Origin of the sequence: Aeromonas rivuli, from assembly GCF_020149575.1 — a bacterium.
Lineage (GTDB): Bacteria > Pseudomonadota > Gammaproteobacteria > Enterobacterales > Aeromonadaceae > Aeromonas > Aeromonas rivuli.
In genome coordinates, this window is record NZ_CP079742.1 from 3,677,501 (window position 1) to 3,733,453 (window position 55,953).

The following is a 55,953-nucleotide window of genomic DNA, read 5'->3' on the forward strand; positions in this document are numbered from 1 at the left end:
TTTCATCAGGCAGGCCGAAGTGAAAGCTCACCACAGGCGGGGCAAATTCGGCCAGGATCTCGGCTTGAGCCACGCCGAAGGGGGAGCGGCTAGCACTCCGGGTCACCACATCCGCTGCCAAGCCCAGCTCCTGATAGTAGGGCGCCAGCGCCTGACGCCAACGCGCTTGCTGCTGGGCATTGACTGGCAACGGCTGATGACAGAAGAAGTTGACGTTATAAGGAGAGGTCGTAGCGGCACGGATCCTGGTCAGCTCATCACGCAGCCCGGTTTCATCCAGCATGGCGGCGGGCAATGAACCCAAGCCGCCCGCCTTGATGACGGCAATGGCCAAGGCGCTGCCTTGCACCCCGGCCATGGGAGCCTGGATAAGCGGAACGCGGATACCCAGCAGTTCAGTCAGCATCATGATCTCGCCTCAATCCCTTTCATGACTCCGGATGCCATCACGACGGTGCCTCTGCTCATGTCCGATGAGCCTCCCGAATGCCAACCTCCTGCCTGGCCAACGCGATGGCACCTTCTATTGCTCCTCTGGCCTGAGGGCTGTTTTGCCAGCAGCTGGATCCCAGCATGCTGGCCACCAACTGGACTATCTCCTGACTGCTGGCCTGGGCCAGTTGCTCAAAGGAACTGAAGCCCAGTTGTTCCAGGCGCGACACCACTGTCGGCCCCACCCCCTTGATGGCAAGCAGTAACGCTCTGTCTCTGGTATCAAATCCCATGCTGACTCTCCTCTCTCTTCTCTTTATACAGGGCGCCTGATCGGGCCAGGCCGCCACAGGCTCCCCACCGCTGGTTCGCTCACTGATCCGGCGGGACTAGCGGACATTGCGCAGCAGAAAATCTGGCTGGGCACAGGAGCGGCGTTCTCGCCTCACCATCTCATCCGGGCAGGTCATGGACTCGGTACCCGCCTTGTTGACGCAGATATAGATCTCCCGCAGGAAGCGGCCACCATCGGCGCAGGCAAGGGTGATGGTATCCGGGGCCAGCCACTCATTGCCACTGGCCAAGTCCGCCTTGAGCTCGAAGTTGCTCTTGCGCAGCGGCTGCGCTGGGGATTGGTAATCGGCGGGGATCTGCACCTTGTTGCGCAGATCCTCGGCTAGCTGGTGAAATGCCGGCTGACTCAGCCCGGAGCAGGTGCCGTGCTTTTGCCACTCATGGCGATAGAGGAAACGGCTGGGGTAGAGGCCGGGGAAGTCGCGCTCCACATCCCCTGCGAGGCTTTCAGTGCTGCAATCGGAGGGATAGCCCTTCAGATACTGCGGCCAGAGTCCGTGCAGCACGAAGCCAAGTTTGCGGCTGCACTGCTCCCGATCCGAGGGCTTGGCGGCGCAGTGCTCCGGTGACCAGGAGAGGGTCAGGGCATAGTAGTCAAAATCACCGCTGCGGCCCTTGGCCTGCACGGTGGCGGGCAAGGCGAGCAAGGTGATGAGGGCGAGCAGGCCCACTGTTCTTGTCATGGCATCTTCCTTATCGCCTCAACACTAGCCGTCACTGTCCGGCCATGGCGATGAGGCGGACTGGGCATGGATAGCGCGATAATCCCACAAACCGCCCAGATTGACAGCCATTTGAAGCCGCTTGTCCCGACAGGGTCAGACCAGTAAGGGGTTCCGCACCCGCGGCCGCGGGGGTAAGCTCGGGGACATGTGCGCGCCGTGCTGGCGCCGCGCCCCTCAATTTCCCATAGCCAAAACAGGATACGACATGATCCGCAAAAATCCCTCCGGCCACCTGCCGGTCATCGACGAATCGGCCTATATCGACAAAACCGCCATCATTTGCGGCAAGGTGATCATCAAGGAGAATGTCTTCGTCGGGCCCTACGCGGTGATCCGCGCCGACGAGGTTGATGAACACGGCGAGATGGAGCCCATCGTCATTGGCGCCAACTCCAATATTCAGGATGGGGTGGTGATCCACTCCAAGTCCGGCGCCGCCGTCACCATCGGCGAGTTCAGCTCCATCGCCCACAGATCCATCGTCCATGGCCCCTGCGTGGTGGGCAACAAGGTGTTCATCGGTTTCAATACGGTGCTCTTTAACTGCCACATCGGCGAGGGCTGTGTGGTGCGCCACAACTCGGTGGTCGATGGTTGCGATCTGCCCCCCGGCTTCTATGTCCCCTCCACCACCCGCATCAACCAGCAGAGCGATCTGGCCGAGATCCCGCGCGTCACCGTGGACGCCACCGAATTCTCCGAAGACGTGGCCCACACCAATATCGATCTGGTCAAAGGTTACAAGGCGCTCTCCAACGAATTCTGACGCCGCCCCCTTCATGACAAAAGCCGCCCGAGTGAAGTGAACCCCGAAAGTTGGACACCCAACGAGTAGGGGTTCTTCGTTTCTATGGCAAAGCAAAAATACTCGACCGACTTCAAGCGTCAGGTCGTTCTTCACTATCTCAACGGTCATGACGGTGCCAAAAAGACGGCCGCCCTGTTTGGTGTCGATCATGGCGCCGTTCGCCGCTGGACTGAGCACTGGAAAGTCAGTGGTGAAGATGGCTTGACCATCACGACCAAAGCTTATTCTGCTGAGTTCAAAGAGGAGGTACTGCACTGGATGCAGGAAAATAATGCATCTTCTCGCAAGGCGGCCGCAGCATTCAAGATCGCCGCGGCCTGCACCGTCAGTCGGTGGGCGCGGCTTTATCGTGAAGGCGGTATCATGGCCCTTAGTGACAAACGCACAGAGCGCATCATGGCTTCAGGAAAAAAACCACCGAACAAACCGCTCACCGCCCCCTATCCCACTTTCCACAGTGCCCAGGAAGAGCTCGAATACCTGCGGGCGGAGAACGCCTATCTAAAAAAGCTGCATGCCTTGGCTCGGGAAAAGCAGCAGAGAAAGCAAAAATAGTTTCCGAGCTAAGGCAGGACCATCAGCTGGCAACGCTGCTGCATATCGCTTGGTTGCCACGCAGCACCTTCTACTGGCAGGTGAAGTCAGGTACCAGCGCAGGGACCTATGAGCATGAAGCGCAACGGATCAAGGCGCTGTTTCATCACCACAAGGGGCGTTATGGTTATCGGCGGATCACCCTGGCGCTGCGCAACGAAGGGTGCCTAATTAACCACAAGACAGTGCGAAAACTCATGCGAGAACAGGACCTTGCCTCTAACCTGCGCCGCAAGAAATATCGGTCGTACAAGGGGACATACGGCCATATCGCCCCGAACCTCTTGCAGCGTGATTTTCACGCCGATGCCCCGAACCAAAAATGGGTCACCGATGTGACGGAGTTCAATCTCAAAGGGCAGAAGTTGTACTTGTCGCCGGTGCTGGACCTCTATAACAGCGAGATCATCGCCTGGCAGATGGCAACGCACCAGGGGATGCGGTTGGTGGACAAGATGCTGGATGACGCCTTGGCGACATTAGGGCCCACAGACGCGCCGGTGCTGCACTCGGATCAAGGCTGGCAATATCAGATGGCCAGCTATCAGACGCGATTATCGTCAAGGGACGTGAAGCAAAGCATGTCACGCAAAGGGAACTGCCTGGACAATGCGGTGGTAGAGAACTTCTTTGGACTGCTGAAAAGCGAATGCTGGTTCAACGAAGAGTACGAAGATACAGAGCAGTTGAAACGTGTGGTGGATGAATACATCCACTACTACAACCATGAGCGGATCAAAGTGAAACTAAACGGCCTGAGCCCGGTACAGTACCGAACTCAGGCCATGTTATCCGCCAACTAACGTGTCCAATAAATGGGGTTCACTTCACGAGGGCGGCTTTCTCATTTCTGACGATGTCTCTGCTTATATAAGCATGCCGACTCAGGCCCCTATGATGCCACCGTCGTCGCGGGTGATGCGCAGCACGGCGGAGCGGGGAATGCTGGTGCCGCCGTCCGGGAAGTGGGAAGGTGCCAGCTCTTCACCCGGATGCTGCACCCCGACAAACAGGGTGCGCCAGTCCGGGCTGAAGGTAAGACCGGTTATCTCGCAGGCGATGGGGCCGGTCAGGAAACGGCGTACCTCACCGCTCGCCGGATCCGCGCACAACATCTGGTTGTTGCCCATGCCCGCGAACTTCTGCTCGTTGGAGTAGTCGCCATCGGTCTGGATCCAGAGCCGTCCCGCCTCATCAAAACCGATCCCGTCCGGGCTGTTGAACATGTTGTCTGGATTGATATTGGCGCTGCCCGCCATCAGTCCCTCTTTGTTTACCTGGGGGTTGCCCGCCAGCAGGAAGAGATCCCACTCGAAGTGCTCGCTACTGTGATCGCCACCGGCCGGACGCCAGCGAATGATCTGACCATAGGGGTTCTCGGCACGGGGGTTGGCACCATCCAGCGGCTGATTATCCTTGAGGCCCCTGTTCTTGTTATTGGTCAGGGTGCAATAGGCCTCGGCACGATGGGGATGCACCGCCACCCACTCGGGTCTGTCCATGGTAGTGGCACCGAGCCGGGTCGCCGCCTCCCGGGCGAAGATGAGCACCTCCCCCTGATCGGCGAAGCCGTTCTCCTTGGTCAAACCATGCAGACCGTGCACCAGGGGCAGCCACTGACCCGTGCCCTTGAGCTCCCCTTCCTTGGCATCGAAGCGCGCCACATAGAGGGTGCCTTCGTCGAGCAAGTCCCTGTTCGCCGCATCATTGCCCGGCGCCACCTTGTTCTTGGAGATGAAACGATAGATGTGCTCGCCCCGCTCGTCATCGCCCAGATAGACCACGGCGCGGCCATCCTGGTTGATGGTGAAGGCGGCATTTTCATGCTTGAAGCGGCCCAGGGCCGTGCGCTTCTTCGGGGTCGAGGCGGGATCCTTGGGGTCTATCTCCACCACCCAGCCAAAGCGGTTCGGCTCCTGGGGATGTTTGGCGAGATCGAAGCGCTCGTCAAACCTGTGCCAGCCAAAGCCCGCATCCTCGGCGGCCAGGCCGTAGCGGGTGGCCCGTTTGTCCAGATCTGGCTTGCCCTCACTGCCGAAGTAGCCGTTGAAGTTCTCCTCGCAGGTGAGGTAGGTGCCCCAGGGAGTCTGGCCGTTTGAGCAGTTGTTGAAGGTGCCGAGGGCGGTGCGCCCTTCGGGATCGGCCTGAGTCTTGAGCAGGGCGTGGCCCGCTGCCGGGCCGCTCAAGGTCATGGGGGTAGTGGCGGTGATACGACGATTGAGCGCGCCCTTGGGATTGACTTGCCACTTGCCGTCGGTCTGAACCAACTCAACCAGGGAGACGCCATGGGCCGCCTGGGCCTTGGCCACACCGGCAGCACTGAGCTGCTTGCCGCCATCCCTGAACAGGTATTCGTAGTTGGTGTATTCGTTGTTGACCACCAGCAGGGCGCGATCCCGGCCAAGCAGGAAGAAACTCATGCCGTCATTGTTATCGCCAAACTGACGGGCCTGGGCCTTGGCATCATTGTCCTGGCTAAAGGCGGGTGCATCGGCGAACAGCGCATCTCCCCAGGCGATCAGCACCTCGGCCTTGTAGCCGGGCGGCACCACCACGGTATCTGCCACCGAGGCGGGCACGGCCTGGAAGCCGAGCAAGGGTTGGGTCGCGGCCGCCACGGCGCGGGCAACGGGACTGGCGGCAAAGAAAGCCACCATGCTGGCGGCGCCAACGCCCTTGATAAAGCCTCTGCGGCTCAGCCCCGCCTCGATCAATCGACTGAATTCGGGCTCTTGTTCACGGGGGTGGTTGGCGCTATCAATCTCGTCAAAACGGCTCATCTGCACTTTCCTTGTTATCTGCTCTTACGTCATTGTCCACTCACTGCGTCTGGCCAAAGGATGGCGACGTTTTATTAAACAATGATGACAAAGAGCGCCAATCTTGTCCGGCCAGCGCCCCCCCCTAGGCAGCCTTCACAACTTGTGCCTCAATAGGGGTGGATTGATAAGCCCCACCATCAGGGAGAGTGCAACATGGATGAGTCACAGAAAGAGCAGGCTGGCGCAGGGGAAGGAGATCTCTGCCTGCTGACCATAGGCGAACATGAGAGCTGGCTGGTGCAGGGACGGCAGGAACCCCTGCGCCTTGCCATGGGATATCGAGCCCTGGTGCCCGGCCAGACCCTGGGCCAGTTTCACCGCGAGCCGCCCAGCCCCCTCGAACTGGAGCAGGCCATCGCCTGGGTGGAGGATATCGTCATGCCGCTGGCCACCGACCTGGCCCCCTGCTCGGCCTTGCGGCTCACTCCAAGCCTCCTCACCCCACTTTTTGGCCCCGTCACGCTGCCCCTGGCCCGCATCGAGCAGAGTTTTGCTCAGCTCGCCGCCATGGCAGAGAGGGATCCCCTGGCAGCCAGAGACTTGCCTGCCGGAAGGGAGTTTGCCGCCACCTTGCTTATCTTGCGCGAATTCATGCACCACCTCGGCTTTATCGAGGTGAGCCTGCTCGCGGCTCAGCCGTGATGACAGGCCCTGTTTCACCTGCAGCGACCATGACAATCCAGGGCTGCGAACGGGAGCAGCCCGCCCCCTCGCTATCAGGGAGAAGCACGGAGCGATCAACCGGGCATCCCTTCAACCGCCTTCTGCCAGGGGCCCCGCTTCTGCTACCATCCCGGCCACGATCACTGTTCCCGTCACGGCCCTGGCCGCGATAACCCCACACTGGTGCCCTATGTCCATTGCCTCCTTTGCCGAACTGGCCCTCTCCCCCCGCCTGCAGCAGACCTTGCGCGAGCTCGGTTATGTCTCGCCGACCCCCATTCAGGCCAGCGCCATTCCCGTGATTCTGGCGGGGCGAGATCTGATGGCGGGGGCCCAGACCGGCACCGGCAAGACCGCCGCCTTCGTGCTGCCGCTGCTGGAGCAGCTGATGCAGCTGATGCAGCAGCCGCAAGCTGGCTCCTCCCGTCCCATCCGCGCCCTGGTACTGGTGCCGACCCGCGAGCTGGCGGTGCAGGTCTTTGAGAGCGTGGCGCGCTACGGGCAGGGCACTAGCCTCACCAGCGCCCTGGTCTATGGCGGGGTGAGCATCGCCGCCCAGGTGGAGGCGCTTAAAGCCGGGGTGGATATCTTGATCGCCACCCCGGGCCGCTTGCTCGACCATCTGCGCCAGGGGGCCCTGAGCCTTGGGAGCCTCCGCCATCTGGTGTTCGACGAGGCGGACAGGATGCTCGACATGGGCTTTATGGACGAGATCACCGCCCTGCTCAGACAGATACCGGCGGATCGCCAGACCCTGCTCTTTTCGGCCACCTGCGACGACAACCTGTTTGCCTTGAGCCGCGTGCTCTTGCGCGACCCCGAGCTTATCGAAGTGGCACCGCGCAACACCACGGCGGCCGAGGTGGAGCAGCGGGTCTATGCGGTGGATGGGGAGCGCAAGCTGGCGCTGGTGGAGCACCTGATCAAGGTGAAGGGCTGGGCCCCTGTGCTCATCTTCAGCCGCACCCGTCAGGGGGCCGACAAGCTGGCCCAGCAGCTCGGCAAGGCGAGCATCAATGCGCTCGCCTTCCACGGGGATCTGTCGCAGAGCGCGCGGGAGAAGGTGTTGCTGGAGTTTCGCGCGGGCACCTTGCAGGCTCTGGTCGCCACCGACGTGGCGGCCCGCGGGCTGGACATCAGCGATCTCAACTATGTGATCAACCTGGAGTTTCCCCATCAGCCTGAGGACTACGTGCACCGCATAGGGCGCACCGGCCGCGCGGGCAACAAGGGGCTCGCCATCACCTTGTTCAGCCCGGAGGATGCGCCCCTGCTGGAGAAGGTGGAAGCCGTGCTCGACACCCGCTTGCCCCAGCAGTGGTTCCCGGGGTTTGAGCCCGATCTGACCCGCTTCGACCCCGAGCCGCGCCGCAGCGGCAAGGGCGCCCAGAAGCAGAAGGCCAGAAAGCAGGCTCTCGCGGGTGGCAAGGGTAAACGTTAAGCCCCCTTAACCAGACGCTATGCGCCTTGGAGAGATATGACACCCCTACATGAAATGGCACTGATCCATTGCGAACAAGGCTCGCCCTATTTGGCGCGGCTGGAGCAGCTGTTCCAGTCGGCGTGGCCAGACTTTTGGTTTCGCGATACTTACACCCAAAATGCGTGCTTGCCGCCTGTGCTGATTGCCGTCATGAATGGGGTGGTGATAGGAGGGTTGGCTTACTCTCGCTTCAAGGAGCCTCATCGCAGCGGTGAAGTCATCTGGATCAATGCCGTGTTTGTCAGTGCAGAATACCGGGGTAAAGGCCTTGCCAGCCGACTCATCAATGCCGGTGTGTCACAGGCATTGGCATCGTCACAAGAGTATCTCTATGCCTATACGAATGTCCCGGCACTGTATCAATCCTTGGGGTGGTCTGAAGTCGATATTGAATGTGAGCCAGATCACAAGGTCATGGGCATTTCACTCAAGCCCCGGCTACCCGAATAAAAAGCGTCGAGGAAAACAGCCAGGATCCGCTAGGGAACAGGTGCAACTCCCTGTGTTTATCTGCCCCAAAACGGCGGCGCAATCTTGGGTGAGCTGCACTTCCCCCGCCCGCACGCTACCGCCCCAGAAGCTAGCCACCAGTATCAAGGCCCCGGCCAGCCCGTATTTGATCCACGATTTCATCGTCTTGCTCCCCTCTCTTTGGCCCCTTGCCACCCCAGTGGCAAGCAGCCCTTTAATCAGTGGGCAGAAGATAGGGGGGATTTGTGAGGGGAAAATGAGGTTGTGTGAAGTCTGGGTGAAGATGGTGAAAATAGGCTCTTCTCTCCATGTTTGTATGAAGAGCAATCTGCAGGCATCTCTCTCCGTATCTTTATTCGGACTGAAAAAGTGGAAATCAATATCCCTATAAAAGCCTCTTATCGGAACAAAACACCACCCCACCCTCTCTAAATAATACAAGATCACACAAAATCATAACAACGTAGCACTTTCATTTTTTTAAAAAAAACACAAAATAAAAAAATTGACCCAAACGAGTCACCACAATACTGTTGTGAATACTAACTCACATCCCTAACTGTATTTTTACAACTAGTTATCAATGCCCATTTATCAAAGGTGGTTTATGTCTTTTTTAACACCCGCAGAAAATTTACCACTTCTTAGATTTAATGAACTAGTAATCAGAGCCGCTACGTTAAATGATATGAACAGTATCTATACAATGGGTTATGATGCTTGGGGAGATGGATTAGAACTCAACAAGTATTTGTTTTCCTGTAATAGTTCTGAAAAATATAAAAAAGGAACCTGGTATATTCTTGAAGAACGCAATTGTATTTTAAGTTCTATTATATGTTATTCACTACCTTCCATTTCTGACATTTCAACCATAGGTATAGGGTCTCTATCTACAGTTTCTGATAAAAGGCGAAATGGCTTTGCCAGAATATTATTAGACGCAGTAAAAAAAGAGTATTGCAACCAATTTAAAACAAGAGCGTTTATTCTTTATTCCGATATTAACCCTGACTACTACAAGATATCAGGATTCGAACCTTTACCAGATTTTCTTCAAAAGAAAAAAGATACTACATGTATGGTTAATTGTAATGACATCGACATGGAAACAATAATTAAAAACTTTATAAAAAACGCTCCATTATATTTCTAGCCCCCACTGTTTTGTAGAGTTGTACCATAACTAACATGTACAGATCTAGTTATCACCTGACACCGGCCTCAAACCGGTGTCTTGTTTACGCTACGTTATCGCGTACTTCCTTCGGTATCAATTTCAGTCCCTTCTTGAACATGCTGTAGGGCGTCTGCCCTTCCATCATTCGGCCCTGATGAGGCCGCTTGGTGTTGTACTGCTCCAGATAGCTATCCAGGTCTGTCTGCATCTGCCCCACCGACTCATACCAGGTCGTCCTCCCCTTGATACGGAAGTGTTCATCCAACAGTGTCCGGTGCAGCCGCTCGATAAAGCCGTTGCTCTGCGGCCTGCGTACTTTGGTGGTCCGGTGTTCAATCCCCTCCAGTTGCAGAAACAGCTCGTAGGGATGATAGTCAGGGCGCCCGCAGAACTCGCGCCCGTTGTCCGACAGGATGGTATAGACCCGTGCCTCATGGGCTTCGAAGAACGGCAGTACCGTTTCATTGAGCACATGAACCGAGGTCACCGGCAGCTTGCTGGTGTAGAGCCGTCCCCAGGCGTGGCGGCTGTAGCAGTCCAGCACGGTTTGCAGATACACCTTGCCAACCCCCTTGAGTGCCCCCACGAAGAAGGTGTCGACCGCCACCAGTTCTCCGGTGTAGTGGACCTCTATCTGGCGTTCTCGGAACTCGGGGCTGAAGCGCTCGAGCAGGCGAATTTGCTCGTCATTGAGCTCAATCGTCTGTTCCCGATGGGTTTTCTCGAGACGCAACAAACGGTCGTGTTTGGAGAGCAAATCGTGACGCTGCCATACGCCACGCACGCCGCCCGCACTGACATTGATGCCTTGCAGGGCGAGCTCCTGCGCGACCCGAAGCGGGCCGTAAGTAGGGTTCGTTAGCGAGTAGTCGAGGATGGCTTGTTCAATCTCGGGAGCGACCCGGTTGGGATGAACCCCTTTGCAGCCGGGTAACTTATCGAGCAACCCCTCGGCGCCATAGGTCTGGTAATTACGACGGATCTCGTAGAACTGCTGGCGGCTGTAGCCGATGAGCTTGCAGGCTGTGCTGACGTTATTGAGCTCTTTGGCGAGCTCTAGCAGGCTGAGTTTACGGCGTGCTACTTTCTCGTTGGTGGTCATACGGTGACTCCAGATAACACGGTAGGGGTACCGTTTTGTTATCCGGTTTGAAGCCGTATGACCACTCCCTTTTGTGGGCAACTGTCAGGTGAATACCATCTCCATACATGTAATCAAATCAACGGCGGTGTGCGCGGCGGCACCCTGCGCTTGCTGCCGGTGGACTCGAAGGCCGAGGCAACCCGCAGCAGGTTATTGTCGTCATAGGCGCGACCGGCGAAGGTCAGCCCCACCGGCATGCCGATATCGGCCATCACCCCCATGGGGACGGTGACGGTCGGCACGCCGAGGTGGCGAATGGCGAGATTGCCGTTGGCGACCCAAATGCCGTTGCTCCAGGCGATGTCGGCGGAGGCCGGATTCACGTCAGCATCAGCCGGGGCGACGTCGGCGACGGTGGGGAACAGCACGGCGTCGAGCTTTAGCCCATCCATCCAGTCCTCCAGATCCAGCTTGCGGGTCTGCTCCAGGCCGCGCAGGCCGTCCGGCACCGAGGCTATCTCGTCGAAGCGCTTGAGGCCGCGCTTGGCCATCTTGACGTATTCGTCCATACCGGCTGCGAGGTCCCCTTCGCGGTTCGGCAGGGTGCCCGGATCGTGGGGGAAGATCTTGGGCCCGTCGACATCCTCAAGCTTGTTCAACTTGGGATCGCCGTTGGCGCGCAGGAAGTCGTCGAAGGCCCAGCCGGAGAGCTCCCACAGCTCGTCGTTGAGGAACTCAGGGCTAACGATGCCGCGGTTGAACACGGTCGGCGCACCGGGTCTGTCCCCTTCGCAGTTGGAGACCAGGGGGAAATCCACCTCAATCACCTCGGCGCCAGCGGCTTCCAGCGCCTGACGGGCTTGCTCCCAGAGCGCGATCACAGACTCGCGGGTGTGGATGCGCTGACCGGTCGGGCCGCCGATGCCGGGATTCTCGCTGGTGCCGGCCAGTTCATCCTTGTTGATAAACATGCGCGGTACGCCGAGGCGCTTGCCCTTGAGGGCATCGCTCTTGGCGGCGAGCTCGAGGTAGGAGGCCGGGCGCACCTCGGAGGCCTTGGGAAGCTTGATCCAGGGCTGCAGGCGCCACAGATCGCCGCGGGGGTCCGCATCGTCGGCGACCACCACATCCAGCACTTCCAACAGATCGGCCATGGTGCGGGCATAGGGCACCACCACGTCCATGGTCGGGGTCAGCGGCCAGTTGCCGCGCACCGAGATGACGCCACGGGACGGGGTGTAGGCGCACAGGCCGTTGTTGGAGGCCGGGCCACGGCCGCTCGACCAGGTCTCTTCCGCCAGACCAAAAGCGGAGAAGCTGGCGGCGGTGGCGGTGCCGGCGCCATTGGAGGAGCCGGAGGCAAAGGGCGCGGTCAGGTAGTCAGCGTTATAGGGGCTCTCGGCGCGGCCATAGACGCCGCGCTGCATGCCGCCATTGGCCATGGGCGGCATGTTGGTCTTGCCCAGGCAGATGGCACCGGCGGCGCGCAGGCGCTCAACGGTAAAGGCATCGCGCTGGGCCACCAGCTCCTTGAAGGCCGGGCTGCCGGAGGCGGCGGTCAGCCCCTTGACCAGATAGCTGTCCTTGGCGGTGTAGGGGATGCCATCGAGCGGCCCCAGGGTCTCGCCACGGGCACGGCGCGCATCGGAAGCTTCTGCTTCTTTCAGCGCATCGGGGTTGTGCACCACGACGGCATTGAGGCGGGTTTGTGTCTCGGGGCCGTTGTAGGCGGCAATGCGGGCCAGATAGGCCTCGACCAGCTCGACCGCAGTGGTGCGGCCCGACTCGAGCGCGGCACGCAGCTCGGCAATGGAAACCTCGGTGACATCTACCATTTTGGGGATCATTTTGATCTCCTGTAAAAGGGTGACTGTTTGTCATGATGATCGCCGCATCGGCGCCTGCGACCATCACATTATCAAGAGATAAAACTCCACTGCGTGGGGTTTTGAATACCAACTGGAACCGGTTTACGACCCGTCGCGAGAGGCGGTCAGCTCAGTGAAGAGCAGCGCAGGAACCGGAGCGTATAAACATACGTGAGCCCTCGGTTTCACATAAGCGAGCTGCACATAAGCCTCTAATAACTGCCTCGCAGCAGGATCGTCACCCGGTTCTTACTTGCCGGAGGGGATCTGCTGGGTGATGCAGTGAATATTGCCACCCCCCAGCAGTATCTCCCGGGCCGGTACACCGACCACTTTATGCTCGGGGAAGATCTCTTCCAGAATCTGCTGGGCTTCGCCATCGGTGGCGGCATCCAGCAGCGGGTAGACGATGCTGCCGTTGGTGATGAGGAAGTTCACATAGGAGCCGGCCAGACGACCTTCGGCCTCGCGCGGCACACCGCTGCCGCTCTCGACACCGGCGGACTCCTCTTCGGTGCAGTAGAGCGGGCCCGGCTGGGGCAGCTTCCACACTTTCAGCTTGCGACCCTTGGCATCCACCGCCGCTTCCAGCACCTTGAGGGCGGCCAGGGAGCGCTCGTATTGCGGATCTGTCTCGTCGTCGGTCCAGTGCAGGGCAACTTCACCCGGGCGCACGAAGCAGCAGATGTTGTCGATGTGGCCGTCGGTCTCGTCCAGGTAGACGCCTTCGTCCAGCCAGATAAAGCTCTTCACCCCCAGATAGTCGCGAAGCAACGCTTCGATCTGATCCTTGCTCAGGTGCGGGTTGCGGTTCTCGTTGAGCAGGCACTCGGCCGTGGTCATGCAGGTGCCTTCGCCGTCCACGTGGATGGAGCCCCCTTCCAGAATGAGCGGCGCGTCGTAGCGGCTCATGCCGTGCTCGGCCAGCATCTTGGCTGCCACTTCCTCATCCTGGTTCCAGGGGGCGTAGAGGCCGCCCTTGAGGCCGCCCCAGGCGTTGAAGCCCCAATCCACCCCACGGCACTCGCCTGCGCGGTTGGTGACTATGGTCGGGCCGCTGTCGCGGGCCCAGCAGTCATCGCTGTTCATCTCCACCAGGGTGACGTGGGCGGGCATGAGACCACGGGCCTGCTCCATGAACTGGGCGGGGACCCCCATAAAGACCGGGGTGGCCTGACCTATGGCATCCGCCACCTTGACGAAGGTGGCCTGCGCGAAGCGACCGGCCTCCCGCCAGTTGTCCGGGCGGAACGGCCAGATCATCCAGACGGCCTGCTGGTGCGCCCACTCGGCGGGCATGGTGAAGCCGTCGGCGGCCGGAATGGAGTTGATGGTCTTGATGCTCATCGCAAGGCTCCTTGCATGGATTGAGGCCCCCACCTTGACCTGGGAACCCTGGAAAAATAAGAGTGGGTCGCAGTGTAAGAAGTTGCGTGCCCATCCATCAAATGAATAGGATGGATTGTCCCATAAACAGCGCGAATAATCCCCCCATGAAACTGCACCAGCTCGACCTCAATCTGCTGCTCGCCCTTGACGCCCTGATGACGCAAGGGAGCGTGACCCGCGCCGCCGAGTCGCTCTTTATCAGCCAGCCCGCCATGAGCCACGCCCTCAATCGCCTGCGGGCCTTCTTTGACGATCCGCTGCTGGTGCGCACGCCCCAGGGGATGCTGCCAACGCCCCGGGCCCAGCGGTTGCATCTGGGGGTGCAGCAGGTGCTGCGGCTGCTGGAGCAGCAGCTCTGGGAAGAGGAGCTGTTCGAGCCGCGCCAGTCGAAGCGCCGCTTCGTGCTCTGCACCACGGATTACGTGGAGTGCGTGCTGATCCCGCCCCTCATCCAGCGCCTCAAAAAGCTCGCGCCCGGGGTCACCATAGAGATCCGCATACTGCGCGACACCCTGCCGGAGGCGGAGCTGGCGAGCGGCGAGATCGATCTGGTGCTGGGGTTTGACGAGTACATGCAGGTGCCGGGCTATCTGGGCAAGGAGACCTGGCTCACCGAGCCCCTGGCCGGGCTGGTGCGCGCCACCCTGGAGCTGGAGGAGGAGCGCATCACCCTCGCGCAGCTGATTGATATGCCCCACGTGTTCCACTCGCCGCTCGGCACCTCGGAGGCGAGCCTCGACCGCTATTTGCAGAGCCTGGGCCATAGCCGCACCATCTCGGTCAACAGCCAGAGCTATATGTCCGCCGCCGCCATCGTGAGCCAGAGCGATCACCTCTTGGTGCTGCCGAGCATGGTGGCCGAGCTGCTCGCCAACCACTGGCCGCTGAAAAGCCTGCCCCTGCCGGCGGACGTGCCGGATTACCACCTCAACTGCGTCTGGCACCCGGTGCATGCGCAACAACCGGCCGTGATCTGGTTGAAGGCGTTGATGAAGGAGCTGGTGAGCCCTCAATAAAAGGGGCATACAAACTGCGTCTGGCACACTCAGTCACCATGCCCAGCAGCCCGCCCTGATATGGCTGAAGGACCTGATGAAGGAGTTGGTGAGCCCTGACTACCCCCCTCATCCCCAGCCCTTCTCCCGCGAGGGGAGAAGGGAGCGGATACCTGGTCTGTGGAAAAATCTTGGCAACCAACAGGTGGACTCCTTTGCTAGCCTCGTCTCGACCAGCTCCTCGATCAATTCCCTCTCCCTCCGGGAGAGGGCTAGGGTGAGGGCCGCTATGCCCGGCGAGTGAACGGACTGGCGGATGGCTATACCTATTAGGTTCAAACAGCACCGTAGGTATGTGATGAAAACCCACCTCTTTGCCAAGCGGCTGAGAGCCGAGGCGACCCTGGCAGAACAGAAGCTCTGGTTCCAGCTGCGCAATCGCCGGTTTGAGGGGCTCAAGTTCCGCCGCCAGTTCCCTGTCGGGCCCTACATAGTGGACTTCATCTGCCTGGAACAGCGGCTGGTGATCGAGGTCGATGGCTCGCAGCATAATCAGCCGAAGGGTCAACAACAGGATGAGGCCAGAACGGCCTATCTCAATGGCGAAGGGCTTCGGGTGATCAGGGTGTGGAATAACGAGGTCCTGGGGCGGATGGATGGGGTGCTGGCGTTTATCAGATTGTCATTGCAGTGACTAGATTCCCCCCCTCATCCCCAGCCCTTCTCCCGAGGGGGGAGAAGGGCTGGGGATGAGGGGGTCATTCTCAGAAACAACAGTGGCTCCCGCGGGAGCCACTGTTGTTTCCCTCTCCCTTGTCAGGTGCGCAGGGAGGCCATGATCTGGCTGACCACATCGCCGAGCAGCTCGGGCTCGGGACGACACTGGCCGACGGTGACCAGACCCTGGATGCTGACCAGCAGGAAAGCAGTCAGGGTGGGGGTAGCGACCTCAGCGCCAAGCTGCCCCTTCCCTCTGGCTTGTTCGAGCACGACCGCCAAGTCCTCCTCCAACTCGCCATAGTTCGCCTTGAGGCGCAGACGCAGCTCCTCATCCTGTTCGGCAAGCTCCACCAGGGTGCGGGTGATCAGGCAGCAACCATCCAGAGTATCGCTCACCACCTGCCGCAGAAAACCCTCGATGGCCGCCAGTGGCTCGCCCTGTGCAAACCGGGCTCGACGACAGGCCCGCTTGCTCTCGATGTAGTGATCCACCGCCGCCAGCAACAGGCCGCGCTTGTTGCCAAAGGCCGCGTAGAGACTGCCAGGGTGCAGACCGGTCGCCGCCACCAGATCCTGCATGGTGGTCTTGGCATACCCCTTGGATCGAAATGCTTCCATGGCATTTTGCAAGACGGTTTCGCGGTTGAACTCGGCGCTGCGCATCGGGGATCCTGTGGCTAGGGGTTGATATGGCGGCAAGTCTACCCCAGGGGCAGGGTCGGGCCAACTTATCTTGAATGCACATTCAAAAAAGAGTTGCACACAAAGCAAAAAACATCTTGAATGCACGTTCAAGAATCATCTTCCCCAGGACACATCGCCATGGATACTCTGTTTCAGCCTTATCGCCTCAATGCCAGCCTGACCCTGGCCAACCGTTTCATGATGGCGCCGCTGACCCGCTGCATGGCTGGTCCCGGCCTGGTGCCGACCGAACAGATGGCTGCCTATTATGGCCGCCGCGCCGACATCGGCCTCATCATCTCCGAAGCAACCATCATTCGCCCGGACGGTCAGGGCTATCCGGACACCCCCGGCCTCTATAGCGCCGAGCAGATCGCAGGCTGGAAGAAGGTGACCAGCGCCGTGCATGCCAAGGGCGGCAAGATCTTCGCCCAACTGTGGCACGTGGGCCGGGTCTCCCACTCCTTCTTCCACGGCCAGCAGCCGGTTGCCCCGTCCGCCATCGGTCTGGAAGGCACCCTGCCGCGCATGCGCGAACTGAGCTATCCGGTGCCGCGCGCCCTGACCGTGGATGAGATTGTCGAGCTGACCGAGCAGTACGCCCAGGCCGCTGCCAACGCCATGGCAGCCGGTTTCGACGGGGTCGAGATCCACGGCGCCAACGGCTACCTCATCGATCAGTTCCTGCACCATGCCAGCAACCTGCGCGATGACCAATATGGTCAGACCCCGGAGAATATGAGCCGCTTCGCCCTGGAGGTCGTGGATGCAGTCAATGCCCGCATCGGCGGCGATCGGGTTGGCCTGCGCCTCTCCCCCGGTGCCTATGCCCACATGGAGGGCGATGCCCGGGATCGCGCCGTCTTCGATTACCTGCTCGGCGAGCTGAACCAGCGCACCCTGGCCTATCTGCATCTGGGCATCTTCGATGACAGCCTCACCTTCGATTACCTGGGTGGCCGCGCCTCCGATTACCTGCGCGAGCAGTACGATGGCCATCTGGTCGGGGTCGGCAACTACAGTGCCCAGACCGCAGCCGAGGCCATCAAGGCTGACCGCTTCGATCTTATCGCCATCGGTCGTCCGCTCATCGCCAACCCGGACTATCTGGCGCGGGTGAAAAAATCCGAGCCCCTGGTGCCCTACTCCGACACCATGCTGGCCGAGTTGGTCTAAACCCCGACATGAAGCCTGGACAGAGCCCTGTTCAGGCCATGGCGTCCTCTCACTATTTTTTGACCAAGGATGGGATCCGCGCCCCGGCGCGGGTTTCCAATGTTTGGGCCCTCTCAGGGCCCTTTTTTTTTGCCCGCCTTTCCGCCTCTGCTGGCGGCTCAGCCGAGCGCCCCAACAAAAAGGTTGTTGATAACAACCTGATGGTTATATTGGTTGTCATCTACAACCAAAAGGACAGACAGAGATGGATCCCCGCCCCCTGCGCGCCCTGTCGCGCGATCTGGTTCGTGAACTCGGCATGCTCTCCCAACAGTGCGGCTCCCTGGCCCTCAGCCCCCTCGAAGCCCATCTGCTGATCGAGCTGGAGAGCGGCCCCGCCACCAATCAGCAACTGGCCGATCGGCTGCGCATCGACAAGTCCAACGCCAGTCGCCCCCTGGCCCGGCTCGCCGAGCGCGACCTGATCGCGTGGCAGGCCCACCCCTCGGACGGGCGCAGCAAGCAGGCGAGCCTCACCGCCCATGGTGCAGCTCAACTGCACGATCTGCACCGACAGATGGACGAGGCCATGAGCGATACCCTGGCTCAGCTCGCCCCCGAGGAGAGCGAGCGGCTCTGGGAGGGGTTGCGGCTCTATCGCAGCGCCCTGTCCCGTGCCCGTCGCCAGCAGGGTTATCGCATTCGCTCCATCGCTCCAAAAGACAACGCCGTCATCGCCGCCGTGGTGCGCCGCGTCTCTGCCGAATATGGCCTCACCGCCGACAAGGGTTACGGCGTGGCCGATCCCGTACTGGACGAGCTGTTCGAAACCTACCACGGGGCCACGAGTCACTACTGGGTCATTGAAGGGCCGGACGGCACCATTCTTGGCGGCGGTGGCATAGCGCCGCTAGCGGGAGAGGAGGGGGTGTGCGAGTTGCAGAAGATGTACTTCCTGCCCGACTTGCGCGGGCTGGGATTGGGGCGACGACTGGTGTTGCAGGCGTTGGGAGAAGCCAGGCAACTCGGCTACCAGCACTGCTATCTGGAGACCACGGCCAGCCTGCGCGAGGCGACCGCACTCTATGAATCCCTCGGTTTCGAGCACTTGCCTGGGCCGCTCGGCAGCACAGGTCACGACGCCTGCGAGATCTGCATGGTGAAATCCCTTGGCTAGACCAGCAGGCCAGTGCGGCCACAGATTGCACTAGACAAGCAATCACCCTGGCGTCCCGAGGGACGCCAGGGTGACGGGTCTCTCTTAGCTCTCTTTGATGGCCGCCTGGTCAGCGTCCCGAGTGACCGGGGCCAGGGGGCGTTTGGCCCAGAACCCGGCCAGCAGGGAGCCGGACAGGTTATGCCAGACCGAGAACAGGGTGCCCGCCACGGCGGACGCCGGGGTGAAGAACTTCATCGCCAGCGCGGTGGCCAGTCCGGAGTTTTGCAGGCCCACCTCGAAGGCGACGGTGCGGCAGATCCGCTCATCGAAACCGAGCCATCGGCTCACCCAATAACCCGCGGTGATGCCGATGCCGTTATGCAGGATCACCGCCAACGCCACTATGGGGCCTATGGTGGCGAACTGGCCGGCATTGAGGGCGACCACTATGGCGATGATCAGTACGATGGCCGCCATGGAGATGAGGGGCAGCACGGGTTCAAGCTTTTCGGTCAGCGCCTGCAGCCAGCTATTGAGCACGACCCCGATGACGACCGGCACCAGCACTATCTTGACCAGGCTCAGCAGCATATCCAGCACGGGGACATCGACGCTCTTTCCCGCCAGCAACTGTACCAGCAGCGGGGTGATGATGACCCCCAGCAAGGTGGAGAGCGCCGTCATGGTGATGGAGAGCGCCACGTCCCCCTTGGCGAGATAGCACATCACATTGGATGAGGTGCCGCCTGCGACACTGCCCACCAGCACCATGCCCACGGTCAGTTCGGCATCGAAACCGAGCAAGAGGCTGATCAACAGCGCCGCCAGCGGCATGACGCTGAACTGCAACACCAGTCCCAGCCCGATGGCTCTCTTGTTGTTCACCACATCGATAAAATTCTTGGGGCTGAGGGTCAGCCCCATGGCCAGCATGATGATGGTGAGCAACGGCACTATCTGCGTCTTAAGGTCAACGAACAGCGCTGGCTGCCAATAAGCCAGCAGGGAAAACAGCAAGGCCCAGAGTGGGAACAGGTTGGTAATGCGTCCAAGCATGACGATCTCCTTATGGTGATTCGAACGCGGGCAAAAAAAGAGGGCCCGCGAGGGCCTTCTCTTATATCAGCTTTACCCGCAGGAGACCCGCTCGCCGTGCCATCACAGACGCATCAGGACGGGAAATAAAACCAGGCGGTCTTGATGAGGCCAGCTTCTACCTCGAACACGGCCAGGCTCTCAAGCGGCTCGGGGGAGAGGCCATGGATCCTTTCATGATCAAACACCTTGTTGCCCATCACCGTCCTCGACAGCAGCTCGGCCCGCAGGGCCGGATTGTTGAAGCGATGCTCGGCATAGAAAGCCCCCAGCGCCCCCTTGCCGACGGTGGAGGGAGCCTCTGTCGGCATCCGGTACCCCTTGAACTCCTCGGCAAAGCAGGCGAGAAAGGCGGTGAGATCCCGAGCATTGTAGGCTTGAAATTGTGCCTCTACGGGCAGTTCGGCGCACATCTGTCACTCCCTGATGATGGAACAACGTCCTTTATAGGGCGCTTTGCTCCCCCTGTCGATAGCCATGCCCGGGCACCATTCCCTGCCCCCCATCACCCTGCTGCACAGACAAAAAAAGACCCCGCCAGTGGGCGGGGTCTCTCTTATCAGCAACCCAGGGTTGCGCGGGATCAGTGCTCGCGGGTCTGGCGGAACAAGACGTCGGGGTGACGCTCCTGAGACAGACGCAGGTTGACCATGGTCGGTGCGATATAGGTGAGGTTGTCACCGCCATCCAGGGCCAGGTTGACCTCGTTCTTGCGCTTGAAGTCTTCGAACTTCTTGACGTCAGTGCCTTCCACCCAGCGAGCGGTGGCGACGTTGACCGCCTCGTACAGGGCCTCGACGTTGTACTCGCTCTTCAGACGCGAGACCACCACGTCAAACTGCAGCACACCGACCGCACCGACGATGAGGTCGTTGCTGATCAGCGGACGGAACACCTGCACCGCGCCCTCTTCGGAGAGCTGTACCAGCCCCTTGAGCAGCTGTTTCTGCTTGAGGGGGTCGCGCAGGCGAATGCGGCGGAACAGCTCGGGGGCGAAGTTCGGGATGCCGGTGAACTTCAGCATCTCGCCCTGGGTGAAGGTGTCGCCGATCTGGATGGTGCCGTGGTTGTGCAGCCCGATGATGTCACCGGCGCAGGCTTCGATGGCCTGCTCGCGGTCACCGGCCATGAAGGTGACGGCGTCGGAGATGTTCACATCCTTGCCCAGGCGCACATGGCGCATCTTCATGCCCTTGCTGTAAGTCCCTGACACTATGCGCATGAAGGCGATGCGGTCGCGGTGCTTGGGATCCATGTTCGCCTGGATTTTGAACACGAAACCGGAGAACTTCTCCTCGGTCGCCAGCACTTCACGCTCTTCGGTCTTGCGCGGCATGGGGGACGGCGCCCAGTCGGTCAGGCCGTCCAGCATGTGGTCAACGCCGAAGTTACCCAGCGCAGTACCGAAGAAGACCGGGGTCATCTCGCCGGCGATGAAGGCGTCGTGATCGAACTCCGGAGAGGCGCCTTGCACCAGCTCCAGTTCACCGCGCAGCTGGGCAGCCAGATCTTCACCTATGGCGGCGTCCAGTTCCGGGTTGTTCAGACCCTTGACCACCCGCTTCTCCTGGATGGTGTGACCCTGACCTGTCTGGTACAGATAGGTCTCATCCTTGTAGAGGTGATAGACCCCTTTGAAGGATTTACCGCAGCTGATGGGCCAGGTGATGGGGGCGCACATGATGTTGAGCTCGCGCTCCACCTCGTCCATGACCTCCATGGGGTCGCGCACTTCGCGGTCCATCTTGTTCATGAAGGTGAGGATGGGGGTATCGCGCAGCCGGGTGACTTCCATCAACTTGCGGGTGCGGTCTTCGACGCCCTTGGCGGCATCGATCACCATCAGGCAGCAATCCACGGCGGTAAGGGTACGGTAGGTATCTTCGGAGAAGTCCTCGTGACCCGGGGTATCGAGCAGGTTGACCAGGCAATCGCGGTAGGGGAACTGCATCACCGAGGTGGTGATGGAGATGCCACGCTGCTTCTCCATCTCCATCCAGTCGGATTTGGCATGCTGGCCCGAGCCACGGCCCTTGACGGTACCGGCGCGCTGAATGGCCTGTCCGAACAACAGGACTTTCTCGGTGATGGTGGTTTTACCCGCATCCGGGTGCGAGATGATCGCAAAAGTGCGTCTCTTGGAGACTTCACTCAGAAATTCAGCTGACATAGTTCGACGTTCTTCTATTGAGCGGCGGCCTCAAGCCACCGTGGGAAATAAGAGATTGCGACGCGCGCAACGCGAGCCAACCCGAGCAGGGCGGGTCTGATGAAAAGCGAAAGGCGTTGCGTTACATGGGTGCGAGTGTCCGGCGTCTTAGCAAAATTGCGCCACATTATACCCGCGCGAGTGAAAAATACCCAGCCCGGCATGCGCCGGATCTGCCTGCGGAGTCCATGGCGGTCAGTCGGCGCGGCACACTCGATTGCGACCGCCCTGCTTGGCGCTGTACATGGCCTCGTCGGCGCGATGGATCAGCTCGCTGAGGCTCTCTCCCTCGCGCAGCTGGGCGCAACCGATACTGACCCGGACCGGGTACTCGGCGGGCAATTCGGCTACCTGGAGTGCCGCCACCTGCTGGCGCACGCGCTCCGCCACCTCGACGGCCTCGGCCAGCAGGGTGTCGGGCAGCAACACCAGAAACTCCTCGCCACCGTTGCGCCCCACTCTGTCCAGACTGCGCAGCGCCTCAGAGATGCAGTTCGCCACCGCGACCAGTACCCGATCCCCCGCCTGATGACCCCAACCATCGTTGATCTGCTTGAAGTGATCGATGTCGATAAGCAGCAGGGAGAAGGGTTGATCCAGGCTCTTCGCCTGCTGCAGCATGGTCTGCGCCTTGGCCTGGATCTGACGTCTATTGTGGATGCCGGTCAGCTCATCCGTCATGGCGAGCCTGCGCATCTTGCGACTGCGCCCGAGTTGATAGAGCACCATGGATCCGAGCAGCAGCAGCGCCAGCACTGTCACCAGCGTCTGCCAGTAGCGCCGCTCCTGGACCTGATCCAGCAGCTGAGCCTGCAACGCCTGGTGAGTCTTGAGGTTCTCGTTCTCCACCTCCTTGCGCGCCAGGTCGAACTCGAAGCGCATCTGGATAGAGCGCTGGGCGCCGAGATCCCGCTCCAGCGCCTCCCTGATCGCCACGTAGCGTTTGAGGGACGCCAGGGCGGCGGCGGCCTCCCCCTGTTTTTCCAGGATCCGTGCCTGCACCCGGTAGATAGTGCCGAGGAAGCGCTTGTTATGCTCCTGAATGAAGATGGGTTCGGCCACCGCCAGGAAGTAGAGCGCCCGGTTTAGCCGGCCGTGGGCCTCCTCGGCCAGCCCCATGACCAGCCGCCACTGACCCAGGGTGGCAGCGTCCGTCTCCTGCTTGCGATTGAGCAAGGTCTCGGCCTGCTGCAAGTGGACCAGCGCCTCATTCACTCGCCCCAGTTTGAGCTGGCTGTGGGCAACCTCGGTCAACGCCCAGGCCTCGTCCATGCTCCACCCCTTGCCCTTGAAGTAGCTGGCCGCCCCCGTAAACAGCGCCAGCGCCTCGGCGTGGCGCCCCGTGTCCGAGTAAAGAATGCCGAGTTGAGCCCGAATATCATTCAGGTTCTCCTCATCGCCCTGCTGCAGATAGGCATTCTCCAGCTCCTTGAAGTATTCGAGGGCCCGATCAAACACCTCCATGCGGCGATAGGTATTGGCTATCTCCCCCAGCTGGTGCAAACGCCAGGCCTCGAGCCCGAGTCGCTCATAGAGGTCGTGGGCGACAAGCTGATCCTTGAGACCGGCGGCCAGCTGCCCTTGATAGGCCTGCATGTTGCCGCGATAGCTCAGGGCGTCCGCCATCAGCCGCTGGGCCCCCGCCGCCTCCGCCAATTTGAATGCGGCATCATAGTCGCGACGGGCATTGGTCATCTCGCCCAGCAACTGGTTATGCCAGCCCCGGCAGTTGAGCAGGGCTATCTCGGCCAGCTTATCCTGCCGTGCCCGCGCCTGTTGCAACTGCTGGCTGGCAAAGGTGATGGCGGCGCTGTAGTCGCTGGTATTCTCGGCAGGCTGGGCCCAGCACTGCAGGCTCACCAGGCGGCCATAGAGGGGGTGGGTCGCATCGATCTGCCCTGACAGCCCCTGCACCCTGGCCTGAAAATCCCTGTGGGGCTGGAAGCCATTCTCCAGCTGAGTCAGCTCGCTAAGCAGGGATCCGCCCTTAGGGAGCCCATGCTCGGTATCATGAGGAATTGCCCAGACGGGCCCCATCAGCAGGGTCAGGTAGAGCAACCAGGGGGAGATATGATGTACGCCGATCACGGGCCTCCAGCGGCATTTATTTGATAAATCGAATAATTGGCCTTTCTATCATATCCTGCAACCGGTGGACTTATGGTGAAATAATCATCCATTCCCTCTATAGTCAGCGCTCTAACCGGGGCCAAGAGACGCCGTATCATCCTGAGCCCTCCCCCACGGCCTGTGCCATATGCCAGGGCATCCAGAGACAAATGGTCCCAACGTGACAGGAAAGGTCCCCCAGGATTACGAGGCGCTGCTTGTCGCCTACCGGAAACTGCAACAGGAAAACGAGCGGCTCAAGCGCATCGCCGATGACGCACGGGAGAAGCTGGACGCCGCCATGGATGGTACCGGTCTGTGCATCTGGCAAAACCATATTCCCACCGGCAAGCTCGTCATCTTCAATCGTCGCTGGGGCGCCATGCTCGGCTATCAGCCCAAGGAGATGGAGGCTCACTTCGACGTCTGGCGTGCGCACCTGCATCCGGAAGACAGGGAGCGGGTGCTGCAAGCCTTCTTCGATCACCTCAATGGCAAGACCCCTTTCTATCAGGCACTGCACCGCATGCTGGCCAAGGATGGCAAGGTGACCTGGGTGCTGGACAGGGGCCGGGTCGTGGAGCGGGATCAGGCAGGCAATCCCCTGCGGGTCATGGGTTCCCACATGGATGTCACCCACGAGAAGGAGTACGAGCAGCAGCTCGCCCTGCTCGCCCACAGGGATCCCCTCACTCACCTGCTCAACCGCGCCGCCTTGCAGCGCCAGTTTCCCGGTTCCCATCAGACCCTCTGTTTCATCGATCTGGATGACTTCAAGCAGGTTAACGACAGCCTGGGCCACAGGGCCGGTGACGAGTTGCTGGTCGAGCTGGCCCGCCGGCTCAGGAGCATCTGTCCCGAGGAGGCCATCCTCGGCCGTCTCGGGGGGGACGAGTTCATACTGCTGCTCTCCTGGTCAAGCCTGGATGCCCGCACCTTGCAGCTTGCCCAGGCTTGCCAGCAGGCCATCTCGGCCCCCGTCCCCCTCGCCAACGGCGAAGCCAGCATAGGGTTGAGCATGGGGATAGCCCAGATCCGGCCTCAGGATGACTTCAGCACGGCCCTGGCGCGGGCGGACAAGGCCATGTATCAGGTCAAGCATGGGGGAAAACGCGGCTTCCATATCGCCCATCCCAGCGGCCAGCCCCTGCTCGATCAGGAACAGGTCAACGAGCGGGCCCTCAGATAGGCAGCGGCCCCATCACCTCAGATAGCCGCCTTTGATCGCTCCCTCAGATAGGCAGCGGCCCCATCACCTTGACCGCACGAATGGCGAAGTGGCTATTGATGTCATTGACCATCGCCAGAGATTGCAGGCGCCGCACCCACTGCTCGTAAGCGGGCAAGTCGGGCACCACCACTTCCAGCAGATAGTCATAAGTCCCCGAGACGGTATGGCAGCTGATGAGCTCCCCCATGGCGGACACCGCCTGCTCGAACGCCTCCACCAGCGCCTCCTTGTGCTGGCTGAGCCGCACATTGACGAAGACGGTGATCCCCAGCCCCAGTTTCTCCCGCGCCAGTATGGCGCGATAGCCCTGGATATGGCCCTCGCCCTCCAGCCGCTTGAGGCGCCGGGCACAGGGTGACGCGGACAAGCCCACCTGTTGAGCCAGTTCCACCGTGCTGAGTCGGCCATCCTGTTGCAGCAGCCGCAGCAGTTGTAAATCTATCCTGTCGAGCATTTGGGTGTTTTCCATCAAAAGTCCCTTTCAAATCACCTGAAGCCACCAATATACCCCCGAAATCACCAAGAGTTTGCCCTGAAACACCCCTCGACTTGGCGGGATAATCGAGGCTCACCCCTGAAGCCTGACCATGCAAGGAGCGCCTGTGTCTCACCTTCCCCATTCCCGCCTCGGTGGCTGGGCCGCAGCCCTGGCGACAGTGCTGCTCTGGTCCGGCTTTTTTCTCTCCCTCAAGGCAGGAGCCCAGGCCAGTCTGCCTCTGCTCGGCCTTGCGCTGCTCCGTTACGGGATCCCCGCTCTGCTGCTGGCCCCCCGTTACTGGCAGGCCAGAGTCAGGTTCAAGGCCGTGCCTGCCCGCTGGCGGCTCGCCATCATGGTCGGTGCCGGGCTCCCCTTCTTCTGGCTGGGGGCCAGCGGCATGCAGCTTGCCCCCGTCAATCAGGGCAGCGCCCTCATCCCGGGTCTGGTACCACTCTGGGTCGCACTGCTGTTGTGGGGACTGGGGGAGCGCTGCGGCCCGGGGCGTCGGCTCGGACTGAGCCTGATCGCCTCGGCGCTGCTGGTGATGATACTGACCGGCGCCCCCGGGATCTGGCTCGGTCAGCTCCATTTCATCGGTGCCGCCCTGCTCTGGGCTCTGTTTACCCTGGGTGTGAAGCGCAGCGGGCTGGGCCCATTGGATGCGGCCGCCCTGGTCGCCGTGCCCTCAACCCTGGTATTGCTGCCCATGGTGATCTGGCTGGGCTGGCCAGCGGGTGGCACAGTGCAGATCTGGATATGGCAGGGGGTGATACAGGGAGCGGGGGCGGGTCTGGGGGCGGCGCTCTGCTACGGCCACGCCATCCGGGTCTTGGGGGCCGAGATCACCTCGGCGGTCGGCTCCCTCACCCCGCTGGTGGCGAGCGCCCTGGCCTGCCTGCTGCTTGGCGAGGTGTTGACCCTGCCCCATTGGCTGACCCTGGCCTTGCTGGCGATTGGTGTCATGCTGGCCAGCCGGGTGGCCAGCCCTTCAGCTCTGCTGCCAGCGGCGCAGCAAGCGACCACGCAAGCCACAGTCCAGTAGCCAGCTGTTGTCGAACACCCGCAGCAGCGCGGGTTTGGCATGGCGAGACATGGCCACTGCGTGAAAGCGCGTCTGCTGGCGGCGCCGCTCGTTCATCTGATCCAGCAGGCTGTGGGGCAGGCTCTGGGCGATGAAGTCGGAGATGACCAAGACATCCGCCTTGGCAAAGGCGGGCTCCTTGAGCTGCTCCAGCGCCTGGGCGAGACAGGGCACCAGATCGGTACCCCCATGGAAGCTCATGGAGAGGAAGCGCTCCGCCTGATCCAGGCCGGTGTCGGCGCGGATCTCCAGGGTAGCCACCTCGGTGGAGAACAGCATCAGGAAGCAGCCACGCTGCTCATCCATCGCCACCTTGAGCAGGGCGAGGAAGAGCGCCTTGGCACACTCCTCCGGGTAACCGCCCATGGAGCCCGAGGTGTCGATGCAGACGATGAAGGGGCCGCGAGACTGGGGATCCGCCCCCCCCGCCTGGGGTGTGCGCAGCAGCAGGCGCTGGCGTGGCAAGGTGCCACGGCACTGGTAGCTGAGCAGGCGCCGCTCGAGATAACGGCGATAGAACTCCAGCTCCAGCTCGGGCAAGCCAAGCATCACCGCCTCGCTGGGCAGCATCCGCATCAGATCGTTGCCCGGGTGTATGCCCACCAGATCATCCGGCACATCATCGCTCACCGCCTCCGCCAGCTCCTGTATCGGGACAGGGGGCAGGGGGCGCTCGTGGGAGTGGCGATCCTGCTCGCTGCGCCCGAGCAAGTCTGCGATCTCCCGCAACAGGGGTTCACGCTCGAGCATGCGCGCGTACTGCTTGATGAGTTCCAGGCTGCGCTTGTGCCAATGACCCTGGGCGAGATCCCAGAGGCCCCCCGCCGAGATCTGGTGTGGATCCAGGGCGTCGGCCAGGGTGCGGTTTGCCAGCAGCTGATCCTCTATCTCCTGGCGCAGCTTGTCTCGCTCCGCCTCGGCTATCTGGTGCTGCAGCTGCAACAAGGCGCCGACCAGGCTGCTGCGCCACTTCTCGACAAACAACTTTTGCAGCCCTTCACTGGGGTGCTCGCTGAGCTGGCGCACCAGGCTGCGCGCCTCACCGGCGAAGGGGCTGCTCGGCGCCAGCAGATCGAGCAGGGCCGGTAGCTGACCCACCAGCTCGGAGAGGGGCAATCCCTTGTGGCGTTGATAGAGTTGATACTCCTGCTCCAGCACCACAGGCACAGGTTTGTGTTTGATCTCCTCGTTCAGCCGCTCGCTCCAGCTCATGATGCGCCGCTTGAGCCGCTTGCCCTGGCTGCCTGGCGCGCGCCGGATAAATTCGGAGATCTTGGGTGAGGCGGCCAGCAGCAGCGCCATCTCCCCGGCTATCTCCCCCTCCTCCATCAGCAGGGCCAGGTCCATCATGCCGATCTCGATCATGATGACCTCAGGATGCGGCGAGCAAGGCCCATGGCACTGGACAGGATCCTCTCAGACGACGGATCGGTGACGACAAGGTGCGCGGCAACCACGGCTCAGTGCCTCTCGCCAAACAGGGCGAGGCGTTCGCGCCAGCTGCGGGCATCCCCCTGCAACTGGCCCAGATCCCGGGCCAGCACGAAGAAGCTCTCTTCCACCTTCTGCAACCACTCCTGACCGAGGAAGAGGTGGCTCTGCTGGCGCTCATACAGGCTGCGTTGCCGACGCAGATCCTGGCTGAGGGTCTCGAGTTGACTCAACAACTCTGTCAGCGTCTGCTGCCAGGGTTCGAGTACCACGGCAGGCAGGGGCTGCTGTCCCACCAGTACCAGCGGCACGCTCTGGCGCTGCACATCCAGCACCCCCAGGCGCAGTTGATCATCGAGCACCAGCTCGTAGTGCCCCTCGGCCGGGCTGCCCAGGTGCCAGCCCACCAGCTTCTCGCCGGTGGGGTGCCAATGCGCCAATCTGTGGCGATCGAATGCCAGGGTCTCGGTGAGTCGGGTCGGATCTTCCGCGCCGAGGGCTGCGGGGTAGAGCAGATGCAAATGTACCTGCTTGCCGAAGGCGTGAGCCCCGGTCAGCGGCAGCGCAATGCCACGGGCGCGGCGTCCGAACCACTGTTGGCGCTGCCTGGCCTTGTGCGCCAGACGCTGGGCCATCTCCCCTTGCAGCAGGCGGAAGCGCTCCTTGAGGTCGAGCAGCTGACGGGTCAGGGCGAGCTGGCGGTAGCAGTGCAGCCGGGCAAACTCCCCCAGCATCTCCTGCAGCGCCTCGCGGGAGGCCTCGTCATGCCAGAGGCAATCCTTGAACAACAGCAGATCCAGCGGCGCCACCTCTTCACGGCCATTGAAGAAGGCGCTGGCCTTGATGAGCCGCACCGCCTTCTTCCAGCGCCGATCCGACACATAACAGCTGTGGGCCAGCTGGCTGTCGAGCTGCTGGCGCAGCTGATAAATCAGCTCGAAGCAGCCATCGGGCAGCCGCACCTCGTCTATCTGGCCCTGCCAGGCCAGGTACTCATCGCTGCGGATCTGCACCGAGGCGGGCAAGTTCTGATGAGACTGCCCCTCGCTGGCCAGCATGGCCTGGAAGTTGCCCTTCTCCTGCACCCTGTCCAGCCAGATCCGCACCAGCATGCGATCATAGAGCGCCTCCAGGCCGCTGTCCGGCGCGGGCAATTCGTTGGAGGCGGTGACCAGCAGCCGCATGGGAATGGGATGCTGACTGTCGCCGTTGCGAAACTGCCGCTCGTTGATGGCGGTGAGCAGGGTATTGAGGATGGCCGGGCCCGCCTTCCAGATCTCGTCGAGAAACACCACCTCGGCCTCGGGCAGATAGCCTGCGGTGAGGCGCAGGTACTTGCCCTCATCCTTCAGCGCCTGAATGGAGAGGGGACCGAACACCTCTTCCGGGGTGCTGAAGCGGGTCATCAGGTATTCGAAGTGACGCGCCTCATGAAAGGCGAGCTTGAGACGCCGCGCAATCAGACTCTTGGCAATACCGGGGGGCCCGAGCAAGAAGACACTCTCCCCTGACAGGGCGGCTAGCAGCCCCAGACGCAAGGCATCCTGGCGTTCGTACAATCCCTCCCCCAGGGCAGCCAGCAGCCGTGGCAAGCGCTCAGTGATGGCGTTAGCAGAGTGACTCTTCTGGGACAACAGCGACATAGGCAAATTCCGGCTCGAGATAGGGATGGAGATTCAGGTCGGCGGCGTCGGTTCATGGGAAGAGGCGCCGGGTTTCGGGCTGCATAACGGCAAAGGGTGCAGCAAACGCCGTTCGAGTGTACCCTTCCTTGAGTTTTTTTTGCCAATCCAGAGTCAATCAGATGCTAGATCCCTTACGCCAGGGCCTGCTTAGCCGCATGGGCATACCCCAGTGGCAAGTGCGCCGCCCGGCCCTGCTGGGCGCTGAGCCTGCGCCCACAGAGGACACCACCGACGCGGCCGCCCCCTCACCGCCGGGCCAACTGGTGGTCGAACCGCTGATCAACCTGCCAAGCCCCCATGCCAAGCCCCCCTTGCCGGCGGGCCGACTCTGGATAGTGGCAGACAGCCTGCCTGCCCCCACCCTGCTGGCGGATGTCTGCCTGCTGCTGGGATTCGGGACTCAGGAAGTGAGCCTGGTGCCGAGTCTGGATCCTGGCATGGCAACGCCCCTGCTCTGGCTCGAAGCGGCGGATCCCGCCTGGCCCCAGGCACTTGTCTGCCCGCTGCAACCCAGTGCGGCCCAGAAACGGGCACTCTGGCAACAGCTTCGCCAGCGCCTGAGCTGAGTCATTGCCACCCTAGCCTTGCCACCTTTTCATGGCCCAGATTGCCGCCCCCCCGTTTCGGAGTCCAGATGTCCCAAGCCCAGCCCGCATTTCGCCCCCTGCTGGAGAGCGATTTTTCCCTCATCTACCCCATAGAGCAGGCCGCACACCAGGAGCCCTGGAGCCAGGCCAATCTGCTCTCCTGCTTCGGGCCCCGCTACCTCAACGGTTTGCTGCTGGTGGAGGGACGTCCCGCCGGTTTCTACATCTCGGATCTGGTGGCCGGAGACAGCTCGCTGATGAACATCTGCGTCCATCCTGACTTTCAGGGCAAGGGATTGGGGCGGGCACTGCTGAGGGAATATCTGGCCAGCAGCAAGGCGAAAAAAGCCGAGGCCTGGTTCCTCGAAGTGCGGGCTGGCAACAAGGGCGCCATCGCCCTCTACGAGAGTGAAGGCTTCGCCGAGTATTGCCGCCGCGCCGATTACTATGGCACAGGCCCGGATCGGGAAGATGCCGTGCTGATGTCGCGGCTGTTCGACTTCGGCTGACCCCTCAGCCGGGCCTGCCCCTGATCTGGCGCGAACCCCGCTCTGCTGCCACTCAGGGTGCCAGTGACACGAAGGCGGGATCGTCCAGTGCCAGGGTGGTGCGTAACACCGCATCGAAGCCCGCGACCGACAGCGGCATGAAGAAACCGCGCCGATAGGTCACTCCCGGCATCCAGATCTGCTCGATATCCACCACTATCTGTATCGGTTTGAGCGGGCCACCGCCCTGTTGCAGATAGATGCCAGGGGGCGTATTCACCTTGGGGAAGCGACGCAGTACCCGCTCACTGCCATCCCCCGCACTCGGGTTGAGGCGCACCTTGACCAGCCCGGCCAGGGTGGATGTCAGCGCCGGATCCTGCCACAGCGCCTTGTCGAGCAATTTGCAGCGCCGACACTTGTCTGACTCGATCACATAGAGCACCGCCATGCCGGATTCCCGGGCGAGCTGCCCGGCCCGTGCCGCCCCCTGTTCGCCCTTGAGCCAAGGGTTGCCACGAGCCAGCGCCTGTTGATTCCATGCATACCAACCCACGCCCCCGGCCACCAACAGCAAGGCCAACAGAAGTCCTAACCATTTCCCCAGATTTTTCATTGATCTAGCCTCCGACGACCGCCTCTCCCAGTTATCGCCGATTTTGATTAATTTCGCAGCAAAATCCGCTCTCCCTGATCAGGAACAAAACAGCGCACACTTGTAAGCCGTAATCTTAGAGTTTACACTCCAGCCCGATTTTCACGCCCCTGCCGGGCGTCTCTCTGTCATTGAGGATCTACGGATGTCACAGCTTCATTTGGTTCATCTGCTTCGCGAACGCATCGCCCGTCTGGGTAATAAAGCCGCCCTGCGGGTGCAACAGGATGGCCAATGGCGTGCCATCGGCTGGCGCACCCTGGGACAGGCCATGGACTATTGCGCCCAGGCGCTGATCCGGGCCGGTCATCAGGAGTGTGACATGGTCGGCCTCTATGCCCGCAACATGCCGGAGTGGACCCAGGCCGACCTCGGCATCCTGGCCGCTCGCGGGGTCAGCGTGCCCATCTACCCCACCAGCACCCAGGATCAGCTGCGCTACATAGTGCGCGATGCAGGCATCCAGCTGCTGTTCGTAGGGGAGCAACCACAGTTCGATCAGGCGCTCCACTTGCTGAAGGCTGGCGAGATCCGCCAGATTGTGGCCCTCGATGGCAGTGTCGATCTGCGCGGCTGCGAGCAGGCCAGCCACTTCCAGACCTTCCTCTCCTCCGGTAACCATCAGCCCAGCGAACAGACGCTGCGCGCACGCGAACAGCACTACCGGATGGATGATCTGCTGACCCTCATCTATACCTCGGGCACCACGGGCGAGCCCAAGGGGGTCATGCTCGATTTCGCCAACATCGCCGCCTGCTTCGAGATGCATGACAGCCGCCTGGATCTGAACGAGCAGGATGTGTCCCTGTGCATGTTGCCCCTGAGCCACGTGTTCGAGCGCGCCTGGAGCTACTACGTGCTCTATTGCGGCGCCGAGAACGTCTATATCCGCGATCCCCAGAAGGTGATGGAGGTGATTGGCGAAGTGAAGCCGACCGTGATGTGCGCCGTGCCGCGCCTCTACGAGAAGGCCTACGCCATGATCCAGGCCAAGGTCGCCCAGGCCCCGGCCTTGCGCCGCGCCCTGTTTGGCTGGGCCACCGGGGTCGGCAAGCAGATGGTCGCCACCCGCCAGGCGGGCAAGTCCGCCTCCCCCCTGCTCTACCTGCAGTTGGCCCTGGCCGAGCGGCTGGTGTTTCGCAAGCTGCGGGCCCGCTTCGGTGGCCGCACCCGCTTCCTGCCGGTGGCGGGCGCCCGCCTCGCCGACGATGTGAATCTCTTCTTCCAGGCCATGGGGCTCAACCTCAAGTACGGTTACGGCATGACCGAGACCACGGCCACCGTCTGCTGCTACGAGGACAGCCAGTTCAAGCTGGGCTCTATCGGTACCGTCATGGACGGCATCGAGGTCAAACTCGGCGAGAACAACGAGCTGCTGGTGCGCTCCCCCACGGTGATGCGCGGTTACTACAACAAGCCGGAGGCCACCGCCGAAGTGATGACCGAGGATGGCTTCCTGCGCACCGGCGATGCGGGCGAGCTGGATGGCGAGGGCAACATCTACTTCACCGAGCGCCTCAAGGAGCTGATGAAGACCTCCAACGGCAAGTACGTGGCGCCGCAGCTGGTGGAGGGCACCCTCGGCAAGGATCGTTTCATCGAGCAGATCGCCATCGTCGCCGACGCCCGCCACTTCGTGTCGGCGCTGATCGTGCCCTGCTTCGAGTCTCTGGAGGAGTACGCCCGCTCCATCAACCTGCAATATCAGTGCAAGACCGAGCTGCTGCGCCACTCCCGGGTGGTGGAGTTCTTCGAGGCGCGCATTCAGGGTCTGCAACAGGAGCTGGCCAAGTTCGAGCAGGTGAAGAAGTTCACCCTGCTGCCGAGCGCCTTCTCCATGGAGCTCGGGGAGATCACCCCCACCATGAAGCTGCGCCGCAAGATCATCGAGGCCAAGTACCAGAGCGAGATCGAGGCCATGTACAGCCACCTCTGATCTCACTGCCAATCCCCCGATATCGCCGCAGGATCACCAGGTCCTGCGGCGTTTTTCATATTGAAAGCAGTGTTTTCGTCCCGTCATTCAGCTGATGTCAGCAACAGAGTCGCACCATGGCTTCATAGCAGATGAGCCCCTCTTGCCATCCCGTCAAGTCAGGCTCGCACCACTCCCAGAGCGACTCTCTTATGAAGCTGACTTCACTCGAATTCGATGGCCAAACCCATCACTACCTGCTGTTTCATGATCAACTGCAACTGCCCCGCTGGTCCCTGGACAAGACCCAGGATACCGCCCACTTCGAACAGATCGGCAGCAGTCTGTTTCGCCGCCACGACGCCAGTCACTCCCTGTGCAAGCTGGTTGCCGACAAGCATCCACGCTGGTCGCTGGCCTGGTTGTGCCGCGATCAACTCGGCAAGCGGCTGATCGGTCACATCGACGCCCTGCGTGAATGGCGCAGTAACCGGATACTGCGCCAGGTCGGTCTCAATGTGGTGCCTTGCCAGGCAGCCGGGATCGCCATCAACCCCCTCAATCCCCTCGCCTCTTTCCTGGCGGTGCAGTACCTGCAAGATGCCGTTTCGGGGGAGGATTACTTTCTCGGCGCCGACGAGGCACAGCGCCTCGCCCTGCTACGCCGACTCGCCAGGGAGATTGCCACCCTGGCCAGCCACGGTTACTGCCACCGGGATCTCCATTTTGGCAATCTGATGATTGATCCCATGGGGGAGATCATCTGGATTGATACTCATGTACGTCGCCTGCCCTCTGGCGCCAAGGCTCGTCAGCAGATCCTGGCGGCCACCCTCAAACCCGGCAAACTGCATGGGGAAGGCTATCGCGACTATCTGCTGCAACAGATTAAGCAGTGTCCCCCTCAAGTGCCTGTGCGCCACTGACGCCCGCTCATGACCTCCGCCCCATGAAAAAGCCGCTCCGAGTGAAGTGAACCCCGAAAGTTGGACACCCAACGAGTAGGGGTTCTTCGTTTCTATGGCAAAGCAAAAATACTCGACCGACTTCAAGCGTCAGGTCGTTCTTCACTATCTCAACGGTCATGACGGTGCCAAAAAGACGGCCGCCCTGTTTGGTGTCGATCATGGCGCCGTTCGCCGCTGGACTGAGCACTGGAAAGTCAGTGGTGAAGATGGCTTGACCATCACGACCAAAGCTTATTCTGCTGAGTTCAAAGAGGAGGTACTGCACTGGATGCAGGAAAATAATGCATCTTCTCGCAAGGCGGCCGCAGCATTCAAGATCGCCGCGGCCTGCACCGTCAGTCGGTGGGCGCGGCTTTATCGTGAAGGCGGTATCATGGCCCTTAGTGACAAACGCACAGAGCGCATCATGGCTTCAGGAAAAAAACCACCGAACAAACCGCTCACCGCCCCCTATCCCACTTTCCACAGTGCCCAGGAAGAGCTCGAATACCTGCGGGCGGAGAACGCCTATCTAAAAAAGCTGCATGCCTTGGCTCGGGAAAAGCAGCAGAGAAAGCAAAAATAGTTTCCGAGCTAAGGCAGGACCATCAGCTGGCAACGCTGCTGCATATCGCTTGGTTGCCACGCAGCACCTTCTACTGGCAGGTGAAGTCAGGTACCAGCGCAGGGACCTATGAGCATGAAGCGCAACGGATCAAGGCGCTGTTTCATCACCACAAGGGGCGTTATGGTTATCGGCGGATCACCCTGGCGCTGCGCAACGAAGGGTGCCTAATTAACCACAAGACAGTGCGAAAACTCATGCGAGAACAGGACCTTGCCTCTAACCTGCGCCGCAAGAAATATCGGTCGTACAAGGGGACATACGGCCATATCGCCCCGAACCTCTTGCAGCGTGATTTTCACGCCGATGCCCCGAACCAAAAATGGGTCACCGATGTGACGGAGTTCAATCTCAAAGGGCAGAAGTTGTACTTGTCGCCGGTGCTGGACCTCTATAACAGCGAGATCATCGCCTGGCAGATGGCAACGCACCAGGGGATGCGGTTGGTGGACAAGATGCTGGATGACGCCTTGGCGACATTAGGGCCCACAGACGCGCCGGTGCTGCACTCGGATCAAGGCTGGCAATATCAGATGGCCAGCTATCAGACGCGATTATCGTCAAGGGACGTGAAGCAAAGCATGTCACGCAAAGGGAACTGCCTGGACAATGCGGTGGTAGAGAACTTCTTTGGACTGCTGAAAAGCGAATGCTGGTTCAACGAAGAGTACGAAGATACAGAGCAGTTGAAACGTGTGGTGGATGAATACATCCACTACTACAACCATGAGCGGATCAAAGTGAAACTAAACGGCCTGAGCCCGGTACAGTACCGAACTCAGGCCATGTTATCCGCCAACTAACGTGTCCAATAAATGGGGTTCACTTCACGAGGGAGCGGCTTTTTGTATCAGGAGACGATCAGGCGGGCACTGTGCGGCCGAAGTAGTCGGTCAGGAAGTCGTCGAAACTCAGGCTGTCGCCCCGCTCCCGTTCCCGCTGTTTGAGCAGGGACTCCCGCGCCTCACCGGCAAAGTAAGCCTCATCCCAGTACTGCAGTTCACCGGCCAGCAACTGTTCGCGATACTGACTGGCCAAGGCGTCGCCGAAGCAGCCGTTATCCAGGTCGCTCTCCTTGAGCAGCTTGAGCAGGCGGGCCGAGTAGGTGAGTTCGGGGTTGTTGAGCTTGGCTCTGTGCGTCGCCACCGTCTCACGATAGCGATTACGGCCACAGCAACGGTCCAGCAAGGCCGCAACCTCGTCCAGCTCGTCAAACAGGCTGAGTCCGTACTCCTTGAGGCCGAGGGCTGTGCCCTGCTCATCTTCGAGCTGCAGGCCGGGGCGACGCCCCTCCAGCACGACCTTGTTCATGTTGCGACGATTGCGGGCGATCTCCTCTTCCGACAGCTGGGCAGAGGGACGCAGCAGGCACCACACCAGGAAGACGTCGAAGAAACGTACCTGCTCCACGTCGATACCGAGCGGCGTGAAGGGGTTCACGTCCACGGTGCGCAATTCTATGTATTCGATACCACGCTGCTCCAGCGCATCCGACGGCTTCTCGCCGCTGCGGGGGGTACGCTTGGGGCGGATAGGCGCATACAACTCGTTTTCGAGCTGCAAGACATTGTCATTGAGCTGGCGATACTCGCCGTTCACCTTGACCCCTATCTTGGCAAACTCGGGGTCATGGGTACTGATGGCCCGGCGCAGGGAGGCCACATAGGCAGGCAAGTTGTCGTGGCTGATATTGAGCATGCTCTGGGAGCTGCTGGTATAGCCGAGATCGGAGAGGCGCAGGGAGGTGGCATAGGGCAGATAGAGAGTCCCCTTGCCAATCTTCTCGAACGGCAGGGTGCTGGTCCGCCCCTTGAGGAAGGATTGGCAGATGGCAGGGGAAGCGCCAAACAGGTAAGGCACCAGCCAGCCGAAGCGGTAGACGTTGCGAATAAGCCCCATGTACTTCTCGGAGATGAAGCGCTGGCTGCAACAGGGCTCCCCCGCCAGATCCTGCCATTCACACCAGAAGCTGTCCGGCATGGAGAAGTTGAAGTGGATGCCGGCGATCACCTGCATCAGGCTGCCATAGCGATTCTTGAGGCCCTGGCGATAGAGGGTCTTCATCCGGCCTATGTTGGAGCTGCCGTACTGGGCAAGCCGTATGCTCTCCTCGTCACCGACGAAGCAGGGCATGGAGAGCGGCCAGAGGCGCTCTTCGCCGATGTGCTGGCTGACATGGTGATGAATGTCGCCCAGCTGCTCCATCAGGCTCTCGATAGAGTCGGTGGCCGGGGTAATGAACTCCAGCAAGCTCTCGGAGTAGTCGGTGGTGATGTTGGCATGGGTCAGGGCCGAGCCCAGACTGTGGGGGTGATCCCCCTGGGCCAGGCCACCCTCGGGGGTGATGCGCAGGGTCTCGCGCTCCAGGCCACGCCGGATCCCTTTGAGGGCAGACAGACGTTCCGGGGTTCCCAACGCCGCCAGTAACTCGCGCAGTGACAAGCTAGATGTGGTCATATTCAAGACTCATTGTTGGCCGCCCCAGTCGGGGCGGCACTCAGGCATGCCGCACGCTTCTCTAGGGAAGTTGCAGCGGATAGATAGGAAGATGAAGCTGGCTTAAGGGTTTTTCAAGCTTTTGCTTGTCTCCCACCACCACTATTACCATCTGCTTGGGATCGAGCCAGTGGGCCGCGCTCTGCTTTAGAGTCTCTTGTGAAACCGTTTTAATCAGTTGGCTCTGGGCCTGAACGAAATCCGGTTTCAGGTCATACATGATCATCTGCAGCAGGAAGCCCGCCTTCTGGCTCAGGGTCTCATAAGAGAGCGCATCCTGCTGGGAGACGGCACTGCGCATGTAGGCCAGCTCCACCGGGGTGGGGCCGCTCCCCTGATACCCTTCCAGCTCCTTGAGGAACTGGCGAATGGCATCCACGGTTGCATCCGCCCGCACATTGGCACCGGTGGCGAAGACACCGACATCACGATTGGCGGAGAAACCCGAGCTGGCGCCATAGGTGTAGCCCTTGTCTTCCCGCAGATTGAGGTTGATCCGGCTGTTGAAATTGCCCCCCAGGTTGAAGTTCATCAGACCGGCGGTGAAGTAATCCCCCGTGGTATCAAACGCCATGGCGCGGCGACCGATGCGGATCACCGACTGGGGCGCCCCCGGCTTGTCCACCAGATAGATGCCCGGCTTGGCTTGCGCCACCTTGGGTTTGAGGTCGCCAAGGGTAGGGGCCGTGCCTTGCCATTCGGTCAGGAAGCCGAGCTGATCCTCCACCTGCTGCTGGGTGACGTCACCCACCACCACCACCTTGGCATGGCTCGAGTCGTAGTAGTGCTGATAGAAGCGCTTCACATCGCTCAGGGTCAGCTTGGCGACATCCGCGGGCAGACCCTCCGCCGGTTCCCCCAGACGGCTGCCCTTGCCATAGATCAGCTCGCGAAACGCCTGACCCGCCAGCCACTCAGGCTGCTGCTCGCTCTGCTTCATGCCTTGCAGCAACTGCGCCTTGGTGCGCTCAAAGTCTGCCTCACGCAGGCCGGGGCGCAGCCACAGCTCCTTCACCAGTGCCAAGGTCTGGGGCAGCTTGTCGGTCAGGCTGCTGATGGTGATCAGGTTGTTGTACTGGGCGCTGGAAAACTCGATGCTGGCCCCCAGCTTTTGCAACTCGTCGCTGAGCGCTGCCTCGGAGAGGCGTACCGACCCCTGCTCCATCATGGCCGCGGTCAGATTGGCCAGTCCCAGCTCCCCCTTGCTCTCGGCACTGATGCCACCGGGCAGGGCAATCATGATGGAGACGGCCGGGATCTCGTCACTCTGGCTGCCGATGATCTCGATGCCCTTGTCGAGCTTGCCATGCCAGATGGCCGGCACCTTGGCACTGACCGCATCGCTCACCCTGGGCTGCACACCGCGATCGAAACTGTCGGTCACCGGGCGCAGCGGCAGGGCCGCTTCATGTTTGTTGTAATCGGGTAGCTCACGCTTGGCCGGGGTGAAGTTGGGGGGAGCCACCTGCCACTGGCTCTTGCCTTTGGGCACCACACTCATCACCACCGCAGGCTTGCCCGCTATGAACTTGTCATAGGCCGCCTTGACCTGCTGCGGGGTCACCTTGCCAATGGCATCCAGGCTCTTGAACACGTAGTTGGGATCACCGGCCAGCACCTGGCCCATGGCCAATTGGCTGACCTTGCCCTCGACGCTATCGAGTCCCCAGATGGTGGAGGCGCGATACTTGCTGATGGCTTTCTCCAGATCCTCCGGCTTGAGGCCACGCTGGGCGAAGTCGCCGATCGCCTTGTCCACCTCAGCCTTGAGGCTCTTGAGGCTGCCATCCACCGCCGGGTTCGGATAGGCGTAGACGGTCAGGGTACAGGCCAGCTCCTCGCAATAGTGAGTGGCCCCCACTTCCAGCGCCTTGCCGGTCTTGACCAGGGATTGATAGAGCATGGAGCTGGCCGAACCGCCCAGCACATCGGCGAACATGTCCAGCGCAGGCTCCTGGGGATCCCCCAGGGCGACGGTCGGATAGCTGATGTAGAGCAGCGGCAGGTGCACCTTGTCTTCCAGGGTGATGTAGCGGGTCTCGGGCAGACTCACCGGCTCGGGGGTCGGCTCGGCAACCTCGGGCCCTCGGGGAATGGTGCCGAAGTACTGCTCAATCCAGGCCAGGGCCTGCTTGCTGTCAAAATCCCCCCCCAGAGTCAGGGTCGCATTGTTGGGGCCATACCAGCGCAGGAAGAACTGCTTGAGGTCATCCACCCCGACCCGGTCCAGATCCTCCACATAGCCGATCGGCTGCCAGGAGTAGGGGTGAGTGCGCGGGTAGAGCGCCTCGCCCATCCGCTCGCTCACCAGGCCATAGGGCTGGTTATCGACCCGCTGACCGCGCTCGTTCTTGACGGTGGCGCGCTGGATCTCGAACTTCTTCTGGCTGACCGCATCGAGCAGGAAGCCCATGCGATCCGCCTCCAGCCAGAGCACTTTCTCCAGCTGATTGGCTGGCACCGTCTCGTAGTAGTTGGTTCTGTCCTTGTTGGTGGTGCCATTCATGTCACCACCGGCCTCGTTGATGATGCGCATGTGCTCCTGATCCCCCACATGCTTGGAGCCCTGGAACATCATGTGCTCGAAGAAGTGGGCGAAGCCGGACTTGCCGACCGTTTCGCGCGATGAGCCGACGTGATAGGTCACATCCAGGTGCACCAGGGGATCCGATCTGTCCGGCGCCAGGATCACGGTCAGGCCATTGTCCAGCTTGTACATCTGGTAGGGAATGGCGAGCTGGCCCGCCGTCTTGGTCTGCTGGGATACCAGGGTTGGCGCGGCCAGAAGTGGCAGGCTGAACCCGAGCAATATGCCGAGTGGGATGAGTTTGTTCACTGTTACCTCGTAGATGAAAGGCACCGGCTAGAAGAATTGAATCGCCAGCAACAGGACCAGGCCATAACGGATTAACTTACCGAGACCGATGAGAATAAGCGAGCGCCAGAATGAGAGGCGCAGCCAGCCGGCCAACAGGCAGAGCCCGTCGCCGAGAATGGGCGTCCAGGCGAGCAGCAGACACCAATGACCATGTTGTTTGAGCCATCCAAGCGCCTTTTGTTCCCCACGCCCCTGAAAATCTTCGGGTTTTTTCTTGAAGGTCGCCAGCCAGCCGAGCCACCAGCTGGTCATGGATCCCAAGGTATTGCCGAGGGTGGCCCAGAGCAGCAGGCTGGCCGGGCTCCACTCCCCCCGGCTCGCCATGGCCCCCAGCAGCAGCTCGGAGCCACCGGGCAAGAGCGTCGCCGAGCCAAAGGCGCTCAGAAACAGCCAGCCGAGGCTCATCTCCATGAGAAGAGTGCCGCCCGACCCGCAAGCCGAGCCTGATGCGCTCGGTCAGCCTGCGGCCTGTGGTTAGTCATCCACGCTCGCCGCGGGCATGCGCAGCAGCAGTTTGCCACGAGTGTGACCCGCTTCGATGGCGGTGTGGGCCAGGGCCCCGTCGGCCAGCTCGAACTCGCGATTGATGCAGATCTGCGCCTCATCGATGCGCAGCAGGGTCAGCATCTGGGCCAGCTGCTTGGGGTTGGGCTGCACCAGCATGCCGCGCACCTCGATGCCGCGCTCGCTGCCCGCCAGCTTGATCGCCTCCGCCGTGATGGTCGGCACTGTGATCAGGCGGCCGCCGCTGGCCACGCAAGCCAGCGCCGCCTTGCCACTCTCGCCACCGACCAAGTCAAGGACCAGCTCAACCTGACCGACCTGAGCAGCCCAATCGGCATCGTGGTAATCGACCAGCCGCTCGGCGCCTATGCCGTGCAGGAAACCATGGTTATCCGGGCTGGCCAGCGCGGTCACCTTGGCGCCATAGGCCCTGGCCCACTGCACCGCCAGGTGGCCGACACCGCCCGCCCCGGCCAGGATCAGTACCCGCTGCCCCTGTTTGAGCTCACCATGGTCGAACAGGCCCTGCCAGGCGGTCAAGCCTGCCAGGGGCAGGGCCGCGCCCTGTTTGAGGCTCACCTCTTCCAGCGGCACCAGCAACTCGGCCGGGGTCAGGGCAGACTCGGCGTAGGCGCCGCCCTGCAGCGGGAAGCCGATCATGCCACACACCTTGTCGCCCACCTTGAGGGTCTCTACCCCTGGGCCAAGGGCTTCCACCACACCGGCCATGTCATAGCCTGGTGTCCAGGGCAGCTTGTCCTTGTTTTCGGCGGCAGCCCACCCTAGACCGGCGCGGGTCTTGGCGTCGATGGGGTTGACCCCGGCGTAACAGATGCGCACCCGCACCTCACCCTCGGCGGGCATGCCATCCAGAGAGGGGTTTAGTCTGAGTACCGAGGGGGGGCCGAATGCGGTAATCTGTAGTTGCGTCATTGCAGATTCCATCCTTATGGTTGACGGTGAGGCGACAGGATAACAGTGAGGACACCATGGCTCGAATGTTTCTTATCCCACTGCTGCTGGCCCTGGCCTGGTGGCTGTTTCTGCTCTACTTTCGCATCCCCATCAAGCGAGGCGCCAAGGGCTTTTACTGGATCATCGGGCTGGGTGGCGCCCTTGCCGCCTTCCTCAGCCTGATGATGATACTCACCCACTAGAAAACCCCATGCTAACCGGGCTTAGCCCCCTCCCGCCGGCGCCTCGATGTCAGCTGGCACTGCCATTGACGCTGCTAACTTGCCCATCCAAGAGGCCCTGGGCGAGCCTCTCTGTCAGGGCCCAGTCTGGTATTGACCCGGTTCGGATTGCCCGGTCTCTTGCAGGGCATAGTGACGGTTGCTGCCCTGGGTCAGCACCCCCTCGCGCATCAACTGCACGAAGATCTTGTCCACCTCTTCAAGGGGCAAGGAGAGCGCCTGAGCGACCGCCCGTTTACCACATTTGAGTCGCCCGCTTTGCAGACCCTGGCGTACCGCATCCAGCGGCGTGAGCTGAGGGGCTGGCTCAGATTGCCCCTCATCATGGTCATGCTGATCCATGCGCCCCCTCTCCCCTGAGACCCGGGAGACGACACGCCCACTGCTGCGCTGAGCCTGCCAGTGGCGGCGAAAACGGGTCTCATCACCAATCAGGGAGACGAAAAAGGCCCCGAACACATCGAGCAGCACAGAGAGGAAACAGACCAGCAAGAATTGCACCTGGCCTATGCTCACCCCCATCCCCTCCGCCAGACTGCTCATCAGCCCCAGCATCGAAGATTGTTCATTGAGCGGCTTGGCATCACGCTCAAGGCGCAGTTCATCCTGCTTCAATCTGAGTTGGGTATTGGCCTGCTGCAAGCCACTCACGCCACTGGAGATGCGGGCCATTTCGATGTACTTGCGCGCCGCCTCCTCATTGAGGCGGATCTGGCGCTCTATGCTGTCGATCTGCTCATCAAAGCGCGCGACCTCCCGCTCATGTTTGGCCTGAATGCCGAGCACGGTGTTGGTGGCGCTGTTGATGCCACCTATGCTGCCGCCGATGGAGATGGCAGCCAGCACGGCGTAGAACAGCAGTGACCAGAAGGCACCACCCAGCTCCCGCCGCGCCCGGCGCTCGCCATATTCGTACCAGATGTAGAATTTGCCGAGCTCAAAAATGATGGCAAGGCCGCCAAACAACCACTTCATCAAGGGGTTGTCGTCGATGGAGAGAAACAGCAACAAAGAGAAAACGATGGAGGCCAAGATGGCCAGCCCGGTAAAACCATAGACGGTGGTGAGTGCGAACCAGCCTTTGGGGTAACGTAACTGGGATGAGGGAGACGCGGTGGGCAAGGAGATGGCTGTCTGCATGATGCTGCGCTGGCGGTTGGAATATCAGACCGACGATTATAGAGTCGCTCCGCCAAGATTGAAGGCTATCACACTGAAATGGCAAGATATTACCAACGTTCGGACAGGGGATGACCAGTTCGGTCAGATTTTAGACCTGCATCCACTTCCCCCAGGCTTAGGCTGGGATCCAGCTAGCTGACACTATACTGGCACCAGTCATCACCGCATCGAGGATCTATCATGCGACATAGCGCACTGCTGCTCACCCTGCTTGCCCTGAGCGCCGCCGCCCAGGCCGCACCACCCAGTAATAAAGATGGTGGCGTCGGCCTGTCAGGTGGCGCAATCAATGTCGATTTTGACACCAAGGAGTACGACTGGTGGCAGCACAACTGTCTGGATATCCGCATAGGGGACAGTCGCCTAAAGACTGACTGCGGCAACATGGATGGCAAATACCGCGATCACTACAATCGCAGCGTCCACGGTGACAACAACCCGGGCCAGGGTCACAACAAATCCAAGGGTAATAATGGCAAGGGTAAGCACAATTAAGCCCCCTCATTGCCCTGTTACCAGTAGTTTTCCGAGCTGATCTGACCCGGAGTACGGCGCAGATTTTTGGTCAGGCCCTGCTCAATCAGGGAGAGCTGGGTCCCCTTGACCATCTCGGGATTGCCGCAGATCAGTACCTGGCTCTGCTCGGGGCTAAAGCCCAGCCCCACTCGCTCTTGCAGGGCGCCGCTGTCGATGGCCGCTGGAATGCGACCCGCCATGGCATCCGGCCAGGGCTCACGACTGACGAAGGGCACATAGTGAAGCCGCGAGCCGAGCTGACTCTTCAGCGCGGCGATCAACGGCTGATAGCTGAGCTCTTCCCCCTTTCTTACCCCGTGCACCAGGATCAGATTCTCGAAGCGCAGCTCGGCCTCCCCCGCAGTCAAAAGCGAAAGGAAGGGACCGATGGCGGTGCCGGTGGAGAGCAGCCAGAGATCCCGTCCCGCCGGGATCTCATCCAGGGTGAGAAAACCGGTCGCCTGGGATTGCACCAGCAGTGGATCCCCCACGGCCAGGGCGCTCAGCGCGGGGGTCAGCTCGCCACCCGGGATCTCGACCAGATAGAACTCGTGGTAGGGGGACGATGGCGGGTTAACGAAGGAGTAGGCGCGCTGAATGCGGCGCTCGCCCTGCTCGAGGGCCAGCTTGGTGAATTGCCCCGCTTGATAGGGGAGCAGCGGCGCTTCCACCCTCAGGGAAAACAGGGTATCCGTCCACTGGATACGCTCGATGACACGCCCTTCTACCCAAGCCGCCATGGAAACCTCTCTCGTTGCAACAGTCCCTTACTCTAACTCGGTGCCCCAAAATAAAAAACCCGCGCCGAGGCGCGGGTTTTCTTCTGCAAAAGCGAATCGCTATTACAGAGCAACAACCTGGATCTGTACGGTTGCCTTGACGTCAGCGTGCAGCTGAACAACAACTTCGTACTCGCCGGTGTTACGCAGAACGTTGCCCATACGGACTTCGCTCTTGGCAACAGCAACGCCGGCAGCAGTGATGGCATCAGCCACGTCACGGGTACCGATGGAACCGAACAGCTTGCCTTCGTCACCAGATTTGGAGGCGATAACAACAGCAGCCAGTTCACCCAGCTTGGCAGCGCGCTCTTCAGCGGCAGCTTTACCGGCAGCCAGTTTGGCTTCCAGTTCAGCACGGCGAGCATCGAAGGTCTCGATGTTGGCCTTGGTAGCCATAACGGCTTTGCCTTGCGGGATCAGATAGTTACGGGCGTAGCCAGCTTTAACGTTGACTTGATCACCCAGACCGCCCAGTTTGGCGATTTTGTCGAGCAGGATAACTTGCATTACCTTTCCTCTATGAGAGTTGAGTTAGGCTTAAGTGCCGGACCGATTCTTACTTGTTGTGCAGATCGGTGTACGGCAGCAGAGCCAGGTAACGAGCACGCTTGATGGCGCGTGCCAGCTGACGCTGATACTTGGCGCGAGTACCGGTGATACGGCTCGGTACGATCTTGCCAGATTCAGTGACGTAGTTTTTCAGAGTAACGATATCTTTGTAGTCGATCTCGGTAACGTTCTCGGCAGTGAAGCGGCAGAACTTACGACGACGGAAATAACGTGCCATGGCCTTTATCCTCTATGTCAGTGATCTAAGAATTACTCTTCGGAAGAAGCTTCAGTCGCTTCTTCGCGGCGCTCGTCGTCACGACGTGGGAAGCGCTCTTCTTTGGCCTTGGCCATCGGAGAAACTTCAGTCACAGCGTGCTTGGTGCGCATGATCATGTTGCGGATAACGGCATCGTTGAAGCGGAAGTTGGTTTCCAGCTCATCGATAACGGCTTGCTCTGCTTCTACGTTCAGCAGAACGTAGTGGGCTTTGTGCAGCTTGTCGATCGGGTAAGCCAGTTGACGGCGGCCCCAATCTTCCAGGCGGTGAATAGTGCCGCCGGCAGTGGTGATGGCGCCAGTGTAACGCTCGATCATGCCGGGGACTTGCTCGCTCTGGTCCGGATGAACCATGAAGACGATTTCGTAATGACGCATTTTAGCTCCTTACGGATTAATTCAGCCTCCGCCCAGGTGCAGCCAGACCTCGGAGGCAAGGAACGTATGGTGTTTAGACGCTGCTTTCATAGGGCGGCGTATTGTACGAAATCGACACACCGACTGCAACTGGCCGTTGTGATTTTGATAGCCGATAGTTTCTCCTGCCGCCCCCTTCTGCCCACGCCAGGGCCACAGGCATTACTGGCCGAGTAAATAGCGGCTCTTTCCTATCGATCCCATCCAAAAACCCAATTGATAATAGTTATCAGTTACAGCTATGCTAGGGCTATATCCTTATGGAGGGTGCCGTTATGCAACCCGCAGTCAGTGCCATAGTGACCCAGCGCAAACTCAGATTCAGCCTGTTGGGCCCCGCCTTTATCGCCGCCATCGGCTATATCGACCCGGGCAACTTCGCCACCAATATTCAGGCGGGCTCCACCTTTGGCTATCAACTGCTGTGGGTGGTGGTCTGGGCAAACCTGATGGCCATGCTGGTACAGACCCTCTCGGCAAAGCTCGGCATCGTCACCGGCAAGAACCTGGCCGAACACATTCGCGACCGGCTGCCCAGACCGGCGGTCTGGGCGTACTGGGTACAGGCGGAGATCATCGCCATGGCGACCGATCTCGCCGAATTCATCGGGGCGGCGGTGGGTTTCAAGCTGCTGCTCGGCGTGACCCTGATGGAGGGGGCCTGCATGACGGCGGTGATCACCTGGGGCATTCTCATGTTGCAGAGCCGCGGCCAGAAGCCTTTGGAGTTTGTGGTCGGCGGCCTGCTGCTGTTCGTGGCAGCCGCCTATCTGGTCGAACTGATGCTCTCCCGCCCCCATCTGCCCAGCCTGCTGGAGGGGGCCCTCTTCCCCGGTCTGCCCAACAGTGAGGCCATCTACCTGGCCGCCGGCATCCTGGGCGCGACAGTCATGCCCCATGTTATCTATCTGCACTCGGCGTTGACCCAGCACGGCGAAGGGCAAGGCTCGGTCGACCAGCGTCTGCACAGCACCCGGGTCGATGTGGCCATTGCCATGACCATCGCCGGTTTCGTTAACCTGGCCATGGTGGCCATGGCCGCGGCGGCCTTCCATGCCACGGGTAACCAGCACGTGGCCGAACTGGAGTCCGCCTACCAGACGCTGACCCCCTTGCTGGGTCAGGGGGCGGCCACTCTGTTTGGCCTCTCCCTGGTCGCCTCAGGCATCTCCTCCACCGTGGTGGGAACCCTGGCGGGCCAGGTGGTGATGCAAGGCTTCGTGCGCTTCACCATTCCGCTCTGGCTGCGCCGCCTCATCACCATGGCTCCGGCCTTCATCGTGATTGCCATGGGCCTCAACACCACCGAAGTCCTGGTACTGAGCCAGGTGATCCTGAGTTTTGGCATAGCCCTGGCGCTGATCCCGCTGCTGATGCTGACCGGGGAGCGGGCCCTGATGGGGGAATATCGCAATCATCCTGTCACCCAGGCGCTGGGGCGTCTCATCGTCGCCTTGGTCATTGGCCTCAACGCCTACCTGCTGGTCTCACTGCTCTGATCTCCCCCAGGCTCATTAACCCAAGTTAATGAGCCTGGGCTCCCTTTGCGCTATCCTGCCCTTCAATCCCATTGCAGGAGTGTCCCATGCACCATACCCGCGCCAGCTTCGTGCTGGGTCATCACAACGAGCTGGCTAAGGTGATCCATTGCCAAGTCGGTGAACCGACCCTGCTGGTGACAGACCTCAGCCCCTTTCACCCTCAGAGTCATCTCTGGCCCGATCAGCCGGGGGATATGGGCAGGGTGTGCTGGGAGGGGGGTGAGGCCAAGGTGGCCCCCTGTCGCATGGGGGCTATCAACCCTGCGGGTGAACTCTTTGTCGATCTCGATATACCCGTGAAACGGGGTGAGCCCGGTTGGGCGTTCGTGGTGGTTCACCCCTTGTCCGGTCGATATGACCTGGCAGTCGGCACCGAGATAAGCCTGCAGGTGGATAGCGAGCGACGCCTCGCCCTTAGCCTGGGTCACAGCGGCTGCCACCTGGCGGCGCTGGCTCTCAACCGGACACTCGTCCCTTACTGGCGCAAGGAGGTGAGCGAGCGCGACGCCCTGGATCAGCCCGACTTTGACCGCCTCGCCATCCAGACCTCGCGGGTCGAGCCCATGGGCTCCCAAGAGCAGTACCGCATCGGCAAGAGTCTGCGCAAGAAGGGTGTCCACGGCGAGGCACTGCTGGCAGCACTCGAACAGATTGAAAGCAAGGTCAACGATCAGCTGGCGAAGTGGCTGGCGGCAGGAGGGGCTATCCGTCGCAGCCGGGCCGGCGAAGCCATCATAGACTCGCGCTATTGGCACTGTGAACTCGAGGGCCAGGAGGTGACTATCCCCTGCGGTGGTACCCATGTGACCGGTCTGGCCGAATTGGGCCAGGTGCGGGTGCAGCTCGCCCCCTGCGAGGAGGGCTTTACCCTGATCACCCGGGTCACTCCTTAAGCCAAACATCAGGCCGGTAGCATACCGGCCTGATGTAGTCACCCATCAGCCGAGGCGGATCAACAGGATACCGCAGAGGATCACCAGCGCGGCCCACAGCCGCACCCGACCCAGTTTCTCCCCCAGCCAGCACCAGGAGAGCAGCACCGCAAACAGCACGCTGCTCTCGCGCAGCGCCGCCACCAGCCCGATGGGCGCCTGGGTCATGGCCCAGATGACGATGCCGTAGGCCAGCAGTGACAAGACGCCGCCGAGGGCGCCGGTGCGCCATGCCGCGAGACTGAGCGCGCGCCAGGCGGTGCGACTCTGCCAACCCATCAGCAGCGGCATCATCAAGGCCGTCAGGGCAAACAGCCAGAGGGTATAGCGCACCGGTTCTCCGGCCGAGCGGGCGCCAGCCCCGTCGGAGAGGGTATAGGCGGCGGTGAACAGCGCCGTGATCAGCACGGCACGCAAGGCCGCAGGCGCCAGCCTGACACCACCGCGCCAGGCCATCAGCAACACCCCGCTGACCAGCACCAGGGCACCCGCTATCGCCATCCCACCGGGCACCTCCCCCAGCAGCAGAGCCCCGAGCAAGAGGGTCACCAGGGGGGCACTGCCACGGGCCAGGGGATAGACTTGGCCGAACTCTCCCAGCCGATAGGCACGACCGAGAAACAGGCAGTAGCCGCAATGCAGCAGGATGGAGAGTGCCAACCAGGGGTATTCGGCAGGCGCTGGCAACCCCACCAGCGGCAAGAAGGGGACGGCAAACAGCCCGGAGCAGAGGGAGACCAGCAAGACGCTGACCCGCCCCTCGGCCTGGCGCTTGGCCAGCGCATTCCAGAGGGCATGCAGCAGCGCGGCCAGCAAGATGGCCGCAAAGAGGGTGGATGTCACGACGGCGTTCCTGTCACTATGAGCGAGGCAGGCTACCCTATTTTCGGTGCCACAACCGGGATCGGCCTCATAAGCTGCTCATATGAAAAAACCGGCAAGCGGCCGGTTTTTCATTGGCAGGAACACAGAGCGCGCTAGCGCAGGCGACGCTGCCAATGGATGGCCAGCAGGATGAAACCCACGCCGACCCAGAGGTTCCAGCTCGGGATCTCGCCAAACAGCCAGACCCCCAGCAGCACCACGAACATCAGCCCGGAGTACTCGGTCGTCGCGATGCGGTTGGCCTCGACCTGCCGATAGGCATAGATGCAGCTGGCATGGTAGAGCAGTTGCATCACGCCGCTGCCCCCGATCAGCACCAGCAGACGCCAATCCACCGGCTGCCACTGATGCACCGCCAGCCCCGCCGTCAGCGGCAGCGCCAGCAGGTTGGCCCAGAACAGGGTCGCCACCACAGAGATACCCGCTGGCAGCTTGCGACCGGTGACATTGAACAGTGCCAGGGTAAAGGCCGTGACCAGTGCCCCCAGCCCGGCGAGATGGAAATCCCCCGGTTTGAGTACGAATACTACCCCAAGCAGCCCCATGCCCCCCAGCAGCCAGACCCGGGAGTTGATCTTCTCCTTGAGCAGCCAGGCCGCCAGCGGCAGGGTCAACAGGGGAGAGACATAGAAGATGGCGTTGGCCGTGGCGAGCGGCAGCTGGGTCAGGGCCAGCATCATGCCCCCGCCGCCGATCAGACAGAGATGGCCGCGCAGCAGGTGCCACTTCCAGGCGCCCAGCCCCCAGGCCGATTTCGGTACCCGCAGCATGAAAGGCAGCAGTACCAGCAGGGTCAGCAGCTGGCGCAAGAACATGTATTGGAAGGGGCTGAAACCGGGGCCGATCAGCTTGACCAGCACATCGGAGAAGGCCTGGGCCAGATTGCCCAGCACCAGGGTGATGATGGCGAAGGTTTGCAGATCGAGGGCGAAGCGCTTGCGGATCAGCTCCATCGCCCCTCCCCATTCAGGACAGGGGCAGTCATAAATCGGTGAAGCAGCAAAGCTTTCGGATCTTGTTCAGTATTTATCGCAAGATTTGCCACTTTAGGATGCCTCTGCCGAATATTGTCGATTAATCATTCAAAGAATACGGACTAAGTCCGAGAGAGGCATCCGTTTTCTTTACTACCTCAAGACATAATAATTTCATTGTTATGCCAAAAAGGCATTAGAGGTCCTGAGGGTTGCGCACAAGGTCGCTCACCCTCAGGGGCGAACCATGCCGATGTGCAGTATGTCATCTTCGAGATAGGCCTCCCCCTCGGGTCGATAGCCGTGACGGCCATAGAACTCCTGCAGCTGCGCCTGGGCACCCAGGTAAATGGGCGCCTGGGGCCAGAGCAGTTCGCACTCGGCGCTTGCCGTCTCCATCAACTGATGGCCCAGACCGCCACCACGGGCCTCGGGCGCCGTCACCACCCGCCCTATCACCGCATGGCCCGGCTTCACGACATCGGGTGCCAGCAGGCGAGCATAGGCGACCAGCTCACCGTCTTGCCACCCCAGCAGGTGCAACACATCGCCGCGCTTGTCCAGCCCATCCAGATCGAGGAAGGGGCAGGTCTGCTCCACCACGAACACCCGCGAGCGCAGTACCAGCAGGTCATAGAGTTCATGTAACGAGAGGGCGTCGAAGCCCTTGAGGATCCAATCCATAGCTGACTCCTTGGTAAGAAGCCGCCAGCATAGCGTCCCGCCAGTGGCCCCGCATTAACCTTGGTTAACGGACGGCAGGGATTTTCATGCAGGGAAAGAACGAGACGCCTTAGCGAGATCGCAGTCGTTTCCGGATCCGGCTCAGGCTGATGGGGGTAATGCCGAGATAGGCCGCCACCTGATGATCCGGCAGACGGGCATCGAGGGCGGGGAAATGGGTCAGGAAGTGCTGATAACGCGCCTCCGGGGTGCCGGTCAGCAACAGCAGCTCCTTCTCCTCCTTGATGCGCAGCTGGACGGCGATCAGATGCTGGTACCAGGCGGGCCAAAGGTGGTGCTGACGCAAGCTGGCGAGGGGAAATACCCGCAGACGGCACGGCTCCAATGCCTCCACGCTGTAGCGGGCGGGCTGACCACTGAGCTGATGATGGAAATCGAGAAACTCATCCCCCTCCCAGTAGAACTCCTTGATGTATTCGCGGCCGTCATCGAGGGCGACCCGGGCTCGCAACAGCCCTTGCTCGACCCTCACGAGCAGGTCAGGGCGCTCCCCTGCCCGCCACAAACACTCTCGCGGCGCCAGATGCTGCAAACGGGCAAAAGAGAGGAGGCCATTGGCCTCCTGCTCATCGATGTGGGGATCCCAGCTAAACAGGGGTCGCTCCATGGCGTTCACTCAACCACGGCGCTGACGCACCACTTCGAACAGGCAGACACCGGTGGCCACCGAGACGTTGAGGCTGGAAACCGCCCCAGCCATGGGGATGCTGACCAGCTCGTCACAATGCTCACGAGTCAGACGACGCATGCCCTTGCCCTCGGCGCCCATCACCAGCGCCATGGGACCGGTCAACTTGGCCTGATAGAGGTCGTGATCCGCCTCGCCGGCGGTGCCGACCAGCCAGACACCGCGCTGCTGCAACTCGCGCAGGCTGCGGGCCAGGTTGGTGACCTGGATGAGCGGCACCACGTCGGCAGCGCCACAGGCAACCTTACGCGCCACCGAGGTCAGGCCGGTGGCCTTGTCCCGTGGCACTATCACCGCATGCACCCCAGCCGCATCGGCGCTGCGCAGGCAGGCACCGAGGTTGTGGGGATCCGTCACCCCGTCCAGCACCAGCAGGAAGGGTTGCGCCTTCTGCTGCTCAAGCTGGTCCAGCAGGCTGGCCAGGTCATGCTCGGCCAGCTTGGGCGCCTCGATCACCTTGGCCATGATGCCCTGGTGATTGTTGCCTTCGGCTTTGTCATCGAGGGTCTTGCGGTTCACGCTCTGCACCTTGAGGCCCAGGGATTCCAGCTCATCCAACAGCGGTTGCAGCCTGTCGTCGTCGCGCCCCTTGAGGGCCCACACTTCAATGAAACGCTCTGGCTCACGTTCGAGAAGGGCGGCCACGGCATGGATGCCGTATATCAGTTCACTGCTCATTTCGTACTCTTGGCCTTGTCACGCGCCTTCTTGCTCGGACGGCGGTTGTTGGGTTTGGCGGCCGTGGTCTTCAGGGGTTTGCCCTCCTGACGACGCTCATGGCGGCGATTGCTCTTGGCCTTCTCGCTCTTGATCTCGGCCTGTTTGCGCGCCATCTCCTTGGCATTCTTGCCGGTCGCCTTGAGGGGCTCCTCCACCATGGTGAAGTCGATCTTGCGATCGTCCAGATTGACGGCCATGACCTTGACCCGCACCCGATCACCCAGACGATAGCGACGGCGGAAGTTCTCGCCGATCAGCTGCTGATGCATGGGGTCGAACTGGTAGTAGTCATTGTCGAGGGAGCTGATGTGCACCAGACCGTCGATGTGGATCTCCGCCAGACGCACGAAGAAGCCAAAGCCGGTGACGCTGGCGATGACGCCGTCGAACTCGTCACCCACGTGATCCAGCATGTACTCGCACTTGAGCCAGTCGGCCACATCGCGGGTGGCATCATCGGCACGGCGCTCGGTCATGGAGCAGTGCTCGCCCATGGGATCCACTTCTGCCAGCTGATAGTGGTAGCCGCCACTCGGGGTCCACTTGTTACGCTGGGCCGCCTGCTCCTTGGCCGCCTGGAACTTGATGGCGCGGTGCAGGATCAAATCAGGATAACGGCGGATCGGCGAGGTGAAGTGAGCATAGGACTTCAATGCCAGACCGAAGTGACCTATGTTGTCGGCCTGATAGACCGCCTGGCGCATGGAGCGCAGCAACATGGTGGAGAGCAGCTCAGCATCCGGACGGCCTTCGAATTTGGCAGCCAGCTCGGCGAAATCTTTCGGCTCGGGTTCCAGACCACCTTTGAGCTCCAGGCCCAGTTCGGCAAGGAAGCCACGGAAGTTGGTCAGACGCTCTTCACCCGGACGGTCATGCACCCGGAACAGGGCGGCAGCCTCGTTCTTCTCGATATAGCGAGCCGCAGCCACGTTCGCCATGATCATGCACTCTTCGATGATCTTGTGCGCATCGTTGCGCACCAGCGGCACGATGCGATCTATCTTGCGCTGGGCGTTGAAGATGAAGCGGGTCTCTTCGCTCTCGAACTCCACGGCACCGCGCTGATGGCGGGCATGCTTGAGCGCCTTGTAGAGGTTGTTGAGCTCCTCGATATGCCCCACCAGAGGGTCATACTGATGGCGCAACTTGGCATCGCCATCCAGCATGGCTGCCACCTTGTTGTAGGTCAGGCGAGCGTGGGAGTTCATCACGGCTTCGTAGAACTTGTAGCCGGACATGCGGCCGCCGGAGGAGATGGTCATCTCGCACACCATGCAGAGCCTGTCTACCTGCGGGTTCAGGGAGCAGAGGCCGTTGGAGAGCACCTCAGGCAACATGGGCACCACGTACTCGGGGAAGTAGACGGAGTTGCCACGCTGATAAGCCTCGCCATCCAGGGCGGTACCTGGGCGAACATAGGAGGAGACGTCGGCAATGGCAACCCAGAGGCGCCAGCCACCACTCTTCTTGGCCTGGCAGAAAACAGCGTCATCGAAGTCGCGGGCATCTTCGCCATCTATGGTCACCAACGGCAGGGAACGCAGGTCGATGCGGCCCACTTTGGCCTCTTCCGGCACCTGCTCGCCCAGCCCTGCAATCTCCTTGGTCACTTCGTCGGGCCAAGTGTGAGGAATGCCATGGGTGCGCAGGGCTATGTCGATTTCCATGCCGGGGGCCATGTTCTCGCCCAACACTTCCAGCACGGTACCGACCGCATTGATGCGCGCCGTGGCACGCTGAGTGACACGCACTACAACCACTTGGCTCTGGCGAGCGCCCTTGTTTTCCCCTTCAGGGATAACGATGTCCTGGCCGATGCGGCTGTCGTCCGGCACAACGAAGCCCATGCCGTTCTCGACGAAGTAACGCCCGACGATGTCAGCCTCACGCGCCTTGAGCAGACGCACGACGCGCGCCTCCTGGCGGCCCTTGCGATCGATCTCGGTCGGTTGCACCAGCACGTAATCGCCGTGCATCAGCTTTTGCATCTCGCGGTTGTTCAGGAACAGATCCGATCCACCACCTTCAGGGCGCAGAAAACCGAATCCATCTTTATGGCCGAGCACATAGCCTTTCACCAGATTCAGACGATCCGGCAGGGCATAACATTGGTTGCGGGTGAAGACCAGTTGTCCGTCACGCTCCATGGCGCGCAGACGACGGCGAAGGGCTTCCAACGGCTCTTCTTCAGTCAGCTTGAGGACTGTGGCCAGCTCTTCGCGGGACATGGGTTTTTCATGACCGCGAATAAGCTCCAGCAGCATTTCGCGGCTGGCGATGGGATTCTCGTATTTCTCGGCCTCTCGTTGGAGGAAAGGATCTTTTTCAGACATAAGCAGGCCTTAGAATAAGTAATGACTCGGCTAGTATATCGGAGGGGGGAGCTAATGGCATCCACCTGCTGCCTTTTACAACATCTCTCTGTCATACTGGCCGAAATTGTGTGCCCCATAAGACATGGAACTCATGAGCAAGGATTCATTCGCGCAGTCCGCCGCCTACCTGAAGCAGGCGGTTCCTCTGATGATCAAGTATCAGATCCCCACCACGCCTGCCAACTATACCCTCTGGTATAGCTATGTGTCGGCCAGCATGCCCGAGCTGAATCACGCCATCGATCAGGCCATCAAATTGCAGGGCACCTGCTCGTTGACGACCTGCGAGCGCCTGTTCCATCAGCATCTGGCGGCTCAGGACGAACAGCAGATCGAAACCATGAAGCTAAGCCTCGCGGCCATGACCAGCGAACTTGGCCATACCATGCAGGATGCACTGTCAGACACCGGCGCCTTTCAGACCATGCTGGATCGCAGCTTCGATCGACTGAGCCAGATCGAGGATGAGGGGCTCAGCCTCGACGATACCATGGGTATATTACGGGATCTGGTGCGCGAGTCTCGCGATGTGCGCATGTCGACCATGCACTTTCGCAGCCAGCTAAGCAATGCCGAGAAGGAGATCAAGGAGCTGAGGGAGATGCTCAACGAGACCCGCAAACTCGCCAATGAGGATGCGCTGACCGGCCTGCTCAACCGACGCGCCTTCGGGCTGGAACTTGAGAGCCTGATCCGCAGCCGTCATCCCTTCTCCTTGATCCTGGCCGATATCGATCGCTTCAAGAGCTTCAACGACGAATACGGCCACCTGCTTGGCGATCAGGTGCTGCGCGCCTTCAGCCAACGCATGCGCGAAGGCTGCCGGGATGGCATCACAGCTTACCGCCTCGGCGGTGAGGAGTTCGCCCTGCTGCTGCCTGGCCGCAACCTCTCCCTTAGCCGTCAGATGGCAGAGAGTCTGCGTCGTGCCATAGAGAAGATGTCGATCCTGGATCGCAAGTCTGGCAAGCGCATCGATCACATCACCTCGTCGTTCGGGGTCGGTGAGTTCAACGGCCAGGAGACGGGGGATACCCTGGTAGAACGTACCGACAAGCTGCTCTACAAGGCAAAGGAACTGGGTCGTAACCGGGTGATGCCACTGGCACTCTGACGGACTTGCCTGCTTACCCGCCACCAAAAAGAGGGGCCGCTATCAGCGGCCCCTCTCGT

53 protein-coding genes and 1 pseudogene (1 of these 54 running past the window's edge) are annotated in these 55,953 nt (G+C 61.0%); 22 read left to right on the plus strand and 32 right to left on the minus strand.

Features of this window, described 5'->3' with window-relative positions; genetic code table 11:
* The 3 genes from KYK33_RS16900 to KYK33_RS16910 all read right to left on the minus strand — a co-directional run.
* Positions 1-409 carry the beginning of an NAD(P)H-dependent flavin oxidoreductase gene (locus KYK33_RS16900; protein ID WP_224431256.1) on the minus strand. 635 nt of this gene lie to the left of the window's left edge, so the window shows 409 of its 1,044 coding nt (coding positions 1-409); it begins with the start codon at positions 407-409; its stop codon lies off the left edge, out of view.
* Positions 410-464: 55 nt separating this feature from the next.
* Entirely contained in the window at positions 465-725 is a 261-nt protein-coding gene (locus KYK33_RS16905) for a nucleotidyltransferase family protein (RefSeq protein WP_224431257.1), read from the minus strand.
* A 96-nt stretch (positions 726-821) separates the two neighbouring features.
* Positions 822-1,469: a ribonuclease T2 family protein gene (locus KYK33_RS16910; RefSeq protein WP_224431258.1), complete on the minus strand. Its 648-nt coding sequence runs from the start codon at positions 1,467-1,469 to the stop codon at positions 822-824.
* Positions 1,470-1,716: 247 nt separating this feature from the next.
* Between KYK33_RS16910 and KYK33_RS16915 the strand changes: the two genes are divergently transcribed.
* Positions 1,717-2,277, plus strand: a complete 561-nt coding sequence (locus tag KYK33_RS16915) for a gamma carbonic anhydrase family protein (RefSeq protein ID WP_042039636.1) — start codon at positions 1,717-1,719, stop codon at positions 2,275-2,277.
* Between the two features lie 84 nt (positions 2,278-2,361).
* A protein-coding gene (locus KYK33_RS16920; RefSeq protein ID WP_396021360.1) for an IS3 family transposase occupies positions 2,362-3,716 on the plus strand; the annotation gives its coding sequence in 2 pieces (ribosomal slippage) (positions 2,362-2,859 and positions 2,862-3,716; 1,353 coding nt in all).
* Between the two features lie 81 nt (positions 3,717-3,797).
* Here KYK33_RS16920 and KYK33_RS16925 read toward each other — a convergent pair.
* Positions 3,798-5,693: a PhoX family protein gene (locus KYK33_RS16925; protein ID WP_224431259.1), complete on the minus strand. Its 1,896-nt coding sequence runs from the start codon at positions 5,691-5,693 to the stop codon at positions 3,798-3,800.
* Between the two features lie 195 nt (positions 5,694-5,888).
* Here KYK33_RS16925 and KYK33_RS16930 point away from each other — a divergent pair, with 195 nt between their 5' ends.
* The 3 genes from KYK33_RS16930 (at position 5,889) to KYK33_RS16940 (ending at position 8,331) form a co-directional block, all read left to right on the plus strand.
* Complete coding sequence (locus KYK33_RS16930; protein WP_224431260.1) at positions 5,889-6,377, plus strand: hypothetical protein; 489 nt, start codon at positions 5,889-5,891, stop codon at positions 6,375-6,377.
* A 211-nt stretch (positions 6,378-6,588) separates the two neighbouring features.
* A complete protein-coding gene (locus tag KYK33_RS16935) occupies positions 6,589-7,839 on the plus strand; it encodes a DEAD/DEAH box helicase (RefSeq protein ID WP_224431261.1) in 1,251 nt (416 codons plus the stop codon).
* 36 nt (positions 7,840-7,875) lie between these two features.
* Positions 7,876-8,331, plus strand: coding sequence for a GNAT family N-acetyltransferase (locus KYK33_RS16940; protein ID WP_224431262.1), 456 nt, complete (start codon positions 7,876-7,878; stop codon positions 8,329-8,331).
* 84 nt (positions 8,332-8,415) lie between these two features.
* Here the strand turns inward: KYK33_RS16940 and KYK33_RS20285 are convergent.
* Positions 8,416-8,514 (minus strand): annotated as a pseudogene (locus KYK33_RS20285) (subclass B2 metallo-beta-lactamase); the annotation flags it as partial.
* 445 nt (positions 8,515-8,959) lie between these two features.
* Here KYK33_RS20285 and KYK33_RS16945 point away from each other — a divergent pair.
* Positions 8,960-9,508 carry a hypothetical protein gene (locus KYK33_RS16945; protein ID WP_224431263.1) on the plus strand — a complete coding sequence of 183 codons (549 nt, stop codon included), beginning with the start codon at positions 8,960-8,962 and terminating at the stop codon, positions 9,506-9,508.
* 85 nt (positions 9,509-9,593) lie between these two features.
* Here KYK33_RS16945 and KYK33_RS16950 read toward each other — a convergent pair whose 3' ends face one another.
* The 3 genes from KYK33_RS16950 to aguA all read right to left on the minus strand — a co-directional run bounded on the left by KYK33_RS16950 (position 9,594) and on the right by aguA (position 13,831).
* Positions 9,594-10,634 (minus strand): IS481 family transposase, encoded by a 1,041-nt coding sequence (locus KYK33_RS16950; RefSeq protein WP_224431264.1) that lies wholly within the window; start codon positions 10,632-10,634, stop codon positions 9,594-9,596.
* A 113-nt stretch (positions 10,635-10,747) separates the two neighbouring features.
* Complete coding sequence (locus KYK33_RS16955) at positions 10,748-12,451, minus strand: amidase (RefSeq protein WP_224433044.1); 1,704 nt, start codon at positions 12,449-12,451, stop codon at positions 10,748-10,750.
* A 282-nt stretch (positions 12,452-12,733) separates the two neighbouring features.
* Positions 12,734-13,831, minus strand: coding sequence for an agmatine deiminase (gene aguA, locus KYK33_RS16960; protein ID WP_224431265.1), 1,098 nt, complete (start codon positions 13,829-13,831; stop codon positions 12,734-12,736).
* A gap of 146 nt (positions 13,832-13,977) precedes the next feature.
* On the opposite strand from aguA, the gene KYK33_RS16965 reads away from it, so the two are divergent.
* Positions 13,978-14,889: a LysR family transcriptional regulator gene (locus KYK33_RS16965; RefSeq protein ID WP_224431266.1), complete on the plus strand. Its 912-nt coding sequence runs from the start codon at positions 13,978-13,980 to the stop codon at positions 14,887-14,889.
* 337 nt (positions 14,890-15,226) lie between these two features.
* Positions 15,227-15,562 (plus strand): endonuclease domain-containing protein, encoded by a 336-nt coding sequence (locus KYK33_RS16970; protein WP_224431267.1) that lies wholly within the window; start codon positions 15,227-15,229, stop codon positions 15,560-15,562.
* A gap of 122 nt (positions 15,563-15,684) precedes the next feature.
* On the opposite strand, the gene KYK33_RS16975 is transcribed toward KYK33_RS16970, so the two are convergent.
* The gene (locus tag KYK33_RS16975; RefSeq protein ID WP_224431268.1) at positions 15,685-16,251 is read right to left on the minus strand and encodes a TetR/AcrR family transcriptional regulator; all 567 of its coding nucleotides are present in this window, start codon (positions 16,249-16,251) and stop codon (positions 15,685-15,687) included.
* A 159-nt stretch (positions 16,252-16,410) separates the two neighbouring features.
* Here KYK33_RS16975 and KYK33_RS16980 point away from each other — a divergent pair, with 159 nt between their 5' ends.
* Both KYK33_RS16980 and KYK33_RS16985 read left to right on the plus strand, forming a co-directional pair.
* Entirely contained in the window at positions 16,411-17,448 is a 1,038-nt protein-coding gene (locus KYK33_RS16980) for an alkene reductase (RefSeq protein WP_224431269.1), read from the plus strand.
* 244 nt (positions 17,449-17,692) lie between these two features.
* The gene (locus KYK33_RS16985; RefSeq protein WP_224431270.1) at positions 17,693-18,604 is read left to right on the plus strand and encodes a bifunctional helix-turn-helix transcriptional regulator/GNAT family N-acetyltransferase; all 912 of its coding nucleotides are present in this window, start codon (positions 17,693-17,695) and stop codon (positions 18,602-18,604) included.
* An 84-nt stretch (positions 18,605-18,688) separates the two neighbouring features.
* On the opposite strand, the gene KYK33_RS16990 is transcribed toward KYK33_RS16985, so the two are convergent.
* The 4 genes from KYK33_RS16990 to KYK33_RS17005 form a co-directional block, all read right to left on the minus strand.
* Positions 18,689-19,642: a bile acid:sodium symporter family protein gene (locus KYK33_RS16990; protein ID WP_224431271.1), complete on the minus strand. Its 954-nt coding sequence runs from the start codon at positions 19,640-19,642 to the stop codon at positions 18,689-18,691.
* Between the two features lie 113 nt (positions 19,643-19,755).
* Positions 19,756-20,094, minus strand: coding sequence for a nuclear transport factor 2 family protein (locus KYK33_RS16995; protein ID WP_042040474.1), 339 nt, complete (start codon positions 20,092-20,094; stop codon positions 19,756-19,758).
* Between the two features lie 170 nt (positions 20,095-20,264).
* The gene (gene prfC / locus KYK33_RS17000; protein ID WP_042040473.1) at positions 20,265-21,851 is read right to left on the minus strand and encodes a peptide chain release factor 3; all 1,587 of its coding nucleotides are present in this window, start codon (positions 21,849-21,851) and stop codon (positions 20,265-20,267) included.
* 234 nt (positions 21,852-22,085) lie between these two features.
* Positions 22,086-23,978 (minus strand): sensor domain-containing diguanylate cyclase, encoded by a 1,893-nt coding sequence (locus KYK33_RS17005; RefSeq protein WP_224431272.1) that lies wholly within the window; start codon positions 23,976-23,978, stop codon positions 22,086-22,088.
* Between the two features lie 202 nt (positions 23,979-24,180).
* On the opposite strand from KYK33_RS17005, the gene KYK33_RS17010 reads away from it, so the two are divergent.
* Complete coding sequence (locus KYK33_RS17010; protein ID WP_224431273.1) at positions 24,181-25,188, plus strand: sensor domain-containing diguanylate cyclase; 1,008 nt, start codon at positions 24,181-24,183, stop codon at positions 25,186-25,188.
* A gap of 43 nt (positions 25,189-25,231) precedes the next feature.
* Here KYK33_RS17010 and KYK33_RS17015 read toward each other — a convergent pair whose 3' ends face one another.
* A complete protein-coding gene (locus tag KYK33_RS17015) occupies positions 25,232-25,699 on the minus strand; it encodes an Lrp/AsnC family transcriptional regulator (RefSeq protein WP_224431274.1) in 468 nt (155 codons plus the stop codon).
* Positions 25,700-25,832: 133 nt separating this feature from the next.
* On the opposite strand from KYK33_RS17015, the gene KYK33_RS17020 reads away from it, so the two are divergent.
* Positions 25,833-26,750: a DMT family transporter gene (locus KYK33_RS17020; protein WP_224431275.1), complete on the plus strand. Its 918-nt coding sequence runs from the start codon at positions 25,833-25,835 to the stop codon at positions 26,748-26,750.
* Here the strand turns inward: KYK33_RS17020 and viaA are convergent.
* Together viaA and KYK33_RS17030 are read right to left on the minus strand one after the other, a co-directional pair.
* Entirely contained in the window at positions 26,697-28,154 is a 1,458-nt protein-coding gene (gene viaA, locus KYK33_RS17025; RefSeq protein WP_224431276.1) for an ATPase RavA stimulator ViaA, read from the minus strand. The genes KYK33_RS17020 and viaA overlap by 54 nt on opposite strands.
* Positions 28,155-28,249: 95 nt before the next feature.
* Positions 28,250-29,863 (minus strand): ATPase RavA domain-containing protein, encoded by a 1,614-nt coding sequence (locus tag KYK33_RS17030; protein ID WP_224431277.1) that lies wholly within the window; start codon positions 29,861-29,863, stop codon positions 28,250-28,252.
* A 161-nt stretch (positions 29,864-30,024) separates the two neighbouring features.
* On the opposite strand from KYK33_RS17030, the gene KYK33_RS17035 reads away from it, so the two are divergent.
* Entirely contained in the window at positions 30,025-30,471 is a 447-nt protein-coding gene (locus tag KYK33_RS17035; protein WP_224431278.1) for a DNA polymerase III subunit psi, read from the plus strand.
* A 68-nt stretch (positions 30,472-30,539) separates the two neighbouring features.
* Positions 30,540-31,001 (plus strand): ribosomal protein S18-alanine N-acetyltransferase, encoded by a 462-nt coding sequence (gene rimI / locus KYK33_RS17040; protein WP_042044161.1) that lies wholly within the window; start codon positions 30,540-30,542, stop codon positions 30,999-31,001.
* Positions 31,002-31,053: 52 nt separating this feature from the next.
* On the opposite strand, the gene KYK33_RS17045 is transcribed toward rimI, so the two are convergent.
* Positions 31,054-31,596, minus strand: a complete 543-nt coding sequence (locus tag KYK33_RS17045) for a hypothetical protein (protein WP_224431279.1) — start codon at positions 31,594-31,596, stop codon at positions 31,054-31,056.
* A gap of 184 nt (positions 31,597-31,780) precedes the next feature.
* Here KYK33_RS17045 and KYK33_RS17050 point away from each other — a divergent pair, with 184 nt between their 5' ends.
* The 3 genes from KYK33_RS17050 (at position 31,781) to KYK33_RS17060 (ending at position 35,925) form a co-directional block, all read left to right on the plus strand.
* A complete protein-coding gene (locus KYK33_RS17050) occupies positions 31,781-33,571 on the plus strand; it encodes an AMP-dependent synthetase/ligase (RefSeq protein WP_224431280.1) in 1,791 nt (596 codons plus the stop codon).
* A 191-nt stretch (positions 33,572-33,762) separates the two neighbouring features.
* Complete coding sequence (locus tag KYK33_RS17055; RefSeq protein ID WP_224431281.1) at positions 33,763-34,476, plus strand: lipopolysaccharide kinase InaA family protein; 714 nt, start codon at positions 33,763-33,765, stop codon at positions 34,474-34,476.
* 94 nt (positions 34,477-34,570) lie between these two features.
* Positions 34,571-35,925 (plus strand): IS3 family transposase gene (locus KYK33_RS17060; protein ID WP_396021360.1). Its coding sequence is split into 2 segments (ribosomal slippage): positions 34,571-35,068 and positions 35,071-35,925, totalling 1,353 coding nucleotides; the frame shifts between segments, so codons are not numbered across the junction.
* 58 nt (positions 35,926-35,983) lie between these two features.
* Here the strand turns inward: KYK33_RS17060 and gshA are convergent.
* The 4 genes from gshA to KYK33_RS17080 all read right to left on the minus strand — a co-directional run bounded on the left by gshA (position 35,984) and on the right by KYK33_RS17080 (position 41,933).
* Positions 35,984-37,579, minus strand: coding sequence for a glutamate--cysteine ligase (gene gshA, locus KYK33_RS17065; protein ID WP_224431282.1), 1,596 nt, complete (start codon positions 37,577-37,579; stop codon positions 35,984-35,986).
* Between the two features lie 61 nt (positions 37,580-37,640).
* Positions 37,641-40,454, minus strand: a complete 2,814-nt coding sequence (locus tag KYK33_RS17070) for a M16 family metallopeptidase (RefSeq protein ID WP_224431283.1) — start codon at positions 40,452-40,454, stop codon at positions 37,641-37,643.
* Positions 40,455-40,481: 27 nt separating this feature from the next.
* Positions 40,482-40,907 (minus strand): YqaA family protein, encoded by a 426-nt coding sequence (locus tag KYK33_RS17075; RefSeq protein ID WP_224431284.1) that lies wholly within the window; start codon positions 40,905-40,907, stop codon positions 40,482-40,484.
* A 63-nt stretch (positions 40,908-40,970) separates the two neighbouring features.
* Entirely contained in the window at positions 40,971-41,933 is a 963-nt protein-coding gene (locus tag KYK33_RS17080) for an NADP-dependent oxidoreductase (RefSeq protein ID WP_224431285.1), read from the minus strand.
* Positions 41,934-41,989: 56 nt separating this feature from the next.
* Here KYK33_RS17080 and KYK33_RS17085 point away from each other — a divergent pair, with 56 nt between their 5' ends.
* Positions 41,990-42,157, plus strand: a complete 168-nt coding sequence (locus KYK33_RS17085) for a hypothetical protein (protein WP_198135324.1) — start codon at positions 41,990-41,992, stop codon at positions 42,155-42,157.
* 114 nt (positions 42,158-42,271) lie between these two features.
* On the opposite strand, the gene KYK33_RS17090 is transcribed toward KYK33_RS17085, so the two are convergent.
* Complete coding sequence (locus tag KYK33_RS17090) at positions 42,272-43,336, minus strand: Preprotein translocase subunit SecY (RefSeq protein WP_224431286.1); 1,065 nt, start codon at positions 43,334-43,336, stop codon at positions 42,272-42,274.
* A gap of 222 nt (positions 43,337-43,558) precedes the next feature.
* Here KYK33_RS17090 and KYK33_RS17095 point away from each other — a divergent pair, with 222 nt between their 5' ends.
* The gene (locus KYK33_RS17095; RefSeq protein WP_224431287.1) at positions 43,559-43,873 is read left to right on the plus strand and encodes a hypothetical protein; all 315 of its coding nucleotides are present in this window, start codon (positions 43,559-43,561) and stop codon (positions 43,871-43,873) included.
* Between the two features lie 17 nt (positions 43,874-43,890).
* Here the strand turns inward: KYK33_RS17095 and KYK33_RS17100 are convergent, their stop codons facing one another.
* The 4 genes from KYK33_RS17100 to rpsF all read right to left on the minus strand — a co-directional run bounded on the left by KYK33_RS17100 (position 43,891) and on the right by rpsF (position 45,882).
* A complete protein-coding gene (locus tag KYK33_RS17100; RefSeq protein ID WP_224431288.1) occupies positions 43,891-44,634 on the minus strand; it encodes a ferredoxin--NADP reductase in 744 nt (247 codons plus the stop codon).
* A 102-nt stretch (positions 44,635-44,736) separates the two neighbouring features.
* Complete coding sequence (gene rplI, locus KYK33_RS17105; RefSeq protein WP_042044176.1) at positions 44,737-45,183, minus strand: 50S ribosomal protein L9; 447 nt, start codon at positions 45,181-45,183, stop codon at positions 44,737-44,739.
* Positions 45,184-45,232: 49 nt separating this feature from the next.
* Positions 45,233-45,463: a 30S ribosomal protein S18 gene (rpsR, locus tag KYK33_RS17110; protein WP_005313392.1), complete on the minus strand. Its 231-nt coding sequence runs from the start codon at positions 45,461-45,463 to the stop codon at positions 45,233-45,235.
* Positions 45,464-45,495: 32 nt separating this feature from the next.
* Positions 45,496-45,882, minus strand: a complete 387-nt coding sequence (gene rpsF / locus KYK33_RS17115) for a 30S ribosomal protein S6 (protein WP_005895384.1) — start codon at positions 45,880-45,882, stop codon at positions 45,496-45,498.
* Positions 45,883-46,181: 299 nt separating this feature from the next.
* Between rpsF and KYK33_RS17120 the strand changes: the two genes are divergently transcribed.
* Both KYK33_RS17120 and KYK33_RS17125 read left to right on the plus strand, forming a co-directional pair.
* The gene (locus tag KYK33_RS17120) at positions 46,182-47,420 is read left to right on the plus strand and encodes an Nramp family divalent metal transporter (protein WP_396021364.1); all 1,239 of its coding nucleotides are present in this window, start codon (positions 46,182-46,184) and stop codon (positions 47,418-47,420) included.
* Between the two features lie 86 nt (positions 47,421-47,506).
* Positions 47,507-48,355 carry an alanyl-tRNA editing protein gene (locus KYK33_RS17125; protein WP_224431290.1) on the plus strand — a complete coding sequence of 283 codons (849 nt, stop codon included), beginning with the start codon at positions 47,507-47,509 and terminating at the stop codon, positions 48,353-48,355.
* A gap of 45 nt (positions 48,356-48,400) precedes the next feature.
* Here the strand turns inward: KYK33_RS17125 and KYK33_RS17130 are convergent, their stop codons facing one another.
* The 6 genes from KYK33_RS17130 to rnr form a co-directional block, all read right to left on the minus strand.
* Positions 48,401-49,237, minus strand: a complete 837-nt coding sequence (locus KYK33_RS17130; RefSeq protein WP_224431291.1) for a DMT family transporter — start codon at positions 49,235-49,237, stop codon at positions 48,401-48,403.
* Between the two features lie 134 nt (positions 49,238-49,371).
* Positions 49,372-50,232 (minus strand): DMT family transporter, encoded by an 861-nt coding sequence (locus KYK33_RS17135; protein ID WP_224431292.1) that lies wholly within the window; start codon positions 50,230-50,232, stop codon positions 49,372-49,374.
* A gap of 255 nt (positions 50,233-50,487) precedes the next feature.
* Positions 50,488-50,937, minus strand: a complete 450-nt coding sequence (locus tag KYK33_RS17140) for a GNAT family N-acetyltransferase (protein ID WP_224431293.1) — start codon at positions 50,935-50,937, stop codon at positions 50,488-50,490.
* Between the two features lie 109 nt (positions 50,938-51,046).
* A complete protein-coding gene (locus KYK33_RS17145) occupies positions 51,047-51,604 on the minus strand; it encodes a Crp/Fnr family transcriptional regulator (protein ID WP_224431294.1) in 558 nt (185 codons plus the stop codon).
* 9 nt (positions 51,605-51,613) lie between these two features.
* Positions 51,614-52,363, minus strand: coding sequence for a 23S rRNA (guanosine(2251)-2'-O)-methyltransferase RlmB (rlmB, locus tag KYK33_RS17150; protein WP_224431295.1), 750 nt, complete (start codon positions 52,361-52,363; stop codon positions 51,614-51,616).
* A complete protein-coding gene (gene rnr / locus KYK33_RS17155; protein ID WP_042044186.1) occupies positions 52,360-54,738 on the minus strand; it encodes a ribonuclease R in 2,379 nt (792 codons plus the stop codon). Before rnr ends, rlmB begins: the two co-directional genes overlap by 4 nt.
* A gap of 133 nt (positions 54,739-54,871) precedes the next feature.
* Between rnr and KYK33_RS17160 the strand changes: the two genes are divergently transcribed.
* The gene (locus KYK33_RS17160; protein WP_224431296.1) at positions 54,872-55,894 is read left to right on the plus strand and encodes a GGDEF domain-containing protein; all 1,023 of its coding nucleotides are present in this window, start codon (positions 54,872-54,874) and stop codon (positions 55,892-55,894) included.
* Positions 55,895-55,953 lie beyond the last annotated feature (59 nt).

Bases quoted from the DNA above. Each gene is read 5' to 3' on its own strand.
- rnr (WP_042044186.1), bottom strand. From the start codon at position 54,738: ATGTCTGAAAAAGATCCTTTCCTCCAACGAGAGGCCGAGAAATACGAG.
- rplI (WP_042044176.1), bottom strand. From the start codon at position 45,183: ATGCAAGTTATCCTGCTCGACAAAATCGCCAAACTGGGCGGTCTGGGT.
- KYK33_RS16990 (WP_224431271.1), bottom strand. From the start codon at position 19,642: ATGCTTGGACGCATTACCAACCTGTTCCCACTCTGGGCCTTGCTGTTT.
- KYK33_RS16975 (WP_224431268.1), bottom strand. From the start codon at position 16,251: ATGCGCAGCGCCGAGTTCAACCGCGAAACCGTCTTGCAAAATGCCATG.
- rimI (WP_042044161.1), top strand. From the start codon at position 30,540: ATGTCCCAAGCCCAGCCCGCATTTCGCCCCCTGCTGGAGAGCGATTTT.
- KYK33_RS17140 (WP_224431293.1), bottom strand. From the start codon at position 50,937: ATGGATTGGATCCTCAAGGGCTTCGACGCCCTCTCGTTACATGAACTC.
- KYK33_RS16930 (WP_224431260.1), top strand. From the start codon at position 5,889: ATGGATGAGTCACAGAAAGAGCAGGCTGGCGCAGGGGAAGGAGATCTC.
- KYK33_RS17125 (WP_224431290.1), top strand. From the start codon at position 47,507: ATGCACCATACCCGCGCCAGCTTCGTGCTGGGTCATCACAACGAGCTG.
- rpsF (WP_005895384.1), bottom strand. From the start codon at position 45,882: ATGCGTCATTACGAAATCGTCTTCATGGTTCATCCGGACCAGAGCGAG.
- KYK33_RS16995 (WP_042040474.1), bottom strand. From the start codon at position 20,094: ATGTGCGCCGAACTGCCCGTAGAGGCACAATTTCAAGCCTACAATGCT.
- aguA (WP_224431265.1), bottom strand. From the start codon at position 13,831: ATGAGCATCAAGACCATCAACTCCATTCCGGCCGCCGACGGCTTCACC.
- KYK33_RS16905 (WP_224431257.1), bottom strand. From the start codon at position 725: ATGGGATTTGATACCAGAGACAGAGCGTTACTGCTTGCCATCAAGGGG.
- rpsR (WP_005313392.1), bottom strand. From the start codon at position 45,463: ATGGCACGTTATTTCCGTCGTCGTAAGTTCTGCCGCTTCACTGCCGAG.
- KYK33_RS17160 (WP_224431296.1), top strand. From the start codon at position 54,872: ATGAGCAAGGATTCATTCGCGCAGTCCGCCGCCTACCTGAAGCAGGCG.
- KYK33_RS17090 (WP_224431286.1), bottom strand. From the start codon at position 43,336: ATGCAGACAGCCATCTCCTTGCCCACCGCGTCTCCCTCATCCCAGTTA.
- KYK33_RS17100 (WP_224431288.1), bottom strand. From the start codon at position 44,634: ATGGCGGCTTGGGTAGAAGGGCGTGTCATCGAGCGTATCCAGTGGACG.
- KYK33_RS16980 (WP_224431269.1), top strand. From the start codon at position 16,411: ATGGATACTCTGTTTCAGCCTTATCGCCTCAATGCCAGCCTGACCCTG.
- KYK33_RS17055 (WP_224431281.1), top strand. From the start codon at position 33,763: ATGAAGCTGACTTCACTCGAATTCGATGGCCAAACCCATCACTACCTG.
- KYK33_RS17085 (WP_198135324.1), top strand. From the start codon at position 41,990: ATGGCTCGAATGTTTCTTATCCCACTGCTGCTGGCCCTGGCCTGGTGG.
- KYK33_RS16965 (WP_224431266.1), top strand. From the start codon at position 13,978: ATGAAACTGCACCAGCTCGACCTCAATCTGCTGCTCGCCCTTGACGCC.
- KYK33_RS17015 (WP_224431274.1), bottom strand. From the start codon at position 25,699: ATGGAAAACACCCAAATGCTCGACAGGATAGATTTACAACTGCTGCGG.
- KYK33_RS17035 (WP_224431278.1), top strand. From the start codon at position 30,025: ATGCTAGATCCCTTACGCCAGGGCCTGCTTAGCCGCATGGGCATACCC.
- KYK33_RS16935 (WP_224431261.1), top strand. From the start codon at position 6,589: ATGTCCATTGCCTCCTTTGCCGAACTGGCCCTCTCCCCCCGCCTGCAG.
- KYK33_RS17080 (WP_224431285.1), bottom strand. From the start codon at position 41,933: ATGACGCAACTACAGATTACCGCATTCGGCCCCCCCTCGGTACTCAGA.
- KYK33_RS16950 (WP_224431264.1), bottom strand. From the start codon at position 10,634: ATGACCACCAACGAGAAAGTAGCACGCCGTAAACTCAGCCTGCTAGAG.
- KYK33_RS17075 (WP_224431284.1), bottom strand. From the start codon at position 40,907: ATGGAGATGAGCCTCGGCTGGCTGTTTCTGAGCGCCTTTGGCTCGGCG.
- KYK33_RS16970 (WP_224431267.1), top strand. From the start codon at position 15,227: ATGAAAACCCACCTCTTTGCCAAGCGGCTGAGAGCCGAGGCGACCCTG.
- KYK33_RS16940 (WP_224431262.1), top strand. From the start codon at position 7,876: ATGACACCCCTACATGAAATGGCACTGATCCATTGCGAACAAGGCTCG.
- rlmB (WP_224431295.1), bottom strand. From the start codon at position 52,363: ATGAGCAGTGAACTGATATACGGCATCCATGCCGTGGCCGCCCTTCTC.
- gshA (WP_224431282.1), bottom strand. From the start codon at position 37,579: ATGACCACATCTAGCTTGTCACTGCGCGAGTTACTGGCGGCGTTGGGA.
- KYK33_RS17050 (WP_224431280.1), top strand. From the start codon at position 31,781: ATGTCACAGCTTCATTTGGTTCATCTGCTTCGCGAACGCATCGCCCGT.
- KYK33_RS16945 (WP_224431263.1), top strand. From the start codon at position 8,960: ATGTCTTTTTTAACACCCGCAGAAAATTTACCACTTCTTAGATTTAAT.
- KYK33_RS16955 (WP_224433044.1), bottom strand. From the start codon at position 12,451: ATGGTAGATGTCACCGAGGTTTCCATTGCCGAGCTGCGTGCCGCGCTC.
- KYK33_RS16910 (WP_224431258.1), bottom strand. From the start codon at position 1,469: ATGACAAGAACAGTGGGCCTGCTCGCCCTCATCACCTTGCTCGCCTTG.
- KYK33_RS16985 (WP_224431270.1), top strand. From the start codon at position 17,693: ATGGATCCCCGCCCCCTGCGCGCCCTGTCGCGCGATCTGGTTCGTGAA.
- KYK33_RS17145 (WP_224431294.1), bottom strand. From the start codon at position 51,604: ATGGAGCGACCCCTGTTTAGCTGGGATCCCCACATCGATGAGCAGGAG.
- KYK33_RS17120 (WP_396021364.1), top strand. From the start codon at position 46,182: ATGGAGGGTGCCGTTATGCAACCCGCAGTCAGTGCCATAGTGACCCAG.
- KYK33_RS17095 (WP_224431287.1), top strand. From the start codon at position 43,559: ATGCGACATAGCGCACTGCTGCTCACCCTGCTTGCCCTGAGCGCCGCC.
- viaA (WP_224431276.1), bottom strand. From the start codon at position 28,154: ATGATCGAGATCGGCATGATGGACCTGGCCCTGCTGATGGAGGAGGGG.
- prfC (WP_042040473.1), bottom strand. From the start codon at position 21,851: ATGTCAGCTGAATTTCTGAGTGAAGTCTCCAAGAGACGCACTTTTGCG.
- KYK33_RS17030 (WP_224431277.1), bottom strand. From the start codon at position 29,863: ATGTCGCTGTTGTCCCAGAAGAGTCACTCTGCTAACGCCATCACTGAG.
- KYK33_RS17045 (WP_224431279.1), bottom strand. From the start codon at position 31,596: ATGAAAAATCTGGGGAAATGGTTAGGACTTCTGTTGGCCTTGCTGTTG.
- KYK33_RS17135 (WP_224431292.1), bottom strand. From the start codon at position 50,232: ATGGAGCTGATCCGCAAGCGCTTCGCCCTCGATCTGCAAACCTTCGCC.
- KYK33_RS16915 (WP_042039636.1), top strand. From the start codon at position 1,717: ATGATCCGCAAAAATCCCTCCGGCCACCTGCCGGTCATCGACGAATCG.
- KYK33_RS16925 (WP_224431259.1), bottom strand. From the start codon at position 5,693: ATGAGCCGTTTTGACGAGATTGATAGCGCCAACCACCCCCGTGAACAA.